Origin of the sequence: Colwellia sp. MB02u-10 (assembly GCF_014077185.1) — a bacterium.
Classification (GTDB): Bacteria; Pseudomonadota; Gammaproteobacteria; order Enterobacterales; family Alteromonadaceae; genus Cognaticolwellia.
This window is the reverse complement of record NZ_JACGVK010000053.1, coordinates 57,672-115,342: the sequence shown is the minus strand read 5'-3', so window position 1 is coordinate 115,342 and position 57,671 is coordinate 57,672. Positions and strand designations below refer to the sequence as shown.

Here is a 57,671-nt window from a genome sequence, read left to right as displayed (position 1 = left end):
CAACTTGATTTAGGTCAACGGGTTCGCGCATTACTGACCCAACATGGCATTAACAGTGTCGCGGCTGAAGGCTTTACCGCACCGGGTGTGATCGTAAGCTTTACCAGTGATGATGAATTTCAAAACGGTAAGAAATTTGCCGCTGTTGGCTTACAGATTGCCGCTGGCGTGCCATTACAAGTAGGTGAGCGTGCTGATTTTAAAACTTTCCGTATTGGCTTGTTTGGTTTAGAAAAACTGCATAATATTGACCGAACTGTTGCGCAACTAGAACAAGCGTTGACACGTCTCTTGTAGACATATCTTGTAGTATGAACTTTGGGCGCTTGTCATGTATTTATCCATGGTATTGATGGCAAGTCGTCCAGCATTTTGGTATTAACCTTGAGCGAAATTAGTCAGAAAAATCAACTAACTCAATTTTACTTACTTAGATATTTATCGTTAATATTAGCAAGATGACAGCTTTTTAGTTAACAAATTATCTGTTATTAATTGAATTAACTAAGCGTTATATGCGGGAGATAAAATAGGGCATATTGGCCACAAGTAAAACACTATAGTGTTTAAGTATCAGTTCAGACCCATCCCCAACTTCTAGCAAGCTGCTTTATCCCCATTGATCATCCAGGCTTGTTCTTAAATTTTGAGCTGTAAGTGATGACGAAACCTAGCTATTGCGAAAAATGTTCAGCTTAACCATTTAAGTTTAGTGATATCAGTTAAGGCCATTATGTTCAATCGTCAATATTTGAATTATTTTTTGGGTAAAGTAATAAATCTCACTATTATATGATATGCCTAATTTATCCACGAGTGATTCCCCAAACGCTGTTTAGTTAGGCTTTTTATTGAGTAATAACCGCACAATTTTTTTGAACCATCTATGAGTTTATTCCCAGCTTTATTTTTTAATGTTTCTTAGCTGAGGTTTCTTCGTTAATTAGCTGTTAAATCTTTATTGATTGTGCTTACTGTTAATATACAGAGTTGACTGCTGTGATTATTTAGCGTAATTTCGACTTAGATGAATCAATCGGAAAAGTCGGATTATTCGGAAAAGTCGGAATACCCTTAAAGTTTAGAGCCACTATTAATCTCCTTAAATGACGGAGTTGAAACTAAAATACTGCCAATTAATCCAGGTTAGTCGTTCACAACATACACGACACCATGGTGGTTAGGATCAGATTTATTGAAAAATTGGTATACATCAGTGATTACTGTCGCTTTAATTGGGACAACATTGAAGCTTTTAGGCTGAATTTAATCATGTGTATTTCCTCTTGAATTCAGAGAATGTTTTACTAAAATATAAAGATGATTAGGACCATTTACCTTGGAAAATATGGATAAACAGCGTAATCAAGACAAAGTGAAAGAAGAACAAGCCAGTGAATTAGTCCTCGCTAACAAAGTACTAGCCTCGCAAAATAAAGAGAAAGATAAGCGTATCGATGAGTTAGTGTTAGCTAATCAAGAAAAAGATAAGCTTGTCTATGAATTAGTGCGAGCTAATCAAGAGAAAGATAAGCGCGCGGATGAATTAGTGCTAGCTAATCAAGAGAAAGATAAGCGCGCCGATGAATTAGTGCTAGCTAATCAAGAGAAAGATAAGCGCGCGGATGAATTAGTGCGAGCTAATCAAGAGAAAGATAAACGTGCGGATGAATTAGTGCGAGCTAATCAAGAGAAAGATAAGCGTGCGGATGAATTAGTGCTAGCTAATCAAGAGAAAGGTAAGCGCGCGGATGAATTAGTGCTAGCTAATCAAGAGAAAGATAAGCGCGCCGATGAATTATTGTTAGCTAATCAAGAGAAAGATAAGCGCGCCGATGAATTAGCGTTAGCTAATCAAGAGAAAGATAAGCGCGCGGATGAATTAGTGCTAGCTAATCAAGAGAAAGATAAACGTGCCGATGAATTAGTGTTAGCTAATCAAGAGAAAGATAAGCGCGCCAATGAATTAATTTTAGTCAATGAAGAGCTTGATTTTTTACGGGGACTTTTTAAAAAATAGCACTGTTGTATTTAGAGTTTAAATTTACCTTCTCATTTAATTGATTGTTTACTAAAAATAACTAGGACTATTTATGTTTAAAGATAATGATCAAAAACATAATCGACACCAAGCGAAAGAAAAAAAAGCCAATGAATTAGTCCTCGCTAACAAAGAACTAGCCTTTCAAAATGAAGAGAAAGATAAACGGGCCGAAGAGTTAATTCTTGCCAACCAAGAGAAAGAAAAACGCGCAGAAGAGTTAACGCTTGCCAACACAGAACTGGCCTTTCAAAATGAAGAGAAAGACAGATGGGCCGAAGAATTAATTTTAGCTAACCAAGATAAAGACAAGCGGGCTGAAGAATTAATTCTTGCCAATAAAGAGAAAGACAAGCGAGCCGAAGAGCTAATTTTTGCCAATAAAGAGAAAGACAAGCGGGCCGAAGAGCTGCTTCTAGCCAATCAAGAGAAAGACAAACGGGCTGAAGAACTGCTTCTAGCCAATCAAGAAAAAGACAAGCGGGCCGAAGAGCTGCTTCTAGCCAACCAAGAGAAAGATAAACGGGCCGATGAATTAACGCTTGCCAACCAAGAGAAAGAAAAACGAGCGGATGAATTAGTGCTTGCCAACACAGAACTGGCCTTTCAAAATCAAGAAAAAGAAAAACGTGCTGATGAATTGATTCTCGCCAATGCAGAGCTAGCCTTTCAAAATAAAGAAAAAGACAAGCGGGCCGAAGAGCTCATCCTTGCCAAAGAAGAAAAAGAACAACGCGCCGATGAATTAGTCCTCGCCAACAAAGAACTAGCTTTTCAAAACGTAGAGAAAGACAAACGGGCCGAAGAGCTCATCCTTGCTAAAGAAGAAAAAGAACAACGCGCCGATGAATTAATTCTGGCCAACAAAGAACTAGCTTTTCAAAACGAAGAGAAAGACAAGCGGGCCGAAGAGCTCATCCTTGCCAAAGAAGAAAAAGAACAACGCGCCGATGAATTAATTCTCGCCAACAAAGAGCTAGCCTTTCAAAATAAAGAAAAAGACAAGCGGGCTGAGGAGCTAATTCTTGCCAAAGAAGAAAAAGAACAACGCGCCGATGAATTAGTCCTCGCCAACGCAGAGCTAGCCTTTCAAAACGAAGAGAAAGACAAGCGGGCTGAAGAGCTGATTCTTGCTAAAGAAGAAAAAGAACAACGCGCCGATGAATTAATTCTCGCCAACGCAGAGCTAGCTTTTCAAAATGAAGAGAAAGATAAGCGGGCCGAAGAGTTGATTCTTGCTAAAGAAGAAAAAGAACAACGCGCCGATGAATTAATTCTCGCCAACGCAGAGCTAGCCTTTCAAAATGAAGAGAAAGACAAGCGGGCTGAAGAGCTGATTCTTGCTAAAGAAGAAAAAGAACAACGCGCCGATGAATTAATTCTCGCCAACGCAGAGCTAGCCTTTCAAAACGAAGAGAAAGACAAGCGGGCTGAAGAGCTGATTCTTGCTAAAGAAGAAAAAGAACAACGCGCGGATGAATTAATTCTCGCCAACGCAGAGCTAGCCTTTCAAAATGAAGAGAAAGACAAGCGAGCCGAAGAGCTCATTCTTGCCAACACAGAATTAGCCTTTCAAAATGAAGAGAAAGACAAACGGGCTGCAGAGTTAATTGTTGCCAACCAAGAGAAAGAAAAACGCGCCAATGAATTAGTCCTCGCTAATCAAGAACTAGCCTTTCAAAACGAAGAAGAAGATAAGCGTGCAGATGAGTTAGTTATTGCCAATGAAGAGAAAGATAAACGGGCCGAGGAGTTAATTCTTGCCAACGAAGAAAAAGAAAAGCGAGCCAATGAATTAGTCCTTGTTCACGAAGAGAAAGATAAGTGGGAACACGAGTTAATTCTGGCTAACAAAGAACTAGCCTTTCAAATAAAGTTAGACAGTTATCGTTCTGAAAGGGAACGTGTAGCTCAGGAATTAACCATATTTATGGATACCGCCAATGCCCCTATTTTTGGTGTTGATGCTCAAGGTAATGTCAACCAATGGAATCAAAAGTCAGCGGCTATTACTGGCTACCAAGCCGATGAAGTACTGGGTAAAAACCTAGTAAAAGAATTGATCACAAAAGATTATCGTGAGTCAGTAAACCAAGTATTACAAAAAGCCTTAAAAGGCGTGGAAACCTCTAATTTCGAGTTGCCACTTTATACAAAAGAGAATAATCCGGTCTTGGTGCTACTCAATGCCACCACCCGACGTAATGCGAATGGGGAAGCTGTTGGCGTCGTTGGGGTAGGTCAAGATATTACTGAACTTGATAGTTATCGTTCTGGAATGGAAAAAAAAGTAAAAGAGCGTACGCGTGAATTAGATACCATATTAACGTTAAGTCCAGATGGATTTGTTTTAGAAAATGCCAACAATAATATTGTTTATATTAACCCCGCCTTATTAAACATGACCGGGTTTACAGAAGATAAGTTTATTGGTAAAAGTGCTAAAATTTTTAGTGACGCAATGGCAAGTTTATATAATTCAGAACTAATGGAATATACCAATATTATTGGCAACGAAGATTGTGAACATACCATTTATCTCTCACGTCCGACGGTACGCATTATTAACTGTAAGCAAAGAACAATGCATGGCTTGACGGGTGAAAAAGAAGGCCAAGTCCTGTATTTCAGGGACGTAACCCATGAAACAGAAGTTGATAAGATGAAAAGTGATTTTTTATCAACAGCGGCTCATGAACTACGCACACCACTAGCCAGTATCTATGGGTTTTCTGAATTATTAATGAATCGTGATTATGATAAAAAAATGTCACATGAAATTTTTGAAACTATTCACCGTCAGTCATTAAATCTAAAGAAGTTATTAGATGAACTACTTGATTTATCACGTATAGAGGCAAGAGCTGGAAAAGATTTTTATATGGATAATCATTCGCTTAAAGAACTTGTAGAGCAGTCATGCGTTGAAGCGGAAGGTGCATTTAAGGGCCGTAAAGTTAAGGTCAAGTCAACCGGAAGTTGGCCGGTAATTTCTTGCGATATTGATAAAATGCGTCAGGTATTTAATAACTTGTTAAGTAACAGCTTTAAATATTCTCCTAAAAATGAAAAAGTACTATTAAAAACAAGCGAAAGAGAAAAAAACGGCATTAGGCAGTTTGGTGTTAGCATTATCGATAACGGTATAGGCATGACACCTAAACAACTTTCTCGCATTGGAGAGCGGTTTTATCGAGCAGACGACTCGGGTGCAACACCAGGTACCGGTTTAGGTGTGTCATTGGTTAAAGAAATTGTCTCGATTCATGCGGGAGAGGTTGAATTTGCAAGTGATAACGAAAAAGGAATGGTGGTAACCGTGTGGTTACCCATGGTTAAAAATTAATAGCTTGAGGAATGAACGATGAGTCAAAAAAGAGTTTTAATTGTTGACGATCAAGGTGAATTGAGAAAATTAGTCCGAATGACGCTTGATTTTGGTGATTACGAATTACATGAAGCAGAAGATGGCCAACGTGCATTGGCATTAGCCAAAGTGATCCAACCCGACTTAGTTATTCTAGACGTAATGATGCCTGGTGAAGTTGATGGTTATCAGGTCTGTGAACAACTAAAAAAAGACAGTAGTGTAAAAATTCCATATGTGATGTTGTTAACAGCGCGAGGGCAAAAATCTGACCTTGAAGAAGGAGAACGTGTTGGGGCAGACAGCTACCTTGTTAAACCCTTTAGTCCATTAGAATTAATACAAAAAGTTAATGATGCATTAACTTAACTATAAATAGATCTAATAGTTAATAGAGAGTAATCAAATGTCAGTTCATCATTTTATTGGTAATGAAATGGATTCGCTTGTTAAAAAACTTGCTGCAACGCCAACAGACATAAATCTTGTCTGGGACGTTGTTAAAGTCATGGAGACAGAAAAAGAAGACTTACAAGCTCAGCTTTTTCGTTATGCACAAGACATTCAAAAACTACTTTTTGAGCGCGATATAGCGGCAATGAATGAAAATGAAAAAAATGCCGCCTATAAACAATTAGAACGATTTAATCATGACTTTATGATTTTGATTGAGCAAAAAGAAAAATCATATCAAGCGCTTGAATCATCTCATCTTGATACTATAAGGCGTTTAGCGACAGCAGCAGAATTTAAAGATGACGATACCGGCGCACATATCATTAGAATGAGCCGTTTCTCTTCAATAATTGCGCGTGCTTATGGTCAAGATGAAAAATACTGTAATCTACTTGAGCAAGCCAGCCCTATGCACGATATAGGAAAGATAGGTATACCTGATGATGTCTTGAAAAAACCAGGTAAATTAACTAAAGCAGAATGGGTATTAATGCGTAAGCACCCCGAGTATGGCGCTAATATTTTAAGTGGTTCAGACGTTCCTGTCTTACAAATGGCGGAAGCAGTAGCTTTAGCACACCATGAGAAATTTGACGGTAGCGGATACCCCTCAAATTTACAGGGTGAGCAAATTCCTTTAAGTGCGCGCATTGTTGCTTTGGCAGACTTTTTTGATGCTCTAACCATGGATAGATGCTATCGCCCGGCATTCTCTGATGAAAAAGCACTTGCTATGGTGAAAGAAAGCAGCGGCACGCATTTTGATCCCAATGTTGTTAAAGCTTTTTTCTCTGTGAGTAACGACATTATTAATGAACGCGATAGAATTAATAAGGAAAATTAAGCTTTATTTTCGCCTGCAACCGTTTTTATATTTGGCTTTTTTTGCCTATAAAGTAGATCTCCTCACCAATGCAACTGTTATAAATTAACAGTTTCATCTCAGCGATAGATAACATAAAAAATCTGAGCAACACAGTCTTCGGCTGTTTTAACCATGGGGTTACTCTACAGAGTTGACTGTTGTCAGTGCTTAGTATACATTTTATTTATACGGAAAATGCGGAAAATTCAGAATAAAAAGAAAGGAGTTTAATTAAATGTCTCAAGTCACTGATTCAAAAGTGAAACACTGTACCTCAAAGCAAGCAGCTAGTTTGTTAGAGGTAACAACACGTACGATTCAGCTTTGGTCAGAATCAGGAATATTAAAGGCTTGGAAGACAGTAGGTGGGCACAGGCGCTTTAATCTAGAGGATATTGAAGCGCTTAAGGCTGAACTTAAGCAAGAGACTAACGCTGCTGTCGAGCACAAGTTAGTACGTGTTTTAGTGATAGAAGATGAGCCTGATTTAATTATGTTGTATAAAATGACTATTGAAGGTTGGAGTTTACCTATTATTCTACAAACGGCTAGCGATGGTTTTCAGGGCTTAATACAAATAGGCGCATGGAAGCCTGATATTGTCATTACCGATATTCAAATGCCCAATGTAGATGGTATTCATATGTTAAAAAGCCTGGTCAAAATGGAAGAATTTAACGACATGGTGGTTATGGCGGTATCAGGATTATCAAAAGCAGAGATTACTCAAAAAGGTGGCTTACCAGCAGGGATACCTATTTTCACTAAACCGATTCCATTTGATGAAATTGAAAAAATCATCAGTCAGCAATGTAAAACACTATTAAGTAGTTAATCACTATGAATAAATTATTTGTTAAACTTTTATCCCAACTTAGCGATGGCATTGTGATGTTTGATATAACAGGTAAGGTATTTTTTAGTAATTTAAAAAAATTAGGTTTTGAAGGCGTTGTGGTTGGCAATAAAATAGCCGATAACCGTGTTATGGAAGCCGTAGCTGAAATGCACACGAGTGAACTAGAGCAAGTAAAAGACATAAAGTTAAATGGCATTGGGCAGGTTGAAAACAATAACCATACGGTTATCTTTCATGAAGAAAATATGTTTTGTCTATATATTAGAAAGGAGCTTGAAAGAGTAAAGTATCAGGGACTACAAGATAATATGTTTAAACTGATTAATCATGAATTACGTACCCCTATGCAAGCCTTTACAGAGGGAGCATTTTTTCTTTCTGAGCGGCTTAACACAGACGAAATCAAGGGAGAAAATCTTGATGCTCTGATTGAATTAACCATTAACAGTGCTAAAGAAGTAACCACCAAAATGGAAAAACTACTTGAGTTGTCTGAAACTTATGGTGACGACCCCATGCGTAACAAAGAACGTATAAGCCTGGTTGAAGTGACTCGTAGCGCCATTAGCTCACTTAGCGAAATGAGTGCCAGTAAAGATATTGTTATTAGACTCAAGCAAAAAGGTGAGATTATTGGCAATTTATACGGTAGTTTTGGCTGGCTAAAACGTGCCATTACAGAATGTGTGCAAAACAGTATTGAACATAGCCATAAGGGCAGTGAAATTCATCTGCAGCTTAAGCAAAGTAGTCATTTTGCCCATATAACTATTCGTGATTTTGGACGAGGAATTTCCCCAAAAGTAAAAAACACATTATTTGAACCCTTCATAGGTGGCGGTGATAAAGAGGGATCTAGCAATCAAGGTCTAGGTATTGGGTTAAGTTTAGCTAAAACCATTATTAAAAATCATGGCGGCAATATAAAAAATGTCAATATAAAAAATGCCGTACAATTTCATATTGAATTGCCGACCGGTGGTGAAAAATCGTCGAGTAATGATTTGGATATACGCCAATCACAACTATATGCACGCGATATGGCTTTACTGATGAATAGAGACAAGTCATAAACTTAAAGCGTTATGCCACTATCCTAAAAAATGCTCATCCTTTCAAAATAAAGGGTATTTGATATGAAAAAGATCATAATATTATTAACAATCGTTTTTGCTACCCATATGGCCCAAGCGGAAAAAGTATTAAGCTTAGGTGTAGTACCGCAACAATCTGCTTCGAGTTTGGCTAAAGTATGGGTACCATTGGCAATGTTTTTGTCTAAACAAACAGGTGAAAATATTCGTTTCGCCACCGCACCTACTATTCCAGAATTTGAAAAACGCGTAGCGGTGGGCAGGTATGACATTGTTTACTTAAATCCATATCACTATACGCTATTCAGCAAATCTATAGGTTTGCGAGCGATTGCAAGACAAAAAGATAAGCGTATTCAGGGCATTATTGTTGTAGCTAGTGACAGTGAAATATCAAACCTAGCTATGTTAGAGAAAGCAGAAATTGCTTTTCCTGCTCCTGCTGCATTCGCCGCAACCACGCTCCCACAAGCCAACTTAACGCTGGGTAATATAGCTTTCACGCCAAGGTATGTGTCTTCTCATGACTCTGTCTATGCCGGTGTTGCTAAAGGTTTATTTGTGGCCGGGGGCGGTATTGTTCGCACCTTATCTACCTTGCCTAAAGCGCTGTCAAATAAATTAAAGATAATATGGCGCTCAGATGGCTATACACCGCATGCCTTCGCTGTAAGCTCAACAATAAGTCCTGAAGCTGCAGTCAAGATTCAAAACGCTTTAGTGTCGTTAAATGAGCAAGGAGAAGGCAAAAATATTCTTAGCAAGTTAGGTTTTAATACCGGTATTGTTAAAAGCACTGATAGTGATTGGGATGATGTTAGGGCACTCAACATCAAGATAATAAAACAATAAAAGAAACTCATACCAATGTTTAAATTATCATTCAAAACAAAAACCATTATGGGTATCGCACTTATCGAAACTTTTTTTCTATTGATATTGGTGTTAGAAAGTCGATCAATTTTATATGAAACCATTGAATTTGACCTCAAAGAACGTGCACACAACATTTCTACATTATTAGCGACAGCATCAGTAGACGCGGTTGTTTCTGAAGATATTGCCACATTAGAGTCAATCGTAGACTCAGCAATGATAACCTCTAATATTCTTTATATTAAGATACGCGGTTTAGATCGAGTATTAGCAGAGCGAGGTGAGCAAGCTTTTTTAGAGCGTAAATTTAAGGCCGATAACTCTATCGCTGAAAGTGAAATAGACCAAAGTTTTGATGTCTTTTCAGAGATATTTGTTGAAGGTTATCGATTTGGCCGTGTTGAAGTTGGGCTTTCTTTAGCAGAGCAGAAGGCCATAATTAAAGCAGCAACACAGAGCTTAACGACCATAGCGCTAATAGAACTGATGTTTGTAGGACTGTTTTCATTGTTGCTTGGCATAACACTAACCAAACGCCTTATATTATTGCAAGAGGCGGCGGTTAAGATGTCTCAAGGTGAAACGGGTTTGCAAATTCCTCTTGCAGGTAATGATGAGCTAACAGATGCATCGCGGGCTTTTAATTTGATGTCGACTAAAATATCAGCAGTCACTCAGACGTTGAAATCTGATAATGCTCGCATGGATGCCATCATGAATACCGCGACAGATGCTATTTTCATGATCAGTTTAGATGGTGTAGTTCACTCTATGAATAGAGCGACTCATGTTCTTTTTGGTTATCAAGAACAAGATATTATTGGCCAGAGTATGTTTGATTTTATTCCTGAACTGCATTTATGTGACATAGAGTTATCGACAGCTAGGCACGTACAGTGTGTTAATGGCGTTACCTCTAAGGGTAAAAAAATCCCCTTAGAAATTCATTCAAGTGGCATGGAGTTCAATAATCAACACTATATTGTTGGTGTAATACGGGATCTAACGATTATAAATCAGCTCAAAGATGAACTAGAAGCGGTATTTAACTTAAGTCCCAATGGTTTTTTAATACTTGCTAAAGATTTGTCTATTTCATATGTGAATCCAGCGTTCTATTCCATGTTTTCGTTAGTAACAGACTGTTTAAATGATCATGACTGGGAATGTTTTAAAGGGGTAATAGCTAAATCAATGGACTATGATCAGCATAAAGATATGAAACTATTAGACGAGTTATACACTGAAAATATTTTGTATTTAAAATTACCGGTAGAAAAAATATTACGTGTCTCTCGACAAAAAATAGACAAAACTGATGTCGACTCTTCAGATATATTATTTTTTGTTGATATTACGCATGAAACCATCGTAGATAAAATTAAAAGTGAGTTTTTAACGTCTGCGGCACATGAACTCCGCACTCCTTTAGCCAGTGTCATGGGTTTTAGTGAACTGTTAACCATTTGCAATTATGGCCCAGAAAAAACCAAAGAAATGGCCGGAAGTATCAATAAACAATCAAAGCGTCTCAAACAGATAGTGGATGATTTAATCGATGTTGCCAGTATAGAAAATAAAACGCCTGGTATGCTTGATATGGTGCAAGACACGTTAAAGATAACGCTAACTGAACTCTGTGACGAATTTTCTGGCAGTGATAACTTTCATACTATCGACTTACAGCAGCCAAAATACTGGCCTCTTGTTGCATTTGACTCATCTAAAATACGTCAGATTATCTCTAACATATTGAATAATTCATACCGATATTCTCCAAACAGCTCGGTAGTGAAAGTTTACACCACAATGAAAGTAACAGAAGAAACATCAGAATTTGGCGTGATAATTGAAGATAGCGGTATAGGAATGACAGCAGAACAATTATCCCATGTAGGTGAGCGCTTCTACAGAGCTGATACCTCTGGAAATATACCGGGCACAGGATTGGGCATAAGCTTAGTTAAAGACCTTATAAATATGCACAACGGACGATTTGAAATAACAAGTACCATTGGACAAGGCACAATTGTAACGCTTTGGCTGCCTAATATAATAATGGATCACGTCAAGCTAGATAAAATCTTATGATGAAACTAAATATATTCAAACCGGCTATCTATTGATCGGTGAATCACATCAATATAGACAAGGTAAGTTTGAAAAAAAAATCCAGCTCTATTGTGAGTAAGGTATCTAGACATAAAGATCGCAAGTGGTTTATAGATGCATGTGTAGCCCAAAATAATAAAATCACTAATAGTGCTGACAGCAAAATTCCCTGGGATAGAGAACATTTAACTCGCCGTATGAAGTTTGTTAGCTGCAGGGATTATAAAAAATGATGCCTATAAGTAAACAGAAAATAAACTTGAGCTGAAAGTACTTTATGACTTAAGTTATTGTTGAACGTAAGCGTATAGCTAACAGCAGCTGCCGTTAGCTATACGCTTACGATTAAATGCAGGTCAAATGTAGGTTGGACTTTAGTCCATCGGGTTAAATGTAATTTAACCCGATGGGCATAAATAAAATCAAGAAAACAATAACCGCGGCAGGTGTTTGTTGGCCCATTAGGTTAATCGTCCGCTTAACAGTTGACGGACTTAAGTCCGACCTAAAAAATACTGGCACAAGGCTAAAATTATTACCCGTAGTTACTGTGTAGTTGATGTATAGATGAAATGCAGGTCAAATGTAGGTTGGACTTTAGTCCATCGGGTTAAATGTAATTTAACCCGATGGGCATAAATAAAATCAAGAAAACAATAACCGCGGCAGATGTTTGTTGGCCCATTAGGTTAATCGTCCGCTTAACAGTTGACGGACTTAAGTCCGACCTACAAAATACTGGCACAAGGCTAAAATTATCACCCGTAGTTACTGTGTAGCTGATGTAAAGATTAAATGCAGGTCAAATGTAGGTTGGACTTTAGTCCATCTGGTTAAATGTAATTTAACCCTTTTGGGCATAAATAAAATCAAGAAAACAATAGCCACGGCAGATGTTTGTTGGCCCATTAGATTAATCGTCCGCTAACGGTTTACGGACTAAATGCCGACCGACAAAGGCAATCTCGAGCCTTATTTTTTTTCTGCGGTTTTATGATATTAATTAACGCCACAATAACTCACTAATTAACTCTCTTGATTAATAATTGGCTTTCCTGGCTCAGTTTTACTGATCACTAACTCAATGGTTGAAAAAAGCGCCTGATTTGGATATCCATCAGCAATCAGTTGATGCTGTAGTTGAAATGAGCGAATGGCATCTCTACTTTTAGGCCCCCAAATACCATCGGGTTTACCTGTTTTAAACCCTAAGCTATTAAGCTGGCTTTGGAGGTTTTTCATTTGGACAACACTAAAGGATTTGATCTGAGTTTGTGCTTTGTTAAAAAATTCGATGCCTTTAGCGCCAACTAATTTATTAGCTAATATGCCAACGGATAAGGCATAACTCTTTGAAAGATTCCAGGTCATAATGACATTGAAATTAGGGTAGAGTAAGAATGCTGGCCCTTTATGGCCTGAGGGCAGATAAAGCTCAGCCTGAATATCATAAGCGGGTAAGGCTTGCTGGTTAGTTTGTTGAACACCTAACTGCTGAAAATAATTCAGCGGGTAATATTGATCAAAAGCGACTTTATCAAAGGCAAAGTTTTTCGGTAATTTAACTTCTCTGCCCCAACGCTCTTTTGACTGCCAACCTATTTTATTTAAGTAATTAGCCGCTGTGGTTAAAGCGTCAACCTCACTTTGCCAAATATCTACTTTGCCATCATTGTCACCATCAACCGCATATTTTAACAATGCAGTTGGCATAAACTGCATATGACCCATAGCACCAGCCCAAGAGCCTTTTAGTTGCTCAACAGAGACCTGCTTACGCTCTATTAAGGTGAATAAGTTTAATAGTTCTAGAGTGAAAAACTCACTACGGCGTTGATCACAAGCTAAGGTTGCCAAGGCATTCAATACCGACATTTTACCTTTGTGCTTGCCAAAAACAGTTTCTAAGCCCCAAAAAGACACTAGATATTGGCGGGGAATACCGTATTCTTTTTCTAACTTATCAAATAACGTTTTGTTATTTTTTAACTTTTCTTTACCCACACGAAGATGGTAAGCACTCACTCTAGCTTTAATATATTGCTCAAAGGTTTGCGTAAACTCAGGTTGTTTTTTATCTAACGCAATAACGCGCTTAATAGGGGAGATATTATCAATAACCGTTTCAGTGATATAAGTAGAAAATCCTGCGGTTTCAGCGCGTTGCGCTAAATTAACTTTACATTGGAGAAAGTTTTCATCGGCAATCGTCGCATTGGCCAGTATAGGGAAAAATAGACAGATGATGATTAATTTTTGATAACTAAAAAAATTAACACTTTGTTTAACAAAAGGGTTTGATAAGTTCATGAATGAAGCTTCCTTAGCTCAAAGTAAAGTTGAAAACGAAACTGAAAAATATAATAGCATCGTTAGATTGAAAAAATAAAAATAAAAGTAAAGAAATTCACTAGAGAACCCCAGTGAGCCCAAATAACTAGGCTAAAATAAAGGGCGTTTAACGGCCTTTGTTAGTCGCGGCACTCTAACGCCAAACAATAAAATAAAGGTTAAATGGGCAAGGTAAGTGAGTTGAAAAGGGTGCTTTATATTATTGACAGAATAGGGCATTAATTTAATAGAATTGGTATAATTTCACCCTGAGTAATTTCTCCCTGTATAAGGCTGGTAATGCTAGCCACAAATTATCTGATATAGCTGGACTATAGCCTGACTGTAGCCTTGTGGTATATCAAGCTGGGAAATACAGTTCTAATCCTAATCTAAAGGCAATGTCAGTTCATGGTAGAAAATAGGAGTCAATTGCAGCGCAATTATGACCAGCAAGGTTATTTTGTTATTAGAAATTATTTCACGGTGGCTGAAATTGCAGAGCTTAGAGCCGTGGTATTAAAGTTTCATCAGTTATGGCAACAAGACAATGCAACATTTTATCAGGAGGAGGCTTTCAACTCTTCGTTAATTACTGGCAGTGAGTATTTAGCCTTTGATGATAGGGTGCAGCTGTTTAATTTTATCAGTTCAAAAAAAATCATGGACGTTGTCGAGGCGATTGTCGCGAATAATCCTGCCTTTATGAATACGCAATTATTTTTTAATCCAGTTAACCCCAAACAAAAAGATTTTTGGCATCGAGACTGTCAATATGATCATGATGTTGCAGGGCAAAAGCTTGCTATAAAGCAGACACAAGTATTACATCTTCGTGTGCCATTATTTGATGAACTTGGCATGGAACTCGTGCCGGGTACTCATAAGCGCTGGGATAATGATGAAGAATTTAATGTCCGCCAAGAAGAAAAAGGCAGCCTTAGTAGTGACGACCTTGCTAGTGGTGAAAAAATTAAGCTAGCGGCGGGTGATTTGTTAGTTTTTTCAGCTGATATGATCCACCGTGGTTTATACGGATTAGACCGATTAGCGTTAGATATTTTAGTGTTTGATTCAGCCGGCGATTTTGCAGATTATGTTGATGACGATTGTTTGCCTGATACCTCAATGCTAGATAAAATTGACGATCCCAGGTTATTCATTAATACCCTTAACTTAAAGTTGAACGGCTGATATGTTAAAAATACCCTTAGCGGTTCAGTGTTAATTCAGTGCGAGTTCAGTAGGCACTTAAAGTTAGAGCTTGACGCATGACTTTTGATTTACTCGCCGTCATGCACTACTAATGGCGTGAAAGTTAGCTGTTGTTATCAGTGGTATTCAGATAGAATTCGGCCCTTACTTTTTAGCGACTGGCAAAAAAGTAAGCGTTAACGCTCAGCAACTTCCTATTTTTTCTAAAACGGCATGAAACAAACAATGAATGATAAAACAATAGTAACTCATAACGGTAATTTTCATGCGGATGATGTTTTCAGTATCGCTGCACTTAAAAGCATTCTTCCTGCTTTTACTCTTATACGCACACGAGATTTAGCCGTTATTGCCAAGGCTGATATTGTGATTGATGTAGGCGGTGAATATAATCCAGATGCAGGCCGCTTTGATCATCATCAACGTGGCGGCGCAGGTGAGCGTGAAAATGGTATTCCTTATTCTTCATTTGGTTTAATTTGGCAAAAGTATGGTGTAGAAATATGCCACGGTGATGCAGATGTTGCTAAGTCGCTTGATACCGGTTTGGTATCAACCATCGACGCTATTGATTGTGGTCATGTTCAAGGGGTTTCAACCGGTATTAGCCTGAGCCAAACTATTTCAATGTTTAACCCAACGTGGCAAGAAGACAGTCATTTTGATCTTTGTTTTGATGAAGCGGTGGAGTTTGCCTCGCGAGTTTTAGCCCGTTTTATTGCTTCTGCAAGCGGTGGCATTAATGCTAAATCAATTGTGGCGAAAGCTGTTGAGAACGCAGCAGACCCAAGGGTTATCGTATTAGAAAAATACACGCCTTGGAAAACAACTGTTCACACGCTATCTAAAGAAGCCTTGTATGTGATTTATCCGTCGGGCTCTGGACCCTTTAGAATTCAAACGGTACCGGTTGAATTAGGCTCATTTGAAGATCGCAAGCCATTGCCTAAAGCATGGGCCGGTTTAGCGGATCAAGCACTACAAGACGTCAGCGGTATTGATGACGCTATGTTTTGTCATAATGGTTTATTTATTGCCGGTGCACAATCGTTTGAAAGTGTGATGAAAATGGCCGCTATAGCACTAGCAGAATAAGCCTAGCACTTGTTAAGATAAAGTTTTAGAATGTTAAATTAACTGTATTTAAGGTAAATAAATTAGCTTAAATACAGTTAAACAAGGATTTACTGCGCGTTAATAGCGGCTTGCATAGATTGCTCTGCTACTTGTTCTAACCAAGCAAAGTCTATTGTTTGGTGAGCTTCACAAATAAACCAAGGTTCGCGTGAATCAGGCTCTAGCATCACACCATTGTCGATTAAATTAAGCGCGAATTGGGTATATAAATCGCTGTTAGTTTTTTTCCAGTCACGATAGTTTTGCGGTACTTTTGCGCCAAAGTGCACACCAAACATAGCATTTGGGCCGGCAAAACAATGTTCAATATCAAACTTGCTAAAAACACGAGAAAGTAAGGTTTGAATTTTTTGCCCTATATGGTCAATAGTTTCAAGCGCATCGGTTTCTTTGAGTATCGTTAATGTTGCTTTCGCCGCACTTAATGCCACCATGTTAGCGGTATAAGTTCCGCCATGAGTTACGCCATTTTTGTCAAAAGAAATAGCGCCCATTACCTCGGCTTTGCCACCAAAAGCAGCGACAGGATAGCCATTGCCCATGGCTTTAGCGTAAGTGGTAATATCGGCGTGAATATTATATAAGGCTTGAACGCCACCTTTAGCAACACGAAAACCCGTTTTTACTTCGTCCATAATCAGTAAAGCGCCGTTGGCATCACAAATGTCACGTAGTTTTTGCATGTAGGCTTGCGTTGATGCAATAGAGCCACAATTGCCCATAATAGGCTCAATTAAAATAGCGGCTATGTCATGGCCATGTTCGGCAAACACAGCGTCAATGGCATTAAAATCGTTTAGCGGCACACTCACTTGATGTTCGCGGGTACTTTGTGGAATGCCGGCGCCAAAAGGAATGATTTCTGGCGAGTTTATATCGTCAGCATCCCAGTTATCCACGTCAGATTTCCACATAACTTCATCATGTAGCCCATGAAAACCGCCTTCAACCACCACAATTTTATTACGCTGGGTATAACCCCTAGCAGTGCGTACAGCACCAATAACCGCTTCAGTACCTGAATTGGCAAAACGCATTTTGTCGATGTTAGGACAAAGTGATTTCACTAACTCAACCACGTCAGAGTCAAGCCCGGTAGAAAAGCCAGAAATAGTACCCACCTCAGTAATGGCATTAATAACGGCGCTATCCACACGTTCATCACGATAGCCTAAAATAATAGGGCCGTAGGCTAAACGAAAGTCAACAAAGGTTTGCTCGTCGCAATCGGTTACTGTGCAGCCTTTCATGCTACTCAAAAATACGGTATTTTCTTCTCCCCAATAACGGTAGCTATCGGCAACACCTAACGGCATATTGGTGTGGGCTCTTTTGAGCATTTGGGTACTATTGGGTTTGTTTTTTTTGGTCATAAGAGGTTCCAATCAAACTGATTTATTTCAATATTTGGACTATAAATTTAATGCTCGAGATAATACAGGGATAGTGCCAAGTCAGGAAGTGCTAGTTACACTTTTTCGAGACATATGAGTGAAGGTTACTTATTCTTAGCCAAAGTTTTAGCCAAAGTTTGCAGTTCAAGTGAACAGTGAAAATTTTAGCTAAATTTTTACTTCACTTTAAGCCGTTAACCAATTAACTAATTAACCAAAGCGCGCTTACGTATGAACAACAAAATAAGTGCATAAAAAAAGCCCTTACCTATCACAGGTAAGGGCTTTTTAATTAGCGAACAGCTAGTATAAAATTAATCCTTGTTCGCTAAAATTCTCAACTTAAGTCTTGTAAAACTAGCTACTATAAACCGAAAGTACGAGACACAGATAAAACAATGCGTGAATCTGCACTATCCATATTCATATTGGTATCTTCAAGTGCCAGATTAAAATCAAAGCCTTCATAACTGGTCATATATTCAACACGAGCATGATTGTACGATTCATTACCATTCCAAGACCATTCATTGACATCGCTTGACGTTGAACGATCGAAACTGGCTCTAACATTATGACCTGGAGCTACTTCAAAAGTATGAGCAACCATGGTGATATAATGTCCAGCATCAAGACCAAAATAGTCCCAGCTGTACCAAAAGTTTAATTCGGTATTACCTAGCGATGAATTGTAGTTAAACTTGGCATAAGCCTCTGGATAGTTATAAGTATCTGAAGCAGAATCACCGTGGTAGGTATAGTAAGCAATACCGGCATCAAGGCCTGTTTTTGCGTCAAGTTGAAAATACTTTCCTACGTAAACATCCAACTCAGCATTGGTGTCCTCAGCGCTGCCAAAATCTACGGTTGATGCCCAAGCGCCAGTATAAAAACCGTCAGCGCCTGCGTAATCTAAACTTCCTTGTAACGCAGGATCATTGCCTGTTTGGCTAACACCATTAAAGGTATAGTCAGACGTTAAATTAACTGTTGCCGATACATCAGCTAATGCTGCTGAAGAAGTGGCTAGTAAAAAACTTGTTGCTAAGGCAATAATACTTTTATTCATTATTTGTATACTCATTTAATTAGGTTACTTGTTCTAGTTTGGTAAAATCGATTTTATTTTCTTCGGGTGAACTCTCTATTGCCGCTACTTCGTTAAATTTTCTTAATAGAATATAACCAAAGCAAGTGAAGAATAGTCCGATAACTACAGCGCCAACCCATTGGATTTTCAAGAAATCTAATTTGAATAGCAAGGTGAGTAAACTCAAGGCAATAATATTACCAAAGAAGTATTTAACTCTACCTATACGCGCTACGCCTATCTTCAAATTGTCTGTGTATAAGCGGATCAATGAATCGAGAGAGTTAATGACAAAAGTAATGCCGACAAATGCCATGGCAAGATTATAAAAGCCAGAAGTATCTATGCCGTTCATGCTGTAGTAATACAAGACGCTAAACCATACTGCGATCGGAATAGATGGAAAGATCAACATCGCCAGTAGTACTTGATAAGTGCGTAAACCACTGACAAAACGGGCGGTAAATTGGCCAATCATAATGCTCCATGCAAACCACCAGTAAAGGTAGAACTCATGATAAGCATTCATTGGCAGCACAAATTCGTGGATGCTACCAAAGTAGCCGCCCAACATGGAAAAGGTATTGGCAAATTCGCCAATGCTAGAGTTTTCACCAAAAAATGCGCCGCCCCACATCACGGCAATCAAAGCGAGAAACAGCCAAGTGGTCGATAGGCTCAAAATGCGCACATAACGTATGTTGGTACTTGAATACACCGCAAAGGCGATCACCAGTAATACAATTAAGTAAAAACTGCCAACAACAGACTCACCATCACCAAGTTCTGGCATATACCAAGGTAAGTTAGACAGTAATAAATAAGCGGTAAATGCACAGGTGCCGATAATCACGACGTTATTAATGAATTTAACCAGCGGAATTTCAAAAAATCGTACGCGCGGCTCAATAACACAAAAGTAAAAACAGGTAAGAAAGTAAAAGCTCCAAATAAGAAAGGCCCAAAAACCAAACTCAATAGCTAAAGGATTGGTGAAACCATATTCAGGACTGGTGGCTAAATCGGCGTAACCCGCAAACTCAGTTAATGGGAACATAATAAGTCCCACATCGAGTCCAGAGGTAAATAAAATGGCAATAAAGGTGAAGGTTTTAACGGGCGTTACACCAACACAGCGAATATTGCCCCATCGATATAATATAAATGCAATTGCGGAAAAGGTAAATAACATTCCGGCTGATAACCATGTGGTCATGATAGTGTCCTTATGATGTTTTTAATCAATATTAAGATAATTAACTCCCATTTTTTTCTTCTAGTTATAGTGTTCAATATCAAGCTGTTAAGCTTGAAAGATCCATTATCTTGCCATGTGATATACCTAGGTATATCACATGGCGATGATAATTAATTTTGCTTAGAACACTGATGATTACACTTTAGTTGGTAGTGCGTTTTGCTGCAGTTGAACGTTGTTGTTCTTGCCAGTTACCCGCTATGGTAACTGCGGCGTTAGATGGCGCTAACAGTGCTCGAGAGCGAATAATATCGGCGGCACGTTCAGCAACCATAATGGTGGGTGAATTAAGGTTACCGTTAGGAATTGTTGGGAATATTGACGAATCAACTACTCTCAGTCCTTCAATACCATGCACGCGCGTTTGTGGGTCAACCACAGCCATTGCATCTGTACCCATTTTACATGAGCAAGAAGGGTGGTAGGCACTTTCAACCGACTGGCGCACAAAACTGTCAATTTCTTCATCTGTTTGCACATGAAGGCCAGGCTGAATTTCTTCGCCACGATAGTTATCAAGCGCTTGCTGGTTGATAATTTCACGTGTTAGGCGAACACAGGCACGAAATCCTTCACGGTCTGCTTCGTGTTCAAGGTAATTAAAACGAATTTCTGGGTGTACCTTAGGATCGTTTGATATCGCCTTGATTTGCCCACGACTTTTAGGCTTATTATGGCCAACGTGGACTTGAAATCCGTGACCTGCAAAAGCTTCTTTACCGTCATAACGCATGGCTGCTGGTAAAAAATGATATTGTAAGTCGGGCCATTCAACACTGGCTTTAGAGCGAATAAAACCACAAGACTCAAAATGGTTGGTTGAACCTAAGCCTTTTTTACTTAATATCCAGCGCGTACCGATCAGCAGTTTACTCCACCAATCTAACTTGCCATTAAGGGTGATCGGCTGTTTGCACTTAAATTGAAAATAAAACTCTAGGTGATCTTGCAAGTTTTCGCCAACACCGGGTAAATCGTGTTTTACTTCAATATTAGCAGCTTCAAGCGCGGCTTTAGGGCCGATACCCGACAGTTGTAAAATGTGCGGTGAGCCAATAGAGCCAGCCGATAAAATAACTTCTTTATGCGCCGTAATATCAACCACTTTACCTTTGTGCTCGTACCTAACACCAACGGCTTTCTTACCCTCAAGTAGCACTTTATGTACTAGTGCATGGGTAATAACCGTTAAGTTGTTACGCACCATGGCTGGTCGTAAATAAGCGTTTGCCGTTGATGCACGCACGCCGTTTTTAACCGTCATGTGCATCGGGCCAAAACCTTCTTGTTGACCGGCATTATAATCTTGAGTTTCAAAATATCCGGCTTCTACTCCAGCATCAATAAAAGCTCTGTAGAGCGGGTTTTTCATTTCATTGCCGTTGTTTACACCCAACGGGCCATCTTTTGCACGATATTCATTGGCACTAAATGCCCAGTCTTCTGACTTTTTAAAATAAGGTAAACAATGAGCGTAGTCCCACTCATGTGCGCCATGTTGTTGCCATTCATCAAAATCTTTGGCGTGTCCACGTACGTAAACCATGCCGTTGATTGAAGACGAACCGCCTAAGACTTTACCTCTAGGGCAATGCATACGTCGATCATCAAGAAACGGCTCTGGCTGGCTTTCAAATTGCCAAGCGTATTTTTTTGAATTCATCGGAATAGACAATGCGGTGGGCATTTGAATAAAAATACTTTTATCGCTGCCGCCGGTCTCAATGAGCAAGACATTGTTATCACTGTCTTCACTGAGACGATTTGCTAAGACGCAGCCAGCAGAACCTGCACCTACAATAATGTAATCAAATTTTTCGCTTTTCATTTTAAACCTTTTTAATAATTTACTGCATGAAGACCTTTTTACGATTTAACTATCGAACAATATTCGTGTTGTTCTGTGCGTTAAAAAGGACTATCGAGTGGCTGTAATCCGATATACACCGCTTTAATTTGGGTGAAATAATTCAGCGTAGAAAGGCCATTTTCTCGACCGACACCTGAACTTTTGTAACCACCAACAGGCATTTGCGCAGGTGAGGCGCCAAAGCTGTTTACCCAACAAATACCGGCTTCTATTTGATGAACGACTCGATGCGCACGGGTAATATCTTGGGTAAATACGCCCGCGGCTAAGCCAAATTCTGTGGCATTGGCTCGGCGGATCACTTCGTCTTCATCGGTAAAGGGTAATACGCTCATAACAGGGCCAAAAATTTCTTCACGGCAAATGGTCATCTCGTCGGTACAATCACCAAAAATAGTTGGTGCAACAAAATAGCCATTAGGTGCATTATCTGGCTTAAGTGATGTGCCACCATGCACAAGTGTTGCCCCTTCTTTAATACCAATATCGATGTACTCTTGTACTAATTTCATATGTTTAGCTGAAATTAGGGCACCAAAGTTAGTCTCAGGGTCCATTGGATCGCCAATCACAATATTCTTTTTAGTGCGTTCGAGTAGCTTTGCTATAAAAACTGGATACAGTGATTCTTGTACGAATACGCGCGTTCCGTTTGTGCAGACTTCGCCTTGGGTATAAAAATTACCTAACATAGCAGCAGAAACAGCATTGTCGATGTCAGCATCATCAAAAATGATCAGAGGTGATTTACCCCCTAACTCCATAGTGACATCTTTTAATGTACTCGCTGCAGCGGCCATCACTTTTTTACCTGTACCGACTTCACCAGTAAAAGAAACTTTAGCAATCTCTGGATGATGTGTTAACCAAGCGCCTACTTCTCCAGCGCCTTGAACCACGTTAAATACGCCGTTGGGTAATCCTGCTTCGGTAAATATTTCTGCTAGCTTTAATGCGCCCAATGGGGTTTCTTCAGAAGGTTTAAAAATCATCACATTACCGCAAGCTAATGCAGGTGCTGCTTTCCAGCAAGCAATTTGTAATGGGTAGTTCCAAGCACCAATACCGGCGCAAATACCTAATGGTTCACGGCGTGTATAGTAAAAATCACCATCAACAGCTTGTTGGGTTCCTTCTATGCCAGGCGCTAGCCCCGCAAAAAATTCGATAGAGTCAGCGCCGGACAATACATCAACTTCTGATGCTTCTTGCCATGGCTTGCCAGTATCAAGTACTTCAACTTTGGCTAATTCGTCATTACGCTCGTGTAATAAGGCTACGGCTTTCAGTAAAATTCGGCTACGTTGCGTAGCACTCATGGCAGACCAAGTCGCAAAACCAAGTTTTGCACTGGCTATCGCTTTTTCTTTAACCTGTTCGTCGGCAACTTCAACTTGATAAATAACTTTGCCCGTTGCCGGGTTAATCACATCAAATGTTTCACCACTGGCATTATCTATATAAGTACCATCGACATAATTTTTATAACGTATTACTGACAAGTAATATCTCCATATTGGTTAATTTGTTCATTGATAAAGTTTTTACATAATTGTTCAGCTTGGATAAATTCTGCATCAGGCCTCGGACTTAATGCACAGCGCAGCCACAAGCCATCAATCATTGCCGCGGTTTTCATCGCCGCTATTTTTGCTACATCTTCTGCTAGTAATTGACGATATGAAAACAGCAGATTGCTATATAAGCGCTTACTATTGATATTTTGTAATCTTTTAAGCTTTGGATCATGCATTGACTCGGCCCAAAAGCTCAGCCACGTTTTTATCGTGGGAGTAGAGCGTTGAAATGAGGTGAAGTTGGCCTCTATCACCATTTTAAGTCGCTCGGTTGCATCAAGTTGTTGCCTAGGAATGCGCTCAACCAAGGCTAACCTCAGCTGTTCTAAAAGGTGCATTATGGTGGCTTCAATTAGGCCCTGTTTGCCACCAAAATAATGACTGATAATGCCCGAAGATAGGCCGGCAATACGACTAATGGTAATGATGGTGGTATTTTGTAAACCATACTCGCCAATCGATTCTATCGTGGCATTAATGAGTTGTTGTTTACGTATGTGTTTCACTCCAACTTTAGGCATAGGCTTCTTTATTTTTTATTGATTGAACGTTCAATTAATATCTATACTAACGGTTTTTGATGAAGTTATCAAACTTGCTTGCAATAATAAAAATAGCGGCAGGTACCGAAACGTGCGGTTTCTGTTATTTTTCCTGCGTTATAGGTGAGTAATAGTCGCTATAAAATATAGGGTATAAGTACCGTTAAAGCTTAGGGGTCTAATGATAATTTTTGGCTGAATTGACCTAGATGTTGTTATTTTTACTTAAGGTGTTTTGGCATAGGTAATAGCAAGTTGATTAATTACTAGCTCATTTTTAAGGGGTAAAATGAAAAAATACGACCTTATATAATTTATAAAATGCATAACTACAGACTACATTTCATCTCTCATATTTAGCCATTTTTCCAGACAAAAAAGTAGCACACTTAATCAAATGGCTATCACTAGAACTGGCCGGGCTAAAATTTCCCTGCGCCTTTGATGCTAGCTGGAGAAAGATGCTAGCTGGAGAAAGATACCAGCGGGAGAAAGGTGGCGTTGAATAAAGTGATGAGTACTTTTGTGTCTCAACAAATTAACAGCGAAAGTAAAAGTCGTCACGCTATTCTATCTACACACTGCTGTTTGGGCTTTATAAAAGTGATAAAGCCCAAAAGTTTAGCATTTAGAGTTTAATGTGTTGTGTAAAGGTGTCGAGCAATTCGTCTTTTCTATGTGTGACAAAGAGTAGGGTGGAGTTACTCTCTATCATGATCATTTTAATGATTTTCAACATACGATGACGATTAAACTCATCTAAACCTTGTGTTATTTCATCAAGGATCAATAACAATGGCGCTTTAATCAGCGCTCTAACAATAAGGGCTAATCTTTGTTCACCAAAACTTAACTCGTTAAATAATATTTTTTCTTTATTATTTAAGCCAACCTTTTTTAGCCATTGCTGAGCGTATGTTGTTTGAAATTTTTCAGGCTGTTGGTACAAGCCGATAGAGTCAAAAAATCCGGACAGTACCACTGTCAGTAGATTTGAGTTTACTCGATATTGACGATGTAATTCAGGCGTGACTATACCCATATCTTTTTTTAGTTGCCAAATGCTTTCTCCACTACCTCGTTGATAGCCAAATAGGGTTAAATCATTACTATAGCATTGTGTACAATCGCCGGTTATTAAGTGTAATAACGTTGATTTACCGCTACCATTTGGACCGGTAATTAAGGTATGTTGTTGTGGTTTAACGGTTAAATTTAGCCCCTGAAAAACGGTTTTATTTTGATAGCGCACTGTGCCATTAACTAATTTGACCAAATAATCATGCGGATTTAACGCTGTGTTATAAAACTGTTCGGGCAGGGTTATTTTATCATCATCATTTTTAAAAAAATCGTCGAGCTTAGCTTGTGTATCAGCGCAATGCTGAGCACCAATAACATTAAGGTCACCCTGTTTAATTATCGCTAATTGCTCACACCATTTGGGAATGTCGCGACGATTTCCTAATAAAAGAATGACGGTTATATCACTATTTTGGATAATATTTTTAAACAACATCGATAAGGTTTCGCTACTTTCTTGATCTAAACTGTCAAAAGGGTCTTCACAAATAATCAGCTTTTTTTCATCTAACAGCGCTGAAAGTAAAAGCAGTTTACGCCCTTCGCCTGAGCTTAATTGCCGGTAACCTGAGGTTAATAAATGCGCTAAGCCTACTTGCTTGATTAGTGGATGGTTTAGTTTATCTTGAGGTAAAAACTCTTGCACAAGTGTGCCAACATCCTGCTGATCTTTAAAGTCGCTGGTATCGATTTTTAACTCGTGTTCATAAATCTTTTGTTGTTGCTCAAAAGAAATAATAGCGATTTCATTTGGCGCAGGTAGCAAGATTACCTCGACAGAATGTGGCGTTAATTCACCCGATAATAATTGAGCCAGCTGTTGTTTTCCTGAATCATTGGTGCCCATTACACACCAAGTTTTAGATTGTCCAATAGGCCAACTCTCGATCATTAATTTTGTATGACAGTAACTTTTAATATCAAATTTATTCAAGATAACCAACTTTTTAAAACAGTATGCGCTATTATTTTCTACCACCTTGCGCTTTGCAAGCCTAATAATAGATATTGTTTTATTTCAGAGGTTAATTCACTTCACTCGACGCAGACCTTAATGCCGTTTGAATTTTCATCAAAAGGCAAAAATAAAAAATCATCATCGTATGGAAGTTACTTATAGCCGTTTTATCAATGAGCGGATCTGCTGTTTATGTAGTTGAAATGTATACATAAAAACCACATTAGCCGCTTGTTTTAGCAAGTGAAATACTCAGAAAATCAGTTAGCTTGGTCATCTGTTTTATCGGCAAAAGCATCGGTAATAGAGTCGGCAATATAATCGACAGTATAGCGGGCAATAAAAAACCCCTAATAATAAATATTAGGGGTTTGTGTTTAGACTTTAGCTAGTCAGTGAATTAACCTCTAGCTAATAATGAATGAGACTTTAGCGATTAACCGTTGCTAACATCTTCAAAGTCAGCATCAATAACATCTTCGCTTTTAGCTTCATCGTTGGCCGCCTCACCTTGATGTTGTGTTTCTTGGGCCTTTTCAGCTTGCATGATTTTACTGTAGGCTGCTTGCAAGGTCTTTTGTCGCATTTCAATCGCGGCTTTGTCATCACCATTAACGGCCATTTTTAGTTGCTCAATTAAAGTTTTAAGCTCAGTTTGCTGATCATCACTCAAACTTGCCATTGATGTTTGCACAGTATGAATTAATTGATCCGCTTGATTACGTTGCTCAACTAACTCACGCTTTTGCTTGTCTTCAGTGGCGTGACTCAGTGCATCGTTTACCATGCGATTAACTTCGTCTTCTGTTAAGCCACTTGAAGCGGTAATTTTAATGCTTTGCTCCTTACCGGTTGCTTTGTCTTTCGCGGTGACATTTAAAATACCGTCCGCATCAATATCAAAGGTAACTTCAACTTGCACTGAACCGCGTGGGCCAGGCTTAATATCAGTTAAGTTAAATTGACCTAACGATTTGTTGTCTGTCGCCATTTCACGTTGGCCCTGTAACACATGTACCGTTACGGCGGCTTGATTATCTTCTGCCGTTGCAAAGGTTTCAGAAGCCCGTGTTGGTATGGTGGTATTTTTCTCAATAAGCTTGGTCATTACCCCGCCTAAGGTTTCAATACCCAGTGACAATGGCGTTACATCAAGTAACAATACATCGCCCACTGTGCCTGACAACACACCCGCTTGTATGGCAGCACCCATGGCAACGGCTTCATCTGGATTAACATCTTTACGTGGCTCTTTACCAAAAAAGTCTTTAACAGCTGCTTGTACTTTTGGCATGCGTGATTGACCACCAACCAAAATGACTTGGCTAATATCCGCTTTGCTTAAACCCGCATCCTTCAATGCTTGTGTACATGGCGCTATGGTGCTTTTGACTAAGTCATCAACTAATGACTCTAATTTAGCCCGAGTCACTTGTATTTTTAAGTGTTTAGGGCCGCTAGCATCAGCGGTAACGTAAGGTAAATTTATGTCAGTTTGTAATGCTGACGACAATTCTATTTTTGCTTTTTCCGCCGCTTCTTTAATACGCTGTAACGCTAAAGGGTCTTGTTTAATATCAATACCGCTTTCTTTTTTAAACTCATCAGCCAGGTAATTGATTAAGCGTAAATCAAAATCTTCACCACCTAAAAAGGTATCGCCATTAGTGGCTAATACTTCAAACTGTTTTTCACCGTCAACATTAGATATTTCAATAATAGAGACATCAAAAGTACCACCACCTAAATCGTAAACCGCCACTTTTTGGTCAGCTTTACTATTTTTGTCTACACCGTAAGCTAATGCAGCCGCGGTAGGTTCGTTAATAATCCGCTTAACATTAAGCCCTGCAATTTTACCTGCGTCTTTCGTTGCTTGACGTTGTGAATCATTAAAGTAGGCGGGTACAGTAATAACCGCATCGGTGACTGTTTCACCTAAATAAGCTTCAGCATCTTTTTTCAATTTACGTAAAATTTGTGCTGACACTTCCTGTGGCGATAAGGCTTTACCATTTACTTCAACCCAAGCGTCACCGTTACTTGCTTTTATAATTTTATAAGGCGCTAATTTAATATCTTTTTGCACCTCTTTATCATCAAACTTACGACCAATTAAGCGCTTAATCGCAAATAATGTATTGCTTGAGTTTGTTACCGCTTGTCTTTTTGCGGGTTGGCCGGCTAATGTTTCATTGTTGGCATAAGCAACAATGGATGGTGTGGTGCGGCTACCTTCTGCATTTTCAATAATTTTTGCCACGCCGCCTTCCATAACTGCGACACATGAGTTTGTTGTACCTAAATCAATACCGATAGTCTTAGACATAATAATCACCTATTCTTTTTAAAAGCACTTAATAAAAAAGGTCTGATGCTTTATGGCTATGACCAGTAAGCAGTTTGACCGGATAAACAAGCTTGAATAAACCCCATAACTCTAAGGGATTAACGCAAGGTGTTTGGTTAGTGGCGCTATATTACGCAAGCTCATAAAATGCTTCTGTCACAAATATGACAGTAGCGATGATTTTGTGTTTTTTTATTCTTTTACTTTTTTTAAAGATAAAAATCAGCAAATTAACCCGATAAACAACAAAGATAAAATGTTTACAAAGCAATATTAGCTTTTGCTATATAGTGATAACTCGTTAGAATAAAAACACTTGCTATTGCAACCACTAAAGTTATTTATTTATGCATAAAAATGTTACTCATTTACCTCAAAAAGCCAGTCCGGTACTCGTCAGGCAAGCTAATATTTTTGCAGACTTACCTATAAAGTTAATTGAAGACTTTCAACAAGAATTTCAGCTTGATGAATGGCGCAAAGGTGATTACTTTAATTCCGACTTATTAACCCAGCGTTTTTTTGTGGTGATTGATGGCAGTTTAGAAATTAAACAAAGTAACCCTGAAACCGGCCGAGAAGCTACGTTAGATATGCTTTATGCCGGCGATTGCTTTGATTTAATGGTGTTATTAGATGATCAACCGCATGACGTTATTATTTCACCCTTAACCACAGTAAAATTACTGTCAGTAAAACTGGCAACAATGCGACATTGGTTGTGGACTTATCCTGAATTTAACCAACAGTTTATGCCTTATTTAGCGAAAAAAATGCGTGAAAAAGAGCAGCAAGCTAGTAGCCTAGTTTTACACGATGTTACTACGCGTTTAAGCCGTATTATTTTAGAGCACATTAATAAAATTAAGTTTTATACCGGCGCTAAAACAGAAGAACATCAGCATCATTTAGTAAATGGCTTAAACGATGAAACCTTGGCGCGAATGACAGGCTCAGTCAGGCAAGTAATCAATAAACAATTACAGCACTGGAAAAAAGCCGGCACCATTGATAAAAAACGTAATCAACTGATTGTTAAAGATTTAGAAGCATTAGAAAAAGCGGCTAAATACAGCCAAGATTTAACTAATGCGCCGTCTATTAAACGCTAATCGCGATAACAGCTAATGACTTAACCAAGCCACTATCGCTTTGATAGGGAACGGCAGGTTTTTAACTGGTTATTGTTATGACTTTTTCCTATGCTAAGTCTAGACTAATCTTTAGTAGATTGAAGCTTGTGATCTTTATTGAAGGTGAACGTTCCTAATAACACTAAAAGAATAACTAGATGGATAACAATAGTTACTTTGAACAGACATGCACCGATACATAAATCTATTCTCAATCAACTTAAAGTAGACTCAGAGAAAAAATTGGCATTGGCTAGACTCAGAATGAGGAAATATTGCACAAAGCGTTCAAGTTGCTCATAAAAAAAAGCAGGCTGCGCTCCTAAAATCAATATTTACTTCAATGGTTAAAAAAGATGTCGCATATATTTTTTATAACAAGGATTTAAAAAATGTTTGGTTGGATAAAAAAGAAGGATAAGCGAGCGGATGAGTTAATTCTTACTAATAAAGAGAAAGACAAGCGCGCGGATGAGTTAGTCCTTGCCAATAAAGAGAAAGACAAGCGCGCGGATGAGTTAGTTCTTGCCAATAAAGAGAAAGATAAGCGCGCGGATGAGCTAATTCTTGCCAATAAAGAGAAAGATAAGCGCGCGGATGAGTTAGTTCTTGCCAATAAAGAGAAAGATAAGCGCGCGGATGAGTTAGTTCTTGCCAATAAAGAGAAAGATAAGCGCGCCGACGAGTTAATTCTTGCTAATAAAGAACTTGCCTTCCAAAACCAAGAGAAAGATAGTCGCGCGGATGAGTTAGTCCTTGCCAACCAAGAGAAAGATAAGCGCGCTGATGAGGTAGTCCTTGCCAACAGAGAACTTGCCTTTCAAAACCAAGAGAAAGATAAGCGAGCCGAAGAGTTAGCTATTGCTAATCAAGAGAAAGATAAGCGGGCGGATGAGTTAGCTATTGCTAATCAAGAGAAAGATAAGCGCGCGGATGAGCTAGCTATTGCTAATCAAGAGAAAGATAAGCGCGCCGATGAGTTAATGCTTGCCAACCAAGAACTTGCTTTTCAAAATAAGGAAAAAGACAAGCGAGCAAATGAGTTAATGCTTGCCAACCAAGAGAAAGACAAGCTAGCCGATGAGTTAGCTATTACCGCCAGTGTATTCAGCCATGCCCGCGAAGGTATCTCCATCACAGATGCCACAGGCACTATCATTGATGTCAATGCTACTTTTACGACGATAACGGGTTATAGCCGTGAAGAAGCTATTGGACAGAACTTACGTATGCTTGAATCCGCACGACAAGCACCAGCGTTCTACGTTGATATGTGGCAAACCGTATTGAATGATGGCTTTTGGTCCGGTGATATATGGAGCTGTCGTAAAAATGGTGAAGTTTATCCAGAAATGCTCAACATTAGTTCGGTCAAAGATATTACTGGTCAAATAAGTAACTTTGTGACCTTATTTACAGATATTACCCCGATGAAAGAATACCAGAGTCAATTAGAGCACATTGCCCATTACGATGTACTTACGCACCTACCCAACCGAACGTTACTTGCCGACCGGTTATCTCAAGCTATGTTGCAGTGCGACCGTCATCAGCAGTCACTCGCTGTCGCATTTATAGATTTAGACGGTTTTAAAGCCGTTAACGACACTTATGGACATGATATAGGTGATCAACTATTGACAACACTCTCACTTCGTATGAAAGAGGTATTGCGTGAATGTGATACCTTAGCCCGTATTGGCGGTGATGAATTTGTCGCCGTATTAGCAGATCTAGCCAGAGCTGAAGATTGTAAGCCGGTATTAGAACGTTTGTTATTGGCAGTGTCTGATCCTGTTTTAATTGATAAACTAGTCTTAAATATATCAGCTAGTATTGGCGTCAGCTTTTACCCTAAAGATGGTGTCGATGATGAGCAGCTAATGCGCTATGCTGATCAAGCTATGTACGTGGCTAAAGAATTAGGTAAAAATTGTTATCACTTACTCGATATGGCTCAAGATGAGACTGTGAAAGTGCAAAGAGAAAGCCTAGAGGCAATTCAAAGTGCATTAAATAATAATCAAATTGTGCTCTACTATCAGCCTAAGGTAAATATGAAAACAGGCGAAGTAATAGGGGTTGAGGCGCTTATGCGCTGGCAACATCCGACAAAAGGGCTATTAAACCCCGCTGATTTTTTGCCTACCATGGAAAATTACGCCCTGAGTATTGAGTTTGGTGAATGGGTTATTGATACTGCACTAAGACAAATTAGCCAGTGGCAAAAAACAGGGCTTAATCTCCCTATCAGCACAAGTGTAAACATTGCAGCAGCACAATTACGCCAACCTGACTTTACCCAGAGGCTAACGGCACTGTTAGCAGCCCACCCCGATGTTGAACCAAGCTATTTAGAGCTAGAGATATTGGAAAAAAATGCTTTAGATGATATTCATCATGTATCAACAATCATGCAAGCCTGTATGGCCTTGGGCGTAAAATTTGCCTTAGATGATTTTGGCACAGGCTATTCGTCCCTCACTTACCTTAGACGATTACCAGCCAAGGTAATTAATATAGACCCGAGCTTTGTGCGAAACATGTTGGATGATGCCGATGACTTCGCCATTGTTGAAGGCATAATAGCCCTAGCTAAACCATTCAAACGTGGTGTGATTGCAAAAGGTGTAGAAACGATTGAACAGGGCATGGCGCTATTACAATTAGGTTGTGAAATAGCACAGGGCAGTAGTATTGCCAAACCTATGCTAACCAGTGATGTTCAAGCCTGGGTAGCTAATTGGAAGCCCGATGCAAGTTGGGATCCTGATGCGATTTGGAAGATATAAAATAGCCATTTACTTGTTATTATCCACGGTCCACTTTAACCACTGATGCTAAATTTTTATTTTGCTGTTGATGATGACAAACACCGTGACTTTTTGTAGACAGCTCTGTTGAGTGACGAACTAGACGTATCGTTAAATATTGCACTCACGTTATTTAACTACTTGTTCTGTCAAAGTTTTTTTATTTTTAAGAAACAGTGTTAATTTACTGATACACTGCAGGCAGTGAATATTTTTGATTAACTAGGTCGCTAGGATTAAGCCTTAAATGTAAAAGAATACAGCAGGGTGATAACCCTAAGGTTAAAAATTCTTGATACTGAAGAGAAAAAGCGGTTTAATCATGTAACTTTTATAGCTATAAGTATAAGTAAGTATAGTGTTAAATGTAGAACTAAACCTATAACTAAACACGTATAACTGAACAAATTTTTGACCTAGCGATCTCATTTGTTAGTAGAGTTAACAAAGATGGTCAATAGTTTACACGTAAGCAGGCACTAGACGCTTCGAAAACGCCTCGCGATATATCATTTTTCGACATGCTAATAATTAAAAGGAATTATTATAGCTTTTAAGCGCAGCTGAGCATAAATGATTTTTTGACAACTGTTGTGTTAGTAATGTGGCAAAATTTTTCATGCTACTGTTATTAATACCTTAGTAATTTTCTCATTTTTTCGAGTTTTACTATTTCAGCTAGCAAAAAATATAACAAGCACTGAGAAAAATTATAAAAACTATAAATCGAATCTATCAATACTTGTTTCCAAAGCGGCAGTTTATTGTTCGTCAAAATGGTGAAATAAGATACATTAAAGCCTCGTCTAAAGTGCAACTTAGCCTTGTTCTATTGATTGCTTTAACCTTTGCTTGGCTATCGTTTAGTAGCTTAGAATATTTTTCATTGAACGATCAAGTGTCACAAAGCCAAGATCAATTGTACCAGTCTCAATCATCTTTAGACCTGTTAGTCTTGAAATACCACGACAAACAGAGCCAGTTGCAGCAGCAGTTATTACAAGTACAAGAGCAACAAGAATTACTGCAAAATGTATTAGACTCACTACCCGCGGCTATAGTTGATCCCAAGCATGAAATTATTGGGCAAACTAGTGATGCAACTCCTCCTGATATTGATCTTAACTCAGAAACAACAAGTAAAACTGATGATCCCATATGGTCGGTTATGCAGCAAAGCCAGACTGACATTGCCCAATTGAAGCAAAAACAGCAATTTAGTTATGACCAATTAGAACAGCAAATAAGTAAACGCAAGCAGGTACTTGAGCAAGCAATGACACTGGCGGGCGTGTCTAGTGCATCTGTGCTTAAGCAATGGACAGCTCCTGCTTTGGGGCAGGGCGGTCCACTAAACCAAGTGCTAGCCCAAGAACTTGATATTGACAATAAAAATTTGATAGAGAAATTACTCAGTTTAACCGAGCTAGAAGCGGCACTGAGTGATATACCGGTAATTTTTCCAGCAAAAGATTATTATATTTCCAGTCTTTTTGGTATTCGAAAAGACCCGATGCTTAAACACCCTGCAATGCATAAAGGCATTGATATGGCAGGTTGGATAAAAACTGAAATATTTGCTTCGGCTGACGGCACTGTGCGTCGGGCAGGAAGAAATGGTAGTTATGGCCGCTTTATCGAAATTGATCACCACAATGGTTTTATGACACGCTTTGGTCATCTACATAAAATAAAAGTAAAGAAAGGGCAAGAAATCAGCAAGGATGATGTTATAGGTTTAATGGGCAGTAGTGGGCGCAGCACTAGCACTCATTTGCATTATGAAGTTCTTTTTAATAACAAACAGATCAACCCTCTTTCACTCATTAAGGCTTTGAAAAATGTTCTCTAAAAACAAAGGTAAAGACGTAGCGGTAGAAAATAAACTCAGTAAAAATAGTAACAAAATCCCCTCGATTATTAGCCCTGACGTTAATATTGTGGGTAACGTATCTAGCGAAGGTGTGATCCAACTTGACGGTAGAATCGAAGGCGAGATACATGTGAGGCATTTAACGGTGGGTATTCATGGCCTAGTTGAAGGCGCTATTTTTGCTGAAGAAGCCATTATTAAGGGTAGTGTTACCGGATCTATCAAGGCGCAAAAGGTGATACTAGAGAAAACGGCAGAAGTGCGCGGTAATATTCAACATGAAGTTATCAGTATAGAGGCTGGCGCCGTAATTGAAGGTAAAATCAATCATATAAGCGAAAATGTAACTGAGCTAGCCATGGCCAAAAAAAACGTAAAACCGAGTGAAAAACTTAGTACAGAAAAAATGGTACAAGAAAAGTAAAGTTCTCCTCAATCTCAGTGATAAGTCGACGAGCTGATTTGTTGAAAATTATGCCTCAGGTTTGAATCTTTGTTAATAACAGATTGAATTAATTAAATAACATAAAAAATACCCTACTATTATGATGTTGATTATTTTATAGCAGATTAATAAAGTTAAGCTTTATATCAGCGCTAGAGCAGAACAACATCAGTATGGTTTAGTCAGTTTTTTAAATAATAAGACAATGAAATCTTCGCGTGGATCAGGTTTTTCTCAGACAAGTAATAAATCAACAATGACAGTGCAGGGTAAAGCTAACACTATTGGTAACCACCTACTCACTAATCTTTACAGATTAAACGCATTAGCAAAAGCCAAAAAATATAGTCAAATTTTATCGAATGCACCATCTCTTTAACCCTTAGCGTGATATCTGATTAGACCCTGTAACAAAATCTGTTACAGGGTCTACCAATTTGACCCATTTAAGTGTTGTACTTTTTTATGAGGAAAAATGAATAAATATAAGGCATAAAATTTAATCAGCAGTTATTCTATTTATAAATTTTATAACCTGTTTTTTTCATCTCAGTCCTTAAAAGTGAGGCGATGATTCATCAACTTGGTCAGTAGGCTAGTTAAGCATCCACTTTTTGTTTAACATTCTCATTCTCATTGTCATTAGTTGCTAGTGCTTTTAAAGATTGATAAAGCGTTTCTTCTTCTGCTGACAAGCTTTTTGGAAAAACAATTTTTAGCTTCACAAAAAAGTCGCCAGCAATTTTGCTAGGTAAGCCACGACCTTTTAAGCGCATTTTACTGCCGCTACTGATCAGTTTAGGTAAGGTTAAATCAATAGGTCCGCTAGGTGTTGGCACTTTCACTTTTTCACCTAAAGCTGCCTGCCATGGGCTAATAGTAAGCTCAGTGGTTATATCAGCGCCTTCAACTACATATAAAAGGTTTGGGTTAAAGCCGATTTCAAGATACAAATCACCATTTCTTGCACCGCCAGTACCTGCTTGACCTTGCTTTTGCAAACGAATTTTTTGACCCGGTTTAATGCCCTTTGGAATGCTAACTTTTAAGGTCCGATCTTTGTTTTGCATCCTTCCATGTTGATTAACAACTTGATCTTGTAGTGTAAAGTTGCGGGTTGCGCCGGTGTAAGCATCTTGGAGATCAATTAATATTTTTGCATTGCTATCTTTCCCTTGCGTAGATTGACGTCCACGTGCGCCACGTTGACCTCCACCACGTTGACCTCCACCAAATAATGATTCAAAAAAGTCGCTAAAATCACCTTGTTCGCCAGTATTTCTATGGCCTTGATGATATTGATCTTGCCAACTAGGTGGTGGTGTAAAGCCTGATTGGCCAGCCTTCCAGTTACTGCCTAGTTCATCATACGCGGCGCGTTTTTCTTTATCGCGTAATACTTCATAAGCTTCATTGATGTCTTTAAAACGAGTCTCAGCATTTTTTTCTTTACTGACATCAGGATGAAACTTGCGTGCTAATTTGCGATATGATGTTTTAATTTCGTCTTGGGACGCGGTTTTATCAACGCCCATAATTTTATAATAATCTTTATAATTCACACTGACCTCCTGCATATATGGCATTTGCAGATAATTTTGTAAGTTAGCTTTGGTAAATAATTTTAGTAGATAAAGTCGCTGAGTATCAATCCAAGGTTAAAATAACCCAGCATTAATTTTAGCCAAGCCAATTTGATGGCGTTGTTATAATAACAAATGAAATGTACGAATGTCAGTAATATGACACTGCTAGCAAATATATAAGCTGTACGTTGTATTGTTTCGTGCTGCTTTTAAACGAGAAATTTTGACATGATTTTTTGCTAAAGTTTATAACAGTCAAAGCCAGATTTTAAGCTAGTTATATAGCAGATGTTTTATGTTGTTAACTTTTACCATACTAAGATCACACTAAGCCAATCGCTATAAAACTAAAGGATCACGCATTGTGTATAAAATAATCACTTAAAAGTGAGATTTCGATGGGGGTCTGAGCATTAATCCTGTATAATGCGCGGCTTTATTATGGTGACTAAGCATTTATCTATTGATACATCTAGCTTGGTTATCCAAAATTACAGTATTAACTATCACTTTAAAACCATCTGTTAGCACTTACTAGTTAATGAGCTTAGTTAACGGAAAATAGGAATATCTTTTGATCACTACATCGAACATTACAATGCAATTTGGCGCAGAGCCGTTATTTGAAAACATTTCGGCTAAATTTGGCAACGGTCACCGCTACGGTTTGATCGGCGCAAATGGCTGTGGCAAGTCTACATTTATGAAGATACTTAGTGGCGACTTAGTGCCAAGCTCAGGTAACGTATCGGTAAGTACAGGTAATAAAGTTAGTACCTTGGGCCAAGATCAGTTTGCTTTTGAAAAACATAATGTTATCGATACTGTGATCATGGGTGACATGCCGTTATGGAAAGTTAAGCAAGAAAGAGATGCTATTTACGCACAAGCTGAGATGAGCGAAGACGATGGTATGCGTGTTGGTGACTTAGAAAGCCAATTTGCAGAAATGGATGGTTACACGGCAGAAAGTCGCGCCGGTGAAATCTTATTAGAAGCCGGTATTGATGAGTCTTTTCATTACGGTTCAATGCAGCAAGTTGCGCCAGGTTGGAAATTACGTGTGCTACTTGCACAAGCCTTATTTGCTAATCCAGACATTTTATTACTTGATGAGCCGACCAACAACTTGGATATTCATACCATCAGTTGGTTAGAAGGTGAGTTGAACAAGCGCAAATGCACCATGATTATAATTTCGCATGATAGACATTTTCTTAACTCTGTTTGTACGCATATGGCTGATATTGACTATGGCGAACTACGTGTTTATCCAGGTAACTACGAGTTTTATTTGGCACAATCTGGCTTATTACGTGAACAGTTATTAGCGGGTAATGATAAAAAAGTGGCTGAAATCGCTGAACTACAAGACTTTGTTAATCGTTTTGGTGCTAATGCTTCAAAAGCGAAACAAGCCAGTTCTCGTGCTAAGAAAATGGATAAAATTAAACTGGATGATGTTAAATCATCAAGTCGCATTACGCCTAAGATTGCTTTTGCTCCAGGTAAAAAAATGCACCGTCAAGCCTTAGAACTTGAAAACTTAAGTCACGGTTTTGATGGCGAGGTATTATTTGAAAAAGGTGATTTATTACTAGAAGCCGGCGCTAAGTTAGCTATTATTGGTGAAAACGGCGCAGGTAAAACTACCTTGTTACGCTGTCTAATGAGCGAGTTAGAGCACGTTGAAGGTGTGGTTAAGTGGTCTGAAAACGCATCAGTGGGTTATTGCCCACAAGACAGTGGTTCATTTTTCGATAATGACTTAACGCTAATGGAATGGATGTCACAATGGCGTAGACCTTGTCACAACGATTTAAGTGTTCGTGGCATGTTAGGTCGTATGCTATTTACTGACGACGATGCTAATAAAAAAGCCCGTAACTGTTCAGGTGGTGAAAAGAACCGCTTGTTATTCGGCATGTTAATGATGGCTGATATCAATGTATTGATCATGGATGAGCCAACGAACCACATGGACATCGAAGCGATTGACGCGTTAAATAATGCCTTGAAAGATTTCGAAGGTACCTTGATTTTTGTCAGCCATGACCGCGAATTTGTTTCAAGCTTAGCGACCCGTATTATTGATATTAAAGATAAAAAGTTAGTTGATTTTCAAGGCTCGTTAGACGAATACCTTGATAGCCAAGTGCAAGTGAAAAAAATCGCTTAGTAATAAAAACTTAGCGAGTGTAAGTTAAAAGACTGCATTAACAGCCAGTAAACAGAGCAAGGTACAGCGAATGTACCTTGCTTTTTAGTTTAAATACGGGGTAATTTAATGAATGAATTTTTCTTAGCGCGCGGTCAGCGTTATTATTGCTACTAGTCGAATTTACATCAGTTTAGAAAGTGCGGGTTACCTTTTCAAAAGCACCTTAACAAGTTCTTAAAAACCACCTCAACAAGTTACCTAGCAGCTTAATGTTATTGCCCATCCCATTTGTTTAATTGTCTTATGACCATGAAAGCCTACGCTAATGCCAACGCATAGTGTTATTATGAAGCATATTTTACTTTATTAGAATAACAGCATAATGTTAGTTTGCCCTCCAATGACAGAATGTCGTTGAGTTTAGTTCAATCGAGTTTGCTCGATGATGACTTGTCACTATTTGAATCAATCGCGAATAATCTTGTCAATAAAGGTTACAGTATCAGCCTTGATGCCTTACCTAAAAATTTGACCACTTTGCTATTGCAACAGATCAACGAATTAGCGGATGAAAATTTCAAACGCGCGGGTATTGGCCGAGCTAAAAATCATGTTATTAATGATGCTATTCGCACGGATGAAGTTTGTTGGATAACGGGTAATACCGAAGCTAGCGGTGCTTGGATTAAATGGGCAGGGTCACTGCAAAATTATTTAAACAAGCATTTATTTTTAGGCTTGTTTTCTTTTGAAAGTCATTTTTCCCATTACGGTAAAGGCGACTTTTACAAGCTACACAAAGATGCTTTTAAAGGCGAAGATAATCGTGTGTTATCTGTGGTGGTGTATCTTAATCAAGATTGGTCGTTTGAAGATGGCGGTGAATTGATTATTTACCCTGAGCAAGACCTTGACTCTGGTCTTATTGCCGGCAATAAGATAACGGTAATACCTAATGTTGGCACTATTGTTTTATTTTTAAGTGAAGAGTTTCCTCATGAAGTGTTACCTGCTTTACGCGATCGTTATGCTATTGCAGGATGGTTTCGATTAAATACCAGTATCGCTAATAACATTGATCCGCCAAGATAATGTAAAAAATAAAGTCATGTAATATAAGGTTATGAGGGATTGTAATTGCCAAAATTGAAGAAAAAGCTACATGTAATGAGTGAACTAAGTGAAATTAACCAAGAGTTATTGCCTTTGAAAGCATTAGCCGATAGAGAGCTGGCTTCTATTTATGGTTTAACTGGCATGGTGTACACCCCACATATCGATGTGTATATGCAGGTGAGCATAAAAAAAGCTGAAATATTGTCTTGCTTAAAAAGCCAGCAACTATTGCCAGTATCAGAGGTAGAACTTATTACTGCCGAGTTAGACATTTTGCATAAAAGAGCCAGAAGCAATGCGGTTTTTGAATATCAAGGCAAGCAATATAAGCGGCGATTTTCGCCATTAAAACTCAGTAAATCGGGTAAAAATGTTCAAAGGTGGGCAAAATTTTGGCTGCTAGAATTACCTAACGGCAAAGCGGATCCAAACTGGGAGCGGCAAGTGCGAGAAATTTGGCCAAGCTACTTTCTTATTAGAGCCATTAATATGTAGTCTAGTGTCGTTTAGCTGAGTCAACGGACGTTAAGCTTCAGTTTAACTAAGCCTAAGTTGAACTAGCCTAAGTTCAACTAAGCCCAAGTCGGTTTAAGTAAGGTGACCTAAGATTAGGCTAATCATTAATACGGCTTAGTGATTATCGACAATTTTTCAAAAAACTGATTAAAAACTTTTTCGATGGAATGCGCTAGAGATGATTATTCATCTCTAGCGCTCAATCGTTTAAGCGTTTACATCAACCACAACCCGACCAGTAACGTCACCATCAAGTAACTTGTTGGCCACAGCAATAGCGTCATGTAAGCCAACTGTGGTTGATATTTGTGATATTTTATCAGCCAACTGCGTTTGCTCAAGTCGATGCCAGGCGTCTAATCTGTCTTGCTCTGGGCGCATAACACTGTCGATACCGAGTAAAGAGACACCTCTTAAGATAAAAGGTGCTACCGTTGATGGAAAATCCATACCTTGTGCTAAACCACAGGCGGCGACACAACCACCGTAGTTGATGCTGGCACAAACATTAGCCAGTGTTGTACTGCCAACAGAATCAATAGATGCAGCCCAACGCTCTTTCATTAGTGGCTTACCAGGGGCAGATAACTCTTTACGGTCAATAATTTCATCTGCACCTAACTCTTTTAAATACGCCGCTTGTTTATCACTACCTGTTGATGCGGTTATTGTGTAGCCAAGTTCTGCTAAAATGCGAATGGCAAAACTGCCAACGCCACCGGTTGCGCCAGTCACTAAAATATTACCGCTTTTTGGTGTAATACCTTGTTTCTCTAACGCGATGACACATAACATTGCCGTGTAACCTGCTGTACCTATTGCCATGGCATTAAATGGCGTTATGCCTTTAGGTAATGGAATGAGAAATTCACTATTAATACGGGCTTTTTGCGATAAACCGCCCAAGTACTTTTCACCGACACCATAGCCATTAAGTAGCACATGATCGCCAAGGTTAAATTTATCATTATCGCATTGCTCAACAACACCCACTAAATCGATACCGGGTATCATAGGGAAACGTCTTATTACTGGGGCTTTGCCTGAAATAGCTAAGGCATCTTTATAATTAATTGTGCTGTAAAGCACTTTAATAAGCACATCGCCATCAGTTAGGTCTGCTTCACTAAGTGCTTTAACTTCAGTGTGGTAGCCTTTGCTATCATCTTTATTGATCACTAAACTGTTAAACATTACCTTCTCCAAAATAGACCAGGGGCCTATAAATAGTTAAAAAATTACTTTGCAATTAACTGCAAAAATACATCGATAAAAGTATCGATGGGCGTTAAATTTTTTGTCAATTTACTTTTAGCAATAGAGCCCTCCCATCCCATCCAAAAAAAATTCGCTAGGGCTGTGCAATCAAGTGACGCTGGAATGGTATTTTCTTGTTGTGCTAATCGTAGACAACAGGTCATTTTTTGTTGCCAAACTTCAAAAGTATCTAATAGTTGTAGCCGGTGACTTTCTGGTAACAGGCCAACTTCTTGTTCGAGATTGCCAATTAAACAACCGCGTTTAAAATTATATCTTGTCATGCCTTCTTTAGCGTCGTTAGCAAAATTTACAATACGGATTAGCGGTTTATTTGTTTCATTAAGCAGGTGTAAATCTAATTTTTTAGCAAAATAATGACTATATTCTTCAATAACCGCTATACCAAAAGCTTCCTTACTTGCAAAGTAATGATAAAAAGAACCTTTGGGTACTGACACTTTCTTTAAAATTTGATCTATGCCAGAAGAGGCAAAGCCAAATTCAGTAAAATATTCAACGCCACTTTGCACTAGCGCTTGTTTGGTTTGGCTGCTATCTCGACCTGATTTTGCAGGCCTGCCACGTTGAGGTGTTGTATTGATTTTGTTCATAGTACTATATTAGACCGATCGTCTAATTAAATGCAAGGTTAATTTATAAAAGTGAAATGTTCATGGCGATAGTACTTTACGATATTTTTTATGTTGACGTTGAGGTGTTCATTCTAAGCTTTTTAATTGGCTTTGTTGGCGAAAGCAATAGTAGCGAATTTGAAGAATCACATCGGTTAAATACCTTACTTATGATCAGGGCTGTGTCATGATGGGCAAGTTATTAACTTGGCAGTAATGCTAGCTCGGCTTGCTCACTGTTTTAGTGGCGTTATTCAGCGGCTAAAGTAGTTAATTTGTCACTTTATGCAATTAATTCAAGACTATTTGGGCAAAAAAAACGATAATTCACTTCATTAAGAACAATATACTCTTTGGCAACATTTCAAGCTGAAATCTTGGCTATACAGCAATCAATTGTGGGACCCCATTCAATGGAAATTAAAGTTAACTTTCTCGATAACCTAAAAGTAGAAGCTAAGTTTGATGACTTTAGCGTCGTCGCGGATCAACCTATTCGCTATAAAGGTGATGGCGCTGCGCCAGGACCATTTGATTACTTCTTAGCTTCTTCCGCTATGTGTGCGGCTTATTTTGTTAGGGTGTATTGTAACTCTCGCGATATTCCAACCGAAAATATTCGTCTGTCACAAAATAATATTGTTGACCCTGAAGATCGCTATAAGCAAATATTCAAAATTCAGGTCGAACTCCCTGAAAGTATTTCTGAAAAACATCGCCTGGGCATTATTCGTTCCATTGATCGTTGTACGGTTAAAAAAGTAGTACAAACGGGGCCAGAGTTTGTTGTGGAACTCGTTGACAGTCTTGAGGACGACGCGCAGGCCATGTTAATGGGACATTCGGCTGAACAAGCCAGTACCTTTATTTTAGGTAAAGACTTACCCCTTGAAGAAACTATAACTAACATGACCGCGATATTGGCCGGTCTTGGCATGAAGATAGAAATTGCCTCATGGCGCAATATTGTGCCCAATGTTTGGTCATTGCATATTCGTGATGCGGCATCGCCGATGTGTTTTACTAATGGTAAAGGCGCAACGAAAGAAAGCGCACTTTGTTCAGCTTTGGGTGAGTTTATTGAGCGCCTGAATTGTAACTTCTTTTATAACGATCAGTATTTGGGTCAAGACATTGCTAATAGTGACTTTGTACATTATCCCAATGAAAAATGGTTTAAATTAAATGAAAGTGATGACTTACCTAGCGGTATTTTAGATGATTACTGTCTTGATATTTATAATCCTGACGACGAACTAGGTGGCTCAAATCTCATTGATACCAATTCAGGCAACCTTGAACGTGGTATTTGTGCGATTCCTTATGTACGTCAATCGGATGGCGAAACAGTATATTTCCCATCAAATTTGATTGAGAACTTATTCTTAAGTAATGGCATGAGCGCTGGTAATAACTTAGCGGAAGCGCAAGTGCAGTGTTTGTCTGAAATTTTTGAACGGGCAGTAAAAAGACAAATAATAGAACAAGAAATTGTTTTACCTGATGTGCCTAAAAGTGTGCTTGAACAGTATCCGAACATTCTTGCGGGTATCGATGCACTTGAAGCTCAAGGCTTTCCTGTGGTGATTAAAGACGCCTCGTTAGGTGGTCAATTTCCTGTGATGTGTGTGACTTTAATGAACCCAAAAACCGGTGGTGTATTTGCCTCTTTTGGTGCGCATCCAAGTTTTGAAGTAGCGTTAGAGCGCAGCTTAACTGAGTTGTTGCAAGGTCGTAGTTTTGAAGGGTTAAATGATGTGCCAAGGCCAACTTTTAATAGTCTTGCGGTATCTGAGCCAGAAAACTTTGTCGAACACTTTATTGATTCAACCGGCGTAATTTCGTGGCGTTTCTTTAGTGATAAACATGACTATGAATTTTGCGAATGGGATTTTTCTGGCACCAGTGAGGAAGAAAACACTCGTTTGTTTTCTATTTTACAAGACTTAGGTAAAGAAGCTTATGTTGCGGTATTCGACCAACTCGGCGCTACGGCATGTCGTATTTTAGTCCCTGATTATTCAGAAATTTATCCAGTAGAAGACTTGGTTTGGGATAATACCAATAAAGCACTGAGTTACCGTGAAGATATTCTTAATATTCATCGCTTAGATGATGACGCGCTAGAAAGTTTAGTCACACGTTTAGAAGATAGCCAGCTAGATAATTATAGCGATATCAGAACCTTAATTGGTATTGAATTTGATGAAAATACGGTTTGGGGTCAGTTAACAATTTTAGAACTTAAAATACTGATTTACTTGGCCTTAGGCGCATTGGAAGACGCGCAGGAGTTGGTTGAAGCTTTTTTACAGTTTAATGACAATACGGTTGAACGTGGCTTGTTTTATCAAGCTATGCAGGCGGTACTTGAAATTACCTTAGACGAAGACATGGAACTTGAAAATTTTATTGGCAATCTAAATAGAATGTTTGGTGAAAATACCATGAATAATGTCATCGATTCAGTGATGGGCGAAGTGAAGTTTTTTGGATTGACTAAAACCGGTATGAACTTAGACGGATTAGACAAGCATTTGAGATTAATCGGCAGCTATAAAAAATTGCATCAAGCACGAAAAGAACAAGCAGCAAGCTAAACTCTAGCCAATGTTGGCTAATTTTTTAGCGAATTTTTTTATTTGATTTTATAAAATTTTAAAGCCAATACCTAACGAGAGGTATTGGCTTTTTTGTGATTTATTTTTGTGATTGATGTTTATTTTACAGCCACAAAGGAGGAGTGTATCTGTGTATAATGACTGTGATTACTGCCATAAAAGGCTTTGTTGCTTTAAAATGTTAACGTTTGATTCATAAAATATAAGCACTTTTTATAAGTACATCACCTTATTTCGACTATAATTTTTTGCTTGATACAAGGCTTTGTCAGCGCGAGAAAATATAGTGTCAAATGACTCGTCGTCAGAGATAAAGCTTGAAACACCAATACTGACTGAAAGCTTTATCTCGCCTTGCCAGTCACCAAGGATTTTCAAATTACTTTGCTCTGTTCTTATACGTTCTGCCAGTTTCATGCCCGCCGTTGCAGATGTTTCAGGTAAAAGAATAAAAAACTCATCACCGCCAATACGGGCTAAAATGTCGATTTGTCTTAGGTTAGCTTTAAGTTGTTTCGCTACCTCGATTAATACTTGATCCCCAGCAGGATGACCAAATTTATCATTTATACTTTTGAAGTGGTCAATATCAATGGTCATGACTGTTAAAGATAATGAGTAGCGTTTTGTGCGGTGATATTCTTTTTCCGCTTGCTCTGTAAATAAACGACGATTATATAAATTAGTTAATGGGTCAGTATTAGCAAGTTTTTTAAATTCTTCTTTTAGTTTAAATAATTCAGTTACGTCACTGGAGAAGCCAATTAACGCAGGTAATTTATTTGGCTGATTAAAGGGGATTTTAGTGCTGATGTAATGAGATGTGTTGCCATCTTTACTATGAGTAGTTTCTTCTATTACTTGTTTTTGATTTTTTTCAAAAACCTGCTTGTCTGATTGATAAAAGTGTTCGGCAATGTCTTTGGGTAAAACCTCAGTATCTTTTTTACCAATGATGTTCTCTGCTTTATCACCAAATAATTCAGCAACACGACTATTTACGTATAAAAAAGTCCGTTCGCAATCTTTTATATAAATATGAGCATCGATATTATTTAACATGGTAGTAAGTAAATGACTTTGGTTACTGACTTGCTCTTGTAACTTTTTTTCCACGGTGATGTCAGTAGATATCCCACTCATACCATCGACACTACCGTCACTTCTATAAAGTGGTTTTTTGACTACTTTATAAATACGAGTTTCATTTTTAGCTTTAATGAAATTTATTTCTTCACTTTCTACTCTAATGGCTTTGTTCATCACTAAGTCATCATTTATTTTTAATTGTCTAGAAATGGCTAAATCAAAAAAATGACTATCATCATAGCCAATAACATCAGTCAAATTTTTTTCAAATAAGTCTAAAATAGCTTGGTTTGCGTAAGTATATTTTCCAGACAAGTCTTTGGTATAAATAAAGGAATCTATACTGTCTAATACTTCACTTTTGATGTTATTAAAAGTGGATGCCATATCTTTTTTTTTACTCAAGTTGTCACCGTAAGGTAAAAGGTAAAAGGTAAAATTCAATATATATCAAATCGCTATGGTAGTTTAATTTTAATATCATCGCAACTAGCGAGTGGGTTACTCTACCATTTGACCACTTACATAGGTAAATTTATTTTCGGCCTACGTTGTTGTTATCTAATATTAGCTTTCGTAGCAAAGTGACTGTTTGGTAGCGTTAATTTGCAGAAATAAACTGACTGTGTGTTAGTAAAAGTTATCGTGTTTTAGAGCTCACAGCTAATCCAATCCGTTGATGGAACAGCTCGAAAATCATGCGTAGTCAAAGGCTATAATTATTTAGTCGTGGTTATAGCGGTTAAGTTTTTACTAAATTTAAGAAAAAAAAATGCGTTTACTTAAAAAAGTAAACGCATTATAAAAACATAAAACACTCAGGGAAGTAAGTCTCTCATAGGGTAAGAGTGGTTGTTTACAGGTAAGTTCAAATTTTGTTTAAATTTATTTATTTTTATTATCATGAAAATAATTTGATATTTGCACAACTCGTCCGCACTTAATAATAAAGCTTATTGCGAATGATTTATTATGTTTTCTTACTTCTTACCTGTGTTCATTGCTTTATTACTTATGGCTTATTTGGCTGGCAAGCCTTATTGGTTGGCATATAAACGTCGATTGATAAAAGCTAAACCCTTTAAGAAACAATGGCGAAAAATAATTCAGCAAAGAATGCCGTACTTTAGGCAAATGCCAGCAGATTTGCAGTTGCAATTAAAACAACATATTCAGGTTTTTTTGGCAGAAAAAGAGTTTGTCGGTTGTAACGGGGTAGTGATTACCGATGAAATAAAAATTACTATAGCAGCACAAGCATGCTTGTTATTACTCAATCGAAAAACTAATTATTATCCAAAGCTACAGTCAATATTAGTCTACCCAAGCGCTTTTGTGAAACAGCAGCAAACGCGAACGGGTGACGGTGTACAGTTTACCCAAAAAATAGTCTTGGCTGGCGAGTCTTGGGATTTTGGTAAAGTGGTATTGTCGTGGCAAGATACCTTAGTAGGCGCAAAAATTCCTGATGATGGCCATAATGTTGTGATCCATGAATTTGCTCACCAACTTGATCAAGAAAATGGCAGAGCCAATGGTGCCCCTATATTGGCGGCAGGACAAAGTTATCAGAGCTGGTCAGAAATTTTTTCATCACAATTTGAAATTTTAAAAAAACAAGCAAATACAGGTGCACCATCACTGTTTGATTATTATGGTGCAACAAATCCTGCAGAATTTTTCGCTGTTGCCAGCGAAGTTTTTTTTGAGCAATCTAAGTCATTTAGCCAACAGCATCCTAAGCTTTATCAGCAACTCACTCAGTATTATAAAGTTGATCCGCTGTACTGGTAATACTGAGGTTAAAGAAAAAAGCGAGTATTACCCTTGGGTAATACTCGCTAGAATATCCTGACTAGTTTACATTAGTCTTATAGTAAGCTTACTTTAGGCCTATTTCAGGCCTATTTCAGGTCGAAGCGATCAAGCTGCATGACCTTAACCCAAGCATTGACAAAGTCAGTAACAAACTTATGTTCAGCATCGTCAGAAGCATAAACTTCCGCAATAGCGCGTAATTCAGAGCTCGAGCCAAAGATTAAATCAACAGGCGTTGCTTGCCATTTTAGTTCATCTGACATGCGATCATAACCTTGATATACCCCAGCTTGATTGTTGTCTTTGCGCCATGTGGTTGACATGTCAAGCAAATTGACAAAGAAGTCATTCGTTAATAAGCCAGGTGTTTTGGTTAGTACACCTAAATCTGAGCCATCAAAATTGGCATTAAGTACCCGCATACCACCGACTAACACGGTCATTTCGGGTACATTTAAGCTCAGTAAATTTGCTTTGTCGACCAGCATGGCGGTTGGCGACATATAACTTTCTTCATCGTAATAATTACGGAATCCGTCAGCATTGGGTTCTAAATAATTAAATGATTTCACATCAGTTTGGGCTTGAGTAGTATCAGCACGACCGGCATTAAAAGGCACGACAATAGTATGTCCTGCTGCTTTTGCTGCTTGTTCAATCGCCGCTGCACCACCTAAAACAATTAAGTCAGCCAACGAAACTTTGCTGCTTGGCGAACGCTGATTAAAGTCACTTTGAATTGATTTAAGTTTAGCTAACACTTTACTTAATTCAGCCGGATTGTTTACAGGCCAATTTTTCTGTGGCTCAAGTTGAATTCGTGCTCCGTTAGCACCGCCACGCATATCAGTAACACGATGACTGGCCGCTGACGCCCATGCTGTTCTGACTAATGTTGAGGTGGTTAAGCCCGAATCAAGTAGTTGTTTTTTTAGTTCACTGATCTCAGCGGCTGAAACTAAAGGATGTTCAACTGCAGGGATCGGGTCTTGCCATGATAATATTTCACTCGGTATTTCTGAGCCGACATATCTAGCACGTGGTCCCATATCACGATGGGTTAGTTTAAACCAAGCTCTGGCAAATGCTTTATCGAAATCTTTTGGATTAGCTCTAAAGCGCTCAACAATTTTAAGAAATTCTGGATCTTTTTTCAGTGCTAAATCAGTGGTGAACATAATGGGTGCATTACGTTTATTAGCAATGTGTGCATCAGGCACTAAATTAGCGGCGGCTGGATCGCTAGGGGTCCACTGAATGGCACCCGCTGGGCTGGTCGTTTTTACCCAAGTAAAATTCATTAAGTTATCTAAGTAGTTAGAAGACCATTGTGTTGGTGTAACTGTCCAAGCACCCTCTAAACCACTGCCAGTTGCATCAGCGCCAACACCTGTACCACATTTATTTTTCCAGCCTAAACCTTGCTCTTCGATAGCTGCGGCTGCAGGTTCTGCACCAACACACTTATCAGGTTTTTTCGCGCCGTGAGCTTTACCTAGGGTATGTCCACCAGCACTTAGCGCGACTATTTCTTCATCATTCATCGCCATACGACCAAACGACATTCTAATATCGTTGGCTGCTAATAGCGGGTCTGGGTTGCCATGTGGCCCAACAGGATTAACATAAATCAAGCCCATTTCTACTGCGGCAAGTGGGCCTTTTAATTTACCTTTACTGTCACGTCGCTTGTCATCAAGCATGATGGTTTCTGGACCCCAGTAAACTAAATCAGGCTCCCAATCGTCACTTCTGCCACCGGCAAAACCAAAGGTTTTAAAGCCCATTGATTCTAATGCCACATTGCCAGAAAGCACCATTAAATCAGCCCATGAAACTTTACGGCCATATTTTTGCTTTACTGGCCATAATAAGCGTCGAGCTTTATCTAAGTTGACATTATCAGGCCAACTATTTAAGGGATCAAAACGTTGTTGTCCACCTGAAGCTCCGCCTCGACCATCATGTACACGATAAACACCGGCGCTGTGCCATGCCATTCTGATCATCAATGGACCATAATGCCCCCAGTCTGCAGGCCACCAAGTTTTTGAATCAGTTAATGTTGTTTCAATATCTTGTTTTAATTTGTTTATATCTACAGTGGCAAATTCTTTAGCATAATTAAATTCCTCGCCATAAGGATTCGATTCAGCGCCGTGTTGACGTAGTGGACTTAAATTTAGCTGCTCTGGCCACCAAAATTGGTTGGTTTTAGCCGCTTCAGCACTTAGGGCTGAAGCTGATAAGGTTATCGTTGTAAGTGCCACTGAAATAGCAGCGGCTAGTGATAGTGTTTTTTTAAGCATTTTAGTTCCTCAATATTTTCTGACTGTTGATTTTTTTGTGTAAATCAATATTTTTTGAGTATAGAACTGAATAGTTGCTTTTGATAATTGATTGATTGGAAGATAGTGTTCTGTTTTTTGAATACGATGCTTATATGTTTTAAGTTGTTGATTTATAGTTTCTTGTTATTATTTTTGTCCGTGGAGATAAAAATTAAGTTTAACAAAGTTATAAAAAACTGATTAAACTAGGCTTTATGTTCAATAATAACTATTAACCTTAACCTAGCGCTCTCGCAGGCAACTAGCATGGAAAACTATGATCTCATTAAAACAATTACATTATGCGCTTGCCGTTGAAAAAACCTTACATTTTAAAAAGGCAGCAGATGCTTGCAATGTTTCACAATCCGCATTAAGTACCGCTATTATTGAACTTGAAAAGCAATTAGGTACCACCATTTTTGAGCGAAACAATAAGCAAGTGTTAATTACCAGTTATGGCCAACTCATTTTAAATAAAGCCAGAACGGTAAAGCTAGAAGTCGATGAACTTTTACAAATTTCCCAATCGAATAACCAGCCATTTGTGCATCCGATGACTCTAGGTGTTATTCCGACTATTGGGCCTTACCTGCTGCCGAAAGTATTACCCGAGGTTAGGCGACAATATCCGAACTTTAAATTGAAAATAATTGAAGAGCAATCGCAAGTATTAGTCGATATGGTCAGGCGAGGTGATATTGACGCTGCTGTGCTAGCGCTGCCATTTCCTATAGATGGTTTAATGAGCTTTGATTTTTGGCAAGAAGACTTTTATTGGGTTAGCCATAAAGATGAATGCCCGAGTCAGCTAAAAGAAATTACCAGTGCAGAATTAGAAATTGACAAACTTATGCTATTAAAAGATGGTCACTGTTTAAAAGATCACGCATTAGCCGCTTGCAGTATGAAAGGTGACAAACAACAGTCTGACTTTGATTCAGCGAGTTTGCATACTTTAATTCAAATGGTAGCGGGTAAGTTGGGCACAACTTTAGTGCCACAAATGGCGCTAGATCAGTTGATTTACAACGAGTCAGAAATTAGGGCAATACATTTAAATGAACCTGGCCCACATCGCACCATTGCACTCATTATTCGTCCTAACTATGTTAGAACTAACGAACTAACCATGTTAAGGGATATATTTAATCAAGAGTTAACTGAAAAGTGCTAATGGGCTTTAATTTTCACAGCGTTAAGCAAGGCAGTTAGCTTTGCTGTGTATCTGTTTTTTAGCATTACTTTATTGATTTTATCAAATTTACTGGATTGTATAAGCCGGTAATAATGCACACATAACGCTTTACTGCAAGCTTACATCTGCATCTTGAAGTAGAGCGGGTAACTAACTAATTAAAAGGAAATAAATGATGAAAAACATAATTAAAAATATTCAAGCTTTATTGAATTCAACTCATCAGGATAACGTTGAGCTAAATAAGCAGCAACAAATTGAATGTAACTACACTAATAATTATTATGGTGATCAGCAATGCCAAGCGATGAAAGTTGAGCAATAAACAATGCAGGTCTGTATTTATAGTGGCTATTCTCTAGAGTATTAATTATCTGGATTCAATGCTCAGCTAAATTAAACTAAGCTAAGCTAAGCTAAGCTAATGTTAATAGTGTTAGCTTAGCGGCTAAGGGTTTTTAAACGCTCTTAGAGAGGATGAAATTAGCGTTAATTACTGGGGTATGTTCAGGGTTTAATCAGCACTAGATACTGGGATTCTTAAGACCACACGCTTTAAAATACCCGCGGCAACGTCAGTAGGTATTTGATAAAAATCGTTAACATAGGCCTTTGCATTTAAATATTGTCGAATTTGTTTTTTGACTTTACATGGGTTTTTACATTGCAGTGAAAATACCACCGTATAGTCGCCGAGCGTTTTTGCTGATAATGTTATGGCGTACTCAATGGGATCTGTAGGAGTACAGCCAATTCTGACGACATCACTAAAAAATGAATGTGTCATCACGTAAACATTGCCGTAAGAAACTGCATCGCTGCTAGTGTGTTTTTTGGTGATTTCCATTACATCAATAACCTAAGTTAACAATCTATATAAGTGTTTTAATAAAGCCTATTACAAGCGACAGTATCTAGCAATAGATAAGTAATATAGCCATAATTTTCCTACACAATATTCATCCCCTTTTGCTTGTGCAAATTTAGTTTTGAAACTGCATTTTCAAGTGCAATGACTATATAGCTTAGCGTTTAAAAAATGACATTAAATGAAAGTGAATGTTATAATCGCGGCCAATTTTGAGTGGGCTTGTTGTTAGCCTTCATGCTAGCTATAAAGCTAAAGAGATTTTTAATGCCATTTTCCCAACTTGGGTTGTCAAACCCGATAGTCAATGCGATAGCTGATTTAAATTATCGTCAACCTACTGATATTCAAAAACAGGCCATACCGGTTATTTTATCCGGTAAAGATGTTATTGCCGCAGCGCAAACAGGTACAGGTAAAACTGCTAGTTTTGTTTTACCTTTACTAGAAAAACTCAGTGCTGCTGATAAAGATGAAGCGCACAATCTTCGTGGCAAACGCATTCGGGTGTTAATAGTAACGCCAACGCGTGAGCTAGCCGTGCAGGTTGAAGCCAATATTGCTCAATATGGTAAATATTTAAATATAAGCTCTATGGCAATGTATGGTGGCACAGAAATAGAGCCACAGAAGCAACGTTTGATTTGGGGTATTGATATTTTGGTAGCTACCCCAGGCCGATTACTTGATATGGCTCATCAGCGGGCGGTGTACTTTGATCAACTTGAAGCTTTTGTGCTTGATGAAGCCGATAGAATGTTGGACATGGGTTTTATTGATGACATTAATAAAATTATTGAGCGTTTGCCAGAAAAACGTCAAAATTTATTATTCTCAGCCACTATTTCTGACGATGTTAGAGCACTAGCAAAAAGAACACTTTATCATGCCAGTGAAATTTCAATCGCTAAGAACAGTGCCTCAAAACCTAAAATATCCCAATGGTTGGTCACGGTAGATAAAACTAATAAGTCCGCATTATTAAGCTATTTAATTAAACAGCAGCAATGGCAGCAGGCACTAATTTTTATTGAAACTAAGCACGGCGCAGCAAAACTGGTTAGCCAATTGGAAAAGCGTGGTATTAAAGCTGAGTCTATTCATAGTGGTCGAACTCAAGTTATACGAGAACAAATTCTCAATGACTTTAAAGCCGGTAAAATAGAGTTTTTAGTCGCCACCGCTATTGCAGCGCGCGGTATTGATATTGGCGAACTGGCTCGGGTGGTTAATTACGACTTACCTGATAAAGTAGACGATTATACTCACCGTATTGGCCGTACAGGTCGTGCGGGTAAAAATGGCGAAGCGGTATCTTTTGTTGCTAAAGATAATTTTAGAAACCTTTGCGCCATTGAAAGTGACTTAGGACACGTTATTGAACGCAGAGAGTTTGACGAATTCCCAGTTAAAAAAGTAGTGCCTGTGTCTATTTTAAATTATGTCCCAAAGAATAAACGTAGTTAAATCAGAGTTAAATTAAGACTTAAATAAAAAATTGCACTAATTTCAATGGTCAATAATGACTTTTTACATTAAATGCAGCGATGATATAATAACGCCACTGCTCGCAGTTGAACTTAGTGAAAAACAACCATAAATAAGTAATCATAAACAAGTCAGAAAATAGGAAACTTAATGAACCCAATTATTGCAATTTTAAAAGAACATGATGTAAGCGACGAGCAAATTAAAGCGGTATTTCAAGCGCTAACAGAAAACCCAATAATGGCCATGGCGACAGTACAACAATTGGGTATTCCACAAGAAAAGTTACAAGCCTTGATGATGATGCTAATGCAAAATCCTGGGCTGATTGAAGAAGCGGTAAATGAGCTAGGATTAGATTTTTCGAAAGTTGAAGCAGCCAAAGCGACTTTAACTAAAGAAAACTAGTTATAGCAGCAAGATTAGTCATATGATTAATCTTGCTAACAATAGGCTGATAGTGATTTCAGCCTATTGTAAACTATAGCGTCAAGTTATAGCGTTAAGTAATAGTGGTAAATTATAGCGATAAATAACCAGTAAGCTTTTTGCAATTTTTCGCTATCAATTTTCACTATCAGTTACGCCTGGTTTGTATAAATAATTTATTCGACCCGAATTGTTGCTTTAATAATTTTCACTACTTTTTCTGTTCGACCAGAGCGACTACCTAAGCTTTCAATGGCCGGCAGTGTTGTTTCTAACCCCTCAACCACCTCACCAAAAATGGTATGTTTACCATCTAACCAAGGTGTGGCGGCAAAGGTGATAAAAAACTGACTGCCATCAGTATTTGGTCCAGAGTTTGCCATGCTCAGTAATCCTGGCTTATCGTGACTTAATGTGCCGCTAAATTCCCCCGCATATTTATAACCTGGGTTGCCGCTACCATTACCTAATGGGTCGCCACCTTGCGCCATAAAGTTATTGATCACACGATGAAAAACCAAATCATCGTAAAAGCCAAGTTTTGTTAAGTAAATTGTACTTGTTGCATGCATTGGCGTGGTCTCTGGGAATAACTTAACCACCAATTTTCCTTCAGTAGTGTCTAACTCCCAAAAATATTGAGCTTCTGGGTCAAAGGTTACTATTTCAGGTTTTTCTAGTGTGGTTTTCCAATCACCTTGAGTTTTATCTATTTTTTGCTTTTCAAGATAAGCATTAACCGATTTTACGGCGGGATCTGAGTTAAAACAACCAGACAATGCTATTAATAATAACGAGATTAAGCTGGTTTTTAGCAATGAAAAATTAATTTTTAGCATGTAACTGCTTCCTTTATATATTGGCTAATATGAGTTTATATCAGGCAATTTGTAACATCAGACGATAGATTAGTTAATTATTCACGGTTGAGCAATTGTAATTTTATGATTTTAATCGCTTATTTAGGCAATAACGCCACGTCAGTAAAAATAGCTTTTCGTTGCAAACTTAATTTAGCACGGTTATTTAATTTGATATCACCATTAATGACTTCGACGCCTAATGAACTTAATAGTGTTAAATAATCGGGAATAGCGTAACTGGCTGAAAAATCCGTTAATAACCTGCTGAAAATTTCACTTTGGCTTAATTCATCTAGTTTTTGTGTTATTTCTGTCGCGCTTAGGTATTGCTTAAAGCAGCAAGCTTGGAGTGCTTTTAAGGCTAAATCTAATGAATAAGGTTTAGCCGCGTTTTTTGATAATGCTCTTAAGGCAATATCAGCTTTCAGCCAATAAAGCGCACCACTCCAGTAAATACGCATATAGTTATGATTTTGACTGATGTGATCACTGACATAAGCTAATTTTTGGTGCGCATAGTTTTGCTGTTTATTACCGCGTTCAAAGCCCTCATAAAGTTTTTGCCACATAGTTTGTTCGTCAAACATGCCCATTCTGGCTTGAGTAATATTTTGATAATAACTGGCTAATCCTTCAGAAAACCATCTAGCGTCAGCGGCGTCATAAGGAATCAGCAAATGACTAAACTCGTGATAAATGGTCCAATCAGCTTTTAAAGCGTCGAGACTAGTATTGAGGTTAACCACTAGAGTAACTGTGGGTGGTGACGAGCGATTTACTTCTCCCCAAGGCACGGCACTATTGCCTTGGTTGCTGGCTTCAATAACCGTCAGAAAATTCTCAACTGGTAATGCACCATAAACTAGTCTCAAAGCCTGATTGGCATGAATAACCCAATCGGTAAGTAGCGGTTTTTTATGCTCTGGAATATTGTTGGCAAATTTTATCTTAGGTAAAGTTAACTTGTTATGAGTGTTTGGCTTTATAGCTGCTGGGGGCGTTAAAACCATAGCGCTAGCGTTATTAATCATAAAAAAGCCACCAAAAGCTATGGCTGCAAAAGCAAGGTTTAAAAAGAAGTGGCAAGGCTTAGCTGTGATTTTATTCCCCATGTTATTAATTATCCTTTGAGCTCGGGCTATTTAATGGTTATCTCATTGCTAGTGTAATTTACTAGCGCATTTTGAGCTGATATTTCTGGTTATTGTCCAACAGCTGATTTTAGTTAACGCTAGTTATGAGCTAGTTATGAAAATCAAAATAAGCCTACTTATTTGCTTGGATCTCGGCGTTATATTTATCGCCTGTACTTGGCATTTATAAGATTAATTTCCAGTAATAAAATTAAGTTACACTATAGCCGGTGGGAATATATAGTGATAAAAATAAATAATTTTTGTAAATTTACATTACGCTGTATTATGATTTATAGCGCTAAAAAATAGCTACTATTTATTAAGTCATACTATTAATTTTACTATTTACCTAAAGGATTAATGATGAAAAAATTCACTTCATTTTATATTGTTTTATTTTTACTGAGCACAATATTTAGCCCATTGAGTTCGGCTAAAGTCAGCAGTGACGCTGACGTTAGCCAATATATGGCGCTGTCTGGCATTAACGTTGCGCTTAATAGTATTCCTGCGCAAATGAGTGCGATGAACCAACAAATGAAAATGACCGCTAAAGATCCCGAACAAGCGCAAAAGGTCATGAATTTGTTATTAAATTCTTGGCGATTAGACGATGTTAAACAAGTGGTTTTTGAGCATATAAAAGACAATTTTTCTGCAGACGAAATGCAAAAGTTACTGACTTGGCTTAATGGCGACTTAGCACGAAGAATAAAAATGGCTGAAGCAAAAGCTTCGACGCCAAGTTTTAACCAAGATTTGATGAATTATATGGCGATATTGCAAACAACGCCGCCAACAACAGAACGCATTAACGTAGTGAGAAACTTTGTTGAAACGACCAACTTAGTCGAGCACTCGCTAAACATTGTTACGGCAGTAGCCAAAGGTACCATTGAAGGTTTGATGGTAGCAAACCCAGGCCAAGGTATTAATGAAGTGCAAATTCAAACACAACTAACACAAATGGAAGCTATGATAAGGCCGGGGTTAGAGCAGCAAATGATTATGGTTTCTTATTTTATTTATCAGTCATTAACCGAACAAGAAATCGCACAATATACGCAATTTTATCAACAACCCTTAGGTCAAAAAGAGTTAACTGTAATGTATGAAGGTATAGGCCAAGCGTTAAATTATTGGTCTACTATCGCGTTTGAAGATATTGCTGCAGAATTTATCGAATAAATCACTTTTATATCATTGTTTTTAGCTTAAGGGCGAAAGTGTCACTTTCGCCCTTTTTACAAGTATATTGGCAAGCCATAATACATAACCCGTGAATAAAAAAACATCAAGTATTCAGCTACATAGTTAGACAGTTAGACAGTTAGATAGTGTCAGAAGAAGCTTTGAGATTAGGTTTATGAAATGTATTACGCGCTTTAACGTTTTAGCTAGCTATGTCGTTGAGTCAGCAAGCCAGCTTCAAAGTATAACTATCATAGTTAGAGCGGCATTTAGTGACAACTTGACGAGCTTACGACACTTACAATGCAAATGATGCTAACTACACAGGTATGAGACTTTAAGTACTATAGGGAATAAAATGATCAAGCATAAAGTGAGTGAGAGTGAAATGACCGACAGCGAAATAACAGACACTGAGCAAAGGGTTCAGTATGTTGGTTTTTGGTTAAGATTTGGCGCAAGCGTTATTGACTCAATCATACTCATCATGTTCACTTACCCTTTTTTGTTTCTAATTTATGGTAGTCAGCATTTCGATTCAGCTGAGTTGGTTCAAGGTTTTTCGGATGTTATGATTACTTATGCCTTTCCAATGCTTGCGACTATTTTATTCTGGATTTATAAGTCAGC

Annotated in this window: 44 protein-coding genes (2 of these 44 cut by a window edge); 27 read left to right on the top strand and 17 right to left on the bottom strand. The window is 38.4% G+C overall.

Annotated elements, in window-relative coordinates; translation table 11 throughout:
* The 9 genes from H4J59_RS00955 to H4J59_RS00915 all read left to right on the top strand — a co-directional run.
* Nucleotides 1-297: the end of an aminotransferase class V-fold PLP-dependent enzyme gene (locus H4J59_RS00955; protein ID WP_182236003.1), read on the top strand. Its footprint begins 831 nt before the window's first position; only the last 297 of its 1,128 coding nucleotides appear in the window; its start codon lies beyond the left edge, outside the window; its stop codon occupies nucleotides 295-297.
* A gap of 1,051 nt (nucleotides 298-1,348) precedes the next feature.
* Nucleotides 1,349-2,020 carry a hypothetical protein gene (locus tag H4J59_RS00950; RefSeq protein ID WP_182236001.1) on the top strand — a complete coding sequence of 224 codons (672 nt, stop codon included), beginning with the start codon at nucleotides 1,349-1,351 and terminating at the stop codon, nucleotides 2,018-2,020.
* 73 nt (nucleotides 2,021-2,093) lie between these two features.
* A complete protein-coding gene (locus tag H4J59_RS00945; protein WP_182235999.1) occupies nucleotides 2,094-5,387 on the top strand; it encodes a PAS domain S-box protein in 3,294 nt (1,097 codons plus the stop codon).
* Nucleotides 5,388-5,405: 18 nt separating this feature from the next.
* Nucleotides 5,406-5,777: a response regulator transcription factor gene (locus H4J59_RS00940; RefSeq protein WP_182235997.1), complete on the top strand. Its 372-nt coding sequence runs from the start codon at nucleotides 5,406-5,408 to the stop codon at nucleotides 5,775-5,777.
* Between the two features lie 37 nt (nucleotides 5,778-5,814).
* On the top strand, nucleotides 5,815-6,708 hold the full coding sequence (locus tag H4J59_RS00935; protein WP_182235995.1) for an HD-GYP domain-containing protein: 894 nt from the start codon (nucleotides 5,815-5,817) through the stop codon (nucleotides 6,706-6,708).
* A gap of 256 nt (nucleotides 6,709-6,964) precedes the next feature.
* Complete coding sequence (locus H4J59_RS00930) at nucleotides 6,965-7,564, top strand: response regulator (RefSeq protein WP_182235993.1); 600 nt, start codon at nucleotides 6,965-6,967, stop codon at nucleotides 7,562-7,564.
* 5 nt (nucleotides 7,565-7,569) lie between these two features.
* Nucleotides 7,570-8,661: a sensor histidine kinase KdpD gene (locus tag H4J59_RS00925; protein ID WP_182235990.1), complete on the top strand. Its 1,092-nt coding sequence runs from the start codon at nucleotides 7,570-7,572 to the stop codon at nucleotides 8,659-8,661.
* Nucleotides 8,662-8,724: 63 nt separating this feature from the next.
* Nucleotides 8,725-9,534 carry a phosphate/phosphite/phosphonate ABC transporter substrate-binding protein gene (locus H4J59_RS00920; RefSeq protein WP_182235988.1) on the top strand — a complete coding sequence of 270 codons (810 nt, stop codon included), beginning with the start codon at nucleotides 8,725-8,727 and terminating at the stop codon, nucleotides 9,532-9,534.
* Nucleotides 9,535-9,549: 15 nt separating this feature from the next.
* On the top strand, nucleotides 9,550-11,649 hold the full coding sequence (locus H4J59_RS00915) for an ATP-binding protein (RefSeq protein ID WP_182235986.1): 2,100 nt from the start codon (nucleotides 9,550-9,552) through the stop codon (nucleotides 11,647-11,649).
* Nucleotides 11,650-12,696: 1,047 nt separating this feature from the next.
* Here H4J59_RS00915 and H4J59_RS00910 read toward each other — a convergent pair.
* Nucleotides 12,697-13,980, bottom strand: a complete 1,284-nt coding sequence (locus H4J59_RS00910; protein ID WP_182235984.1) for a lytic murein transglycosylase — start codon at nucleotides 13,978-13,980, stop codon at nucleotides 12,697-12,699.
* Between the two features lie 432 nt (nucleotides 13,981-14,412).
* On the opposite strand from H4J59_RS00910, the gene H4J59_RS00905 reads away from it, so the two are divergent.
* Both H4J59_RS00905 and H4J59_RS00900 read left to right on the top strand, forming a co-directional pair.
* Complete coding sequence (locus H4J59_RS00905) at nucleotides 14,413-15,195, top strand: phytanoyl-CoA dioxygenase family protein (RefSeq protein ID WP_182235982.1); 783 nt, start codon at nucleotides 14,413-14,415, stop codon at nucleotides 15,193-15,195.
* A gap of 246 nt (nucleotides 15,196-15,441) precedes the next feature.
* Complete coding sequence (locus H4J59_RS00900) at nucleotides 15,442-16,311, top strand: MYG1 family protein (RefSeq protein ID WP_182185127.1); 870 nt, start codon at nucleotides 15,442-15,444, stop codon at nucleotides 16,309-16,311.
* An 89-nt stretch (nucleotides 16,312-16,400) separates the two neighbouring features.
* Here H4J59_RS00900 and H4J59_RS00895 read toward each other — a convergent pair whose 3' ends face one another.
* The 8 genes from H4J59_RS00895 to dnaK form a co-directional block, all read right to left on the bottom strand.
* Entirely contained in the window at nucleotides 16,401-17,726 is a 1,326-nt protein-coding gene (locus H4J59_RS00895) for an aspartate aminotransferase family protein (protein ID WP_182235980.1), read from the bottom strand.
* Between the two features lie 385 nt (nucleotides 17,727-18,111).
* Nucleotides 18,112-18,816, bottom strand: a complete 705-nt coding sequence (locus H4J59_RS00890) for a TorF family putative porin (RefSeq protein ID WP_182236118.1) — start codon at nucleotides 18,814-18,816, stop codon at nucleotides 18,112-18,114.
* A 19-nt stretch (nucleotides 18,817-18,835) separates the two neighbouring features.
* Nucleotides 18,836-20,053: a BCCT family transporter gene (locus H4J59_RS00885; protein ID WP_182235978.1), complete on the bottom strand. Its 1,218-nt coding sequence runs from the start codon at nucleotides 20,051-20,053 to the stop codon at nucleotides 18,836-18,838.
* A 184-nt stretch (nucleotides 20,054-20,237) separates the two neighbouring features.
* Nucleotides 20,238-21,923: a choline dehydrogenase gene (gene betA / locus H4J59_RS00880; protein ID WP_182235976.1), complete on the bottom strand. Its 1,686-nt coding sequence runs from the start codon at nucleotides 21,921-21,923 to the stop codon at nucleotides 20,238-20,240.
* 80 nt (nucleotides 21,924-22,003) lie between these two features.
* Complete coding sequence (gene betB, locus H4J59_RS00875; RefSeq protein WP_182235974.1) at nucleotides 22,004-23,467, bottom strand: betaine-aldehyde dehydrogenase; 1,464 nt, start codon at nucleotides 23,465-23,467, stop codon at nucleotides 22,004-22,006.
* Nucleotides 23,458-24,063, bottom strand: coding sequence for a transcriptional regulator BetI (gene betI, locus H4J59_RS00870; RefSeq protein WP_182235972.1), 606 nt, complete (start codon nucleotides 24,061-24,063; stop codon nucleotides 23,458-23,460). The genes betB and betI overlap by 10 nt, the downstream gene beginning before the upstream one ends.
* Before the next feature lie 649 nt (nucleotides 24,064-24,712).
* A complete protein-coding gene (locus H4J59_RS00865; protein WP_259369331.1) occupies nucleotides 24,713-26,101 on the bottom strand; it encodes an ATP-binding cassette domain-containing protein in 1,389 nt (462 codons plus the stop codon).
* Between the two features lie 460 nt (nucleotides 26,102-26,561).
* On the bottom strand, nucleotides 26,562-28,454 hold the full coding sequence (gene dnaK / locus H4J59_RS00860; RefSeq protein ID WP_182235970.1) for a molecular chaperone DnaK: 1,893 nt from the start codon (nucleotides 28,452-28,454) through the stop codon (nucleotides 26,562-26,564).
* Between the two features lie 368 nt (nucleotides 28,455-28,822).
* On the opposite strand from dnaK, the gene H4J59_RS00855 reads away from it, so the two are divergent.
* From H4J59_RS00855 to H4J59_RS00840, 4 genes are all read left to right on the top strand, one after another.
* Entirely contained in the window at nucleotides 28,823-29,587 is a 765-nt protein-coding gene (locus tag H4J59_RS00855; protein WP_182235968.1) for a Crp/Fnr family transcriptional regulator, read from the top strand.
* Nucleotides 29,588-30,000: 413 nt separating this feature from the next.
* Nucleotides 30,001-32,400, top strand: coding sequence for a bifunctional diguanylate cyclase/phosphodiesterase (locus H4J59_RS00850; RefSeq protein WP_182235966.1), 2,400 nt, complete (start codon nucleotides 30,001-30,003; stop codon nucleotides 32,398-32,400).
* Between the two features lie 763 nt (nucleotides 32,401-33,163).
* Nucleotides 33,164-34,273 (top strand): M23 family metallopeptidase, encoded by a 1,110-nt coding sequence (locus H4J59_RS00845; protein ID WP_182235964.1) that lies wholly within the window; start codon nucleotides 33,164-33,166, stop codon nucleotides 34,271-34,273.
* Entirely contained in the window at nucleotides 34,263-34,718 is a 456-nt protein-coding gene (locus H4J59_RS00840; protein ID WP_182235962.1) for a polymer-forming cytoskeletal protein, read from the top strand. Before H4J59_RS00845 ends, H4J59_RS00840 begins: the two co-directional genes overlap by 11 nt.
* A 620-nt stretch (nucleotides 34,719-35,338) precedes the next feature.
* Here the strand turns inward: H4J59_RS00840 and H4J59_RS00835 are convergent.
* On the bottom strand, nucleotides 35,339-36,301 hold the full coding sequence (locus H4J59_RS00835) for a DnaJ C-terminal domain-containing protein (RefSeq protein WP_182235960.1): 963 nt from the start codon (nucleotides 36,299-36,301) through the stop codon (nucleotides 35,339-35,341).
* Between the two features lie 598 nt (nucleotides 36,302-36,899).
* Between H4J59_RS00835 and H4J59_RS00830 the strand changes: the two genes are divergently transcribed.
* The 3 genes from H4J59_RS00830 to H4J59_RS00820 all read left to right on the top strand — a co-directional run bounded on the left by H4J59_RS00830 (nucleotide 36,900) and on the right by H4J59_RS00820 (nucleotide 40,097).
* Nucleotides 36,900-38,504, top strand: a complete 1,605-nt coding sequence (locus H4J59_RS00830; protein WP_182235958.1) for an ABC-F family ATPase — start codon at nucleotides 36,900-36,902, stop codon at nucleotides 38,502-38,504.
* A 390-nt stretch (nucleotides 38,505-38,894) separates the two neighbouring features.
* Complete coding sequence (locus H4J59_RS00825) at nucleotides 38,895-39,578, top strand: 2OG-Fe(II) oxygenase (protein ID WP_182236114.1); 684 nt, start codon at nucleotides 38,895-38,897, stop codon at nucleotides 39,576-39,578.
* 75 nt (nucleotides 39,579-39,653) lie between these two features.
* Entirely contained in the window at nucleotides 39,654-40,097 is a 444-nt protein-coding gene (locus H4J59_RS00820) for a hypothetical protein (protein ID WP_182235957.1), read from the top strand.
* A 228-nt stretch (nucleotides 40,098-40,325) separates the two neighbouring features.
* On the opposite strand, the gene H4J59_RS00815 is transcribed toward H4J59_RS00820, so the two are convergent.
* Both H4J59_RS00815 and H4J59_RS00810 read right to left on the bottom strand, forming a co-directional pair.
* Nucleotides 40,326-41,312 carry an MDR family oxidoreductase gene (locus H4J59_RS00815; RefSeq protein WP_182235955.1) on the bottom strand — a complete coding sequence of 329 codons (987 nt, stop codon included), beginning with the start codon at nucleotides 41,310-41,312 and terminating at the stop codon, nucleotides 40,326-40,328.
* Nucleotides 41,313-41,356: 44 nt separating this feature from the next.
* Nucleotides 41,357-41,989 (bottom strand): TetR family transcriptional regulator C-terminal domain-containing protein, encoded by a 633-nt coding sequence (locus tag H4J59_RS00810; protein ID WP_182235953.1) that lies wholly within the window; start codon nucleotides 41,987-41,989, stop codon nucleotides 41,357-41,359.
* A gap of 62 nt (nucleotides 41,990-42,051) precedes the next feature.
* On the opposite strand from H4J59_RS00810, the gene H4J59_RS00805 reads away from it, so the two are divergent.
* Both H4J59_RS00805 and H4J59_RS00800 read left to right on the top strand, forming a co-directional pair.
* Nucleotides 42,052-42,201: a hypothetical protein gene (locus H4J59_RS00805; protein ID WP_182235951.1), complete on the top strand. Its 150-nt coding sequence runs from the start codon at nucleotides 42,052-42,054 to the stop codon at nucleotides 42,199-42,201.
* Nucleotides 42,202-42,423: 222 nt separating this feature from the next.
* Nucleotides 42,424-44,610, top strand: a complete 2,187-nt coding sequence (locus tag H4J59_RS00800) for an OsmC domain/YcaO domain-containing protein (protein WP_182236112.1) — start codon at nucleotides 42,424-42,426, stop codon at nucleotides 44,608-44,610.
* A gap of 234 nt (nucleotides 44,611-44,844) precedes the next feature.
* Here the strand turns inward: H4J59_RS00800 and H4J59_RS00795 are convergent, their stop codons facing one another.
* Nucleotides 44,845-46,125 (bottom strand): sensor domain-containing diguanylate cyclase, encoded by a 1,281-nt coding sequence (locus H4J59_RS00795; protein ID WP_259369330.1) that lies wholly within the window; start codon nucleotides 46,123-46,125, stop codon nucleotides 44,845-44,847.
* Nucleotides 46,126-46,692: 567 nt separating this feature from the next.
* On the opposite strand from H4J59_RS00795, the gene H4J59_RS00790 reads away from it, so the two are divergent.
* Complete coding sequence (locus tag H4J59_RS00790) at nucleotides 46,693-47,514, top strand: zinc-dependent peptidase (RefSeq protein WP_182235949.1); 822 nt, start codon at nucleotides 46,693-46,695, stop codon at nucleotides 47,512-47,514.
* Nucleotides 47,515-47,624: 110 nt separating this feature from the next.
* Here the strand turns inward: H4J59_RS00790 and katG are convergent, their stop codons facing one another.
* A complete protein-coding gene (gene katG / locus H4J59_RS00785; protein ID WP_182235947.1) occupies nucleotides 47,625-49,847 on the bottom strand; it encodes a catalase/peroxidase HPI in 2,223 nt (740 codons plus the stop codon).
* 298 nt (nucleotides 49,848-50,145) lie between these two features.
* Here katG and H4J59_RS00780 point away from each other — a divergent pair, with 298 nt between their 5' ends.
* On the top strand, nucleotides 50,146-51,045 hold the full coding sequence (locus H4J59_RS00780) for a hydrogen peroxide-inducible genes activator (protein WP_182235945.1): 900 nt from the start codon (nucleotides 50,146-50,148) through the stop codon (nucleotides 51,043-51,045).
* A gap of 193 nt (nucleotides 51,046-51,238) precedes the next feature.
* Nucleotides 51,239-51,391 (top strand): hypothetical protein, encoded by a 153-nt coding sequence (locus H4J59_RS00775; RefSeq protein WP_182235943.1) that lies wholly within the window; start codon nucleotides 51,239-51,241, stop codon nucleotides 51,389-51,391.
* Between the two features lie 189 nt (nucleotides 51,392-51,580).
* On the opposite strand, the gene H4J59_RS00770 is transcribed toward H4J59_RS00775, so the two are convergent.
* Nucleotides 51,581-51,913: a GIY-YIG nuclease family protein gene (locus H4J59_RS00770; protein ID WP_182235941.1), complete on the bottom strand. Its 333-nt coding sequence runs from the start codon at nucleotides 51,911-51,913 to the stop codon at nucleotides 51,581-51,583.
* A 288-nt stretch (nucleotides 51,914-52,201) separates the two neighbouring features.
* Here H4J59_RS00770 and H4J59_RS00765 point away from each other — a divergent pair, with 288 nt between their 5' ends.
* On the top strand, nucleotides 52,202-53,401 hold the full coding sequence (locus H4J59_RS00765; RefSeq protein WP_182235939.1) for a DEAD/DEAH box helicase: 1,200 nt from the start codon (nucleotides 52,202-52,204) through the stop codon (nucleotides 53,399-53,401).
* A 171-nt stretch (nucleotides 53,402-53,572) separates the two neighbouring features.
* Entirely contained in the window at nucleotides 53,573-53,830 is a 258-nt protein-coding gene (locus H4J59_RS00760; RefSeq protein ID WP_182136263.1) for a DUF2999 family protein, read from the top strand.
* A 197-nt stretch (nucleotides 53,831-54,027) separates the two neighbouring features.
* Here the strand turns inward: H4J59_RS00760 and H4J59_RS00755 are convergent, their stop codons facing one another.
* Nucleotides 54,028-54,690, bottom strand: a complete 663-nt coding sequence (locus tag H4J59_RS00755; protein ID WP_182235937.1) for a peptidylprolyl isomerase — start codon at nucleotides 54,688-54,690, stop codon at nucleotides 54,028-54,030.
* Between the two features lie 119 nt (nucleotides 54,691-54,809).
* Nucleotides 54,810-55,826 carry a hypothetical protein gene (locus H4J59_RS00750; protein WP_182235935.1) on the bottom strand — a complete coding sequence of 339 codons (1,017 nt, stop codon included), beginning with the start codon at nucleotides 55,824-55,826 and terminating at the stop codon, nucleotides 54,810-54,812.
* A 387-nt stretch (nucleotides 55,827-56,213) separates the two neighbouring features.
* Here H4J59_RS00750 and H4J59_RS00745 point away from each other — a divergent pair, with 387 nt between their 5' ends.
* Both H4J59_RS00745 and H4J59_RS00740 read left to right on the top strand, forming a co-directional pair.
* Nucleotides 56,214-57,038 (top strand): DUF2059 domain-containing protein, encoded by an 825-nt coding sequence (locus tag H4J59_RS00745; RefSeq protein ID WP_182235933.1) that lies wholly within the window; start codon nucleotides 56,214-56,216, stop codon nucleotides 57,036-57,038.
* Nucleotides 57,039-57,399: 361 nt separating this feature from the next.
* Nucleotides 57,400-57,671: the 5' portion of an RDD family protein gene (locus tag H4J59_RS00740; protein ID WP_182235932.1), read on the top strand. The gene runs 211 nt beyond the window's last position; 272 of the gene's 483 nt are visible here — the first part of the coding sequence; the start codon lies at nucleotides 57,400-57,402; the stop codon falls past the right edge of the window.

What these genes read in the sequence shown, in the direction of transcription:
- katG (WP_182235947.1), bottom strand. Translation starts at nt 49,847, where the DNA reads ATGCTTAAAAAAACACTATCACTAGCCGCTGCTATTTCAGTGGCACTT.
- H4J59_RS00930 (WP_182235993.1), top strand. Translation starts at nt 6,965, where the DNA reads ATGTCTCAAGTCACTGATTCAAAAGTGAAACACTGTACCTCAAAGCAA.
- H4J59_RS00800 (WP_182236112.1), top strand. Translation starts at nt 42,424, where the DNA reads ATGGAAATTAAAGTTAACTTTCTCGATAACCTAAAAGTAGAAGCTAAG.
- H4J59_RS00850 (WP_182235966.1), top strand. Translation starts at nt 30,001, where the DNA reads ATGTTTGGTTGGATAAAAAAGAAGGATAAGCGAGCGGATGAGTTAATT.
- H4J59_RS00790 (WP_182235949.1), top strand. Translation starts at nt 46,693, where the DNA reads ATGTTTTCTTACTTCTTACCTGTGTTCATTGCTTTATTACTTATGGCT.
- H4J59_RS00915 (WP_182235986.1), top strand. Translation starts at nt 9,550, where the DNA reads ATGTTTAAATTATCATTCAAAACAAAAACCATTATGGGTATCGCACTT.
- H4J59_RS00820 (WP_182235957.1), top strand. Translation starts at nt 39,654, where the DNA reads ATGAGTGAACTAAGTGAAATTAACCAAGAGTTATTGCCTTTGAAAGCA.
- H4J59_RS00910 (WP_182235984.1), bottom strand. Translation starts at nt 13,980, where the DNA reads ATGAACTTATCAAACCCTTTTGTTAAACAAAGTGTTAATTTTTTTAGT.
- H4J59_RS00890 (WP_182236118.1), bottom strand. Translation starts at nt 18,816, where the DNA reads ATGAATAAAAGTATTATTGCCTTAGCAACAAGTTTTTTACTAGCCACT.
- H4J59_RS00775 (WP_182235943.1), top strand. Translation starts at nt 51,239, where the DNA reads ATGATGAAAAACATAATTAAAAATATTCAAGCTTTATTGAATTCAACT.
- H4J59_RS00750 (WP_182235935.1), bottom strand. Translation starts at nt 55,826, where the DNA reads ATGGGGAATAAAATCACAGCTAAGCCTTGCCACTTCTTTTTAAACCTT.
- dnaK (WP_182235970.1), bottom strand. Translation starts at nt 28,454, where the DNA reads ATGTCTAAGACTATCGGTATTGATTTAGGTACAACAAACTCATGTGTC.
- H4J59_RS00905 (WP_182235982.1), top strand. Translation starts at nt 14,413, where the DNA reads ATGGTAGAAAATAGGAGTCAATTGCAGCGCAATTATGACCAGCAAGGT.
- H4J59_RS00885 (WP_182235978.1), bottom strand. Translation starts at nt 20,053, where the DNA reads ATGACCACATGGTTATCAGCCGGAATGTTATTTACCTTTTCCGCAATT.
- H4J59_RS00780 (WP_182235945.1), top strand. Translation starts at nt 50,146, where the DNA reads ATGATCTCATTAAAACAATTACATTATGCGCTTGCCGTTGAAAAAACC.
- betI (WP_182235972.1), bottom strand. Translation starts at nt 24,063, where the DNA reads ATGCCTAAAGTTGGAGTGAAACACATACGTAAACAACAACTCATTAAT.
- H4J59_RS00900 (WP_182185127.1), top strand. Translation starts at nt 15,442, where the DNA reads ATGAATGATAAAACAATAGTAACTCATAACGGTAATTTTCATGCGGAT.
- H4J59_RS00950 (WP_182236001.1), top strand. Translation starts at nt 1,349, where the DNA reads ATGGATAAACAGCGTAATCAAGACAAAGTGAAAGAAGAACAAGCCAGT.
- H4J59_RS00815 (WP_182235955.1), bottom strand. Translation starts at nt 41,312, where the DNA reads ATGTTTAACAGTTTAGTGATCAATAAAGATGATAGCAAAGGCTACCAC.
- betA (WP_182235976.1), bottom strand. Translation starts at nt 21,923, where the DNA reads ATGAAAAGCGAAAAATTTGATTACATTATTGTAGGTGCAGGTTCTGCT.
- H4J59_RS00920 (WP_182235988.1), top strand. Translation starts at nt 8,725, where the DNA reads ATGAAAAAGATCATAATATTATTAACAATCGTTTTTGCTACCCATATG.
- H4J59_RS00805 (WP_182235951.1), top strand. Translation starts at nt 42,052, where the DNA reads ATGGCGATAGTACTTTACGATATTTTTTATGTTGACGTTGAGGTGTTC.
- H4J59_RS00840 (WP_182235962.1), top strand. Translation starts at nt 34,263, where the DNA reads ATGTTCTCTAAAAACAAAGGTAAAGACGTAGCGGTAGAAAATAAACTC.
- H4J59_RS00935 (WP_182235995.1), top strand. Translation starts at nt 5,815, where the DNA reads ATGTCAGTTCATCATTTTATTGGTAATGAAATGGATTCGCTTGTTAAA.
- H4J59_RS00810 (WP_182235953.1), bottom strand. Translation starts at nt 41,989, where the DNA reads ATGAACAAAATCAATACAACACCTCAACGTGGCAGGCCTGCAAAATCA.
- H4J59_RS00745 (WP_182235933.1), top strand. Translation starts at nt 56,214, where the DNA reads ATGAAAAAATTCACTTCATTTTATATTGTTTTATTTTTACTGAGCACA.
- H4J59_RS00765 (WP_182235939.1), top strand. Translation starts at nt 52,202, where the DNA reads ATGCCATTTTCCCAACTTGGGTTGTCAAACCCGATAGTCAATGCGATA.
- H4J59_RS00855 (WP_182235968.1), top strand. Translation starts at nt 28,823, where the DNA reads ATGCATAAAAATGTTACTCATTTACCTCAAAAAGCCAGTCCGGTACTC.
- H4J59_RS00825 (WP_182236114.1), top strand. Translation starts at nt 38,895, where the DNA reads ATGTCGTTGAGTTTAGTTCAATCGAGTTTGCTCGATGATGACTTGTCA.
- H4J59_RS00770 (WP_182235941.1), bottom strand. Translation starts at nt 51,913, where the DNA reads ATGGAAATCACCAAAAAACACACTAGCAGCGATGCAGTTTCTTACGGC.
- H4J59_RS00760 (WP_182136263.1), top strand. Translation starts at nt 53,573, where the DNA reads ATGAACCCAATTATTGCAATTTTAAAAGAACATGATGTAAGCGACGAG.
- H4J59_RS00940 (WP_182235997.1), top strand. Translation starts at nt 5,406, where the DNA reads ATGAGTCAAAAAAGAGTTTTAATTGTTGACGATCAAGGTGAATTGAGA.
- H4J59_RS00755 (WP_182235937.1), bottom strand. Translation starts at nt 54,690, where the DNA reads ATGCTAAAAATTAATTTTTCATTGCTAAAAACCAGCTTAATCTCGTTA.
- H4J59_RS00925 (WP_182235990.1), top strand. Translation starts at nt 7,570, where the DNA reads ATGAATAAATTATTTGTTAAACTTTTATCCCAACTTAGCGATGGCATT.
- H4J59_RS00945 (WP_182235999.1), top strand. Translation starts at nt 2,094, where the DNA reads ATGTTTAAAGATAATGATCAAAAACATAATCGACACCAAGCGAAAGAA.
- H4J59_RS00895 (WP_182235980.1), bottom strand. Translation starts at nt 17,726, where the DNA reads ATGACCAAAAAAAACAAACCCAATAGTACCCAAATGCTCAAAAGAGCC.